This window comes from Cellulomonas hominis, assembly GCF_901521055.1.
GTDB classification, from domain to species: domain Bacteria; phylum Actinomycetota; class Actinomycetes; order Actinomycetales; family Cellulomonadaceae; genus Cellulomonas; species Cellulomonas endometrii.
In genome coordinates this window covers 1-56,161 of sequence record NZ_CABEGA010000020.1, presented here as the reverse complement: position 1 = coordinate 56,161, position 56,161 = coordinate 1, and the positions used below count along the sequence as shown (strand labels likewise).

The following is a 56,161-nucleotide window of genomic DNA, read 5'->3' as shown; positions in this document are numbered from 1 at the left end:
TGACGACGACCTTCTCGACGTCGTCGCGGCTCGGCACCTCGAACATCACCTGCTGGAGGACCTCCTCCATGATGGCCCGCAGGCCGCGGGCGCCGGTACCGCGCAGCAGCGCCTGGTCCGCGATGGCCTCGACCGCGTCGTCCGTGAACTCCAGCTCGACGCCGTCGATCTCGAACATCCGCTGGTACTGCTTGACCAGGGCGTTGCGGGGCTCGGTGAGGATCCGCACGAGCGCCGACTGGTCCAGCGGGGACACCGTCGTGATGACCGGCACGCGGCCGATGAACTCCGGGATGAGCCCGAACTTCAGCAGGTCCTCCGGCATGACGTCGCCGTACACGTCGCGGTCGTCCGCGGTGTGCAGCGGGGCGCCGAAGCCGATGCCCCGGCGGCCGGCGCGCGAGGTGATGATCTCGTCCAGGCCCGCGAACGCGCCCGCGACGATGAACAGCACGTTCGTCGTGTCGATCTGGATGAACTCCTGGTGCGGGTGCTTGCGCCCGCCCTGCGGCGGCACCGACGCCGTCGTGCCCTCGAGGATCTTCAGCAGCGCCTGCTGCACGCCCTCGCCGGACACGTCGCGCGTGATCGACGGGTTCTCGCTCTTGCGGGCGATCTTGTCGATCTCGTCGATGTAGATGATCCCGGTCTCGGCCTTCTTCACGTCGAAGTCGGCGGCCTGGATGAGCTTGAGCAGGATGTTCTCGACGTCCTCGCCCACGTAGCCGGCCTCGGTGAGGGCCGTGGCGTCCGCGATGGCGAACGGGACGTTGAGCATCTTCGCCAGCGTCTGCGCGAGGTACGTCTTGCCGCAGCCCGTGGGGCCGATCAGCAGGATGTTCGACTTCGCGATCTCGACGGCGTCCTCCGACCGGTCGGCGCCGACCGTCGGGGTCGCCTCACCCGCCTGGATGCGCTTGTAGTGGTTGTAGACCGCCACGGCGAGCGACCGCTTCGCGGGCTCCTGCCCGACGATGTACTGCTCGAGGAACGCGAAGATCTCCTTCGGCTTGGGCAGCTCCACCATGCCGATCTCGGTGGCCTCCGCGCGCTCCTCCTCCATGATCTCGTTGCACAGCTCGATGCACTCGTCGCAGATGTAGACCCCTGGCCCCGCGATGAGCTTCTTGACCTGCTTCTGCGACTTGCCGCAGAACGAGCACTTGAGAAGGTCCGCGCCGTCCCCGATGCGAGCCACGTGCGTCCCCTTCCCTCGGTGCGACCGTCGGCGGTCGCGTCGTCGCTGAGTCCTCAGCTGGGGCGGTCCGGCCGGAGCCGGCCGCCCATCGGTCCATTGCACACCACGCCGGGCGCGGTGTCGCCCCTCCACGCCCCTGAGCCGGGCGTGTCGTCCGGCCGGGCCGTTCCCCGGGCCCGCTGCGCGACGGCAGCGGGCCCCGGGACGCGTGTCAGGCCGACGGCTCGACGGTCGTGGCGACGACACCCTTGCGGCTGGCGAGCACCTGGTCCACCAGACCGTACTCGTGCGCCTGCGCCGCGGTGAGGATCTTGTCGCGCTCGATGTCCTGCCGCACCCTGTCGATCGGCTGGCCGGTGTGGTGCGCGAGGGTTTCCTCGAGCCACTCACGCATCCGGATCAGCTCGTTCGCGTGGATCTCGATGTCGGAGGCCTGCGCGTAGCCGCCGCCCTCCATCGCGGGCTGGTGGATCAGCACGCGGGCGTTCGGCAGCGCCAGGCGCTTGCCCGGGGTGCCGGCGGCCAGCAGGACCGCCGCGGCCGAGGCCGCCTGGCCCAGGCACACCGTCTGGATCTGCGGCTTGATGTACTGCATCGTGTCGTAGATCGCGGTCAGCGCGGTGAACGAGCCACCGGGCGAGTTGATGTACAGCGTGATGACGCCGTCGGGGTCGGTCGACTCCAGGACCAGCAGCTGGGCCATGATGTCGTCCGCGGAGGCGTCGTCCACCTGCACGCCGAGGAAGATGATGCGGTCCTCGAACAGCTTGGTGTACGGGTCCTGCCGCTTGAAGCCGTAGGCCGTGCGCTCCTCGAACTGGGGCAGCACGTACCGGGCGCTCGGCGCCGGGGTTGCTGCGCCCCAGCCGCCGGCGAGGCGCCCGGCCCGGGCGATGAACTGCGACTCGGTGCTCACTGAGCTCTCCTTCAGGTCTCGGGTGTCGTGGGGCGGGCGGCGCGGCTCAGCCGGCCTGCATGCCGCCGTCGCCGGTCACGGCACCGGCGTGGGTCACGACCTTGTCGACGAACCCGTACTCCAGCGCCTCGGGGGCGGTGAACCAGCGGTCGCGGTCCGAGTCGGCGGTGATCTGCTCCACCGACTTGCCGGTCTGCTCGGCGATCAGGCCCGCCAGCACGGTCTTCATGTGCAGGATGAGCTGGGCGTTGATCCGCACGTCGGTGGCGGTGCCGCCGATGCCGCCGGACGGCTGGTGCATCATCACGCGGGCGTGCGGGGTCGCGTAGCGCTTGCCCTTGGCGCCCGAGGAGAGCAGGAACTGCCCCATCGACGCCGCCATGCCCATCGCCACGGTGGCGACGTCGGGCTGGATGAACTGCATCGTGTCGTAGATCGCCATGCCCGCGGTGATGGAGCCGCCGGGCGAGTTGATGTACAGGAAGATGTCCTTGTCCGGGTCCTCGGCGGCCAGCAGCATCATCTGCGCGCAGATGGCGTTGGCGTTCTCGTCCCGGACCTCCGACCCCAGCCAGATGATGCGCTCCCGCAGGAGCCGGTTGTAGATGCTGTCGTTGAGGCCGAGTCCGCCGGACTCTGCCCGGGCGATGGCCGGCGTCTGGTCGTTCACGAAGGCTCCCTCGTCAGGCTTGTGCTCTGCCCGCGCCGGTGACCCCGGGGCGGGCCGTGCTGTTGCAGCGACCCTAACGCCCGGCCCACCTGCGGTTCGTCCCGCCCGGCGCCCGTTTCGCTGTCGGCGCACGTGGGCGGGGCGCCGGGCGGGGCGCTCGTCGGGTGTGCCGGGATGCACGGGGGCCCCGCACCGGCGCGCGGTGCGGGGCCCTCGTCGAGCGGGTCAGGCCTTGGCGTCGTCCTCGGTCGCCTCGGGGGCCTCGGCGGCCTCCGTGGGCTCCTCGACGTCGGCACCGTCGGCCGCGGCCGTCTGCACGGCGTCCTCGAGGGCCGACTGCGCGGCGTCCTCCTCGTCCGTGCCGATGAACTCGGACAGGTCCACCGGGGCACCGGCACCGTCGACGACGGCGACACGGCGCAGCGCGACGGCCAGCGCCTTCGAGCGCGCGACCTCCGCCACCATGGCCGGGATCTGGCCCTGCTGGTCGATGGTCTGGATGAAGGTGTTCGGGTCCATGCCGTACTGGCGGGACGCGCTCACCAGGTAGTCGACGAGCTCGCCCTGGTTGACCTTGACCTCGAGGTTCTCGGCCAGGGTGTCCAGGAGGATCTGGTTGCGCAGCGCGGTGGTGGCCTGCTCGGCGACCTCGGCGCGGTGCACGTCGTCCTCCAGGCGGCCCTCGGACTCGAGGTGACGGTGCACCTCGGCCTCGACGGCGCCCTGCGGGACCGGGATCTCGACCTGCTCGAGCAGCTGCTCCAGCAGGACGTCGCGGGCCTGCACGGCCTGGTTCTGCGCCTTGATCTTGGACGCCTGCTCGCGCAGGTCCGCCATCAGCTCGTCGATCGTGTCGAACTCCGAGGCCATCTGGGCGAAGTCGTCGTCGGCCTCGGGCAGCTCGCGCTCCTTGACGGAGCTCGCGGTCACCGTGACCTGCGCGACCTCGCCGGCGTGGTCGCCGCCGACCAGCGTGGTCTCGAAGGTCGTGGTCTCGCCGGCCGACAGGCCCGTCAGCGCCTCGTCCAGGCCCTCGAGCATGTTGCCCGAGCCGATCTGGTAGGAGACGCCGGAGACGGTGTCGACCTCCTCGTCGGCGATCTTCGCGACCAGGTCGATCACGGCGAAGTCCTTCTCGGCGGCCGGGCGGTCGACGCCGACCAGGGTGCCGAAGCGCTCGCGCAGCGCGTCCAGGCGGCCCTGCACGTCCTCGTCCGTGACCTCCGGGCCCTCGACCGTGACGGACAGCCCGTCCAGCGCGGGGACCTCGATCTCGGGGCGGACCTCGACCTCGGCCGTGAAGACCAGGTCGCCGTCCGTGTCGCCCGCCACCAGGCCGGGGACCTTGGTGACGTCGACCTCGGGCTGGCCGAGCGGGCGCAGCTTGTTCTCGCGGACGGCCTCGGCGTAGAAGCCGGACAGGCCCTCGTTGACGGCGTGCTCCATCACCGCGGGGCGGCCGACGCGCTGGTCGATGATCCGCGGCGGGACCTTGCCCTTGCGGAAGCCGGGGATCGTCACCTGCTCCGCGATGTGCGCGTAGGCGTGATCGATGCTCGGCTTGAGCTCGTCGTACGGAACCTCGACGGTCAGCCTGACCTTGGTGGGCTCCAGGGTCTCGACGGCGCTCTTCACTTCAGTGGTCTCCAACTGCTCGGACGGTCTGCGCCGGGGGTCCGGCGTGGGGAGCTCGGGCGCACCGGCGAGGCGGATCCTCGCTCCCCCGTGGGCGGCACGCTTCGGCGCGTGCGGGCATGACTGGACGCGCGCACCGGCCGGACGATCGTACGCCACGGGCGCACGCCGCCGCGAAACCGGACGGCCGGCGCGGGTCGCCCACCGCGGCCGAGGTCGTCAGTCGTGCACGAGGTCGTCAGGTCTGCGGGACGACCTCGTGACGGTGTGACGACCTCGGCGGACGCGGCGCCGGGCGCGCTCCCGTCAGCGGGGGCGGCGGCGCCAGGCGCGCCACGCGCCGGTGGACCAGAGCGACCACGCGACGAGGAGCGCCTGGAAGGGCAGCCGGGCCAGCCGCTTGGCGTCGGAGTCCAGCCCGAAGGCGTCGGTGCGCGTGACGTGCTGCGAGACGTTCCCGGGGAAGATCGCGACGAAGAACGCCGCCGCCAGCCAGCCGACCGCCGTGCGGTACCGCCGCGGGGCGACCGCGAGCGCCGTCCCCAGCGTGATCTCGACGACGCCCGAGCCGAGCACCACCGCGTCCTCGTCCACCGGCACCCACCCGGGCACCTGCGCCTGGAACTCCTCACGCGCGAAGGTCAGGTGGCTGGTGCCCGCGAACACCAGCACGGCGCCGAGCGCGATCCGGCCCGCCGTCCGCAGGGGGCTGCGTACCGGCCGCGCCTCGGGTCCCTCGGGGGTGCCGTGCTCTGCGCGTGCCATGGCGGGCTCCTCAGGTAGACGATCTCGTCTACCCATCACACCACACCGGCGACTCGCTCACACCCGCGCACGCACCAGGCCGTCGAGCCGCTCGACCGACTCCCGCCAGCCCGCCGGCCGGTCGTGCGCCACCCACGACAGCTCGGCGACGAGGTGCAGCACCTCGTGCACGCCCAGGCGCGCCTGCTCGTCCGGCCCCAGCGCCCCGTACCCCGCGACGAGCACCTCCGCGTCCCCCGGGACGTGCTGCCGGACGTGCGACAGCGTCAGCGCGAGGTCCGCCACCGGGTCGTCCCACCCCGCACGCTCCAGGTCGACCACCCCGGAGAGCCGCGCGGCGTCGTCGTCGGACACGAGCACGTTCCCGTCGACCAGGTCGCGGTGGCACAGCACCGGGCCCTCGCAGGCCCGGAACGCGTGGCGGTGGTCGCGCACCAGCGCCCGGACCCGGCTCTCCAGGTCCGCCGCGCCACCGACCCGGCGGTAGTCGGCCAGCAGCTCGTCGGTGCGCGCCTGCACCCGGTCCCACGCGGTCGACCACCTCGGCCCCTGGCCCGTCAGCTCACCGAACCAGGGGCCCGGGACTCCGTGCACCCGGCGCAGCGCCCGCCCGACCTCGGCGGTGAGGTCGGAGGTCGTCGTCGCGTCCAGCCGCGCCCGGCGGTCGGCCCACCGGACGCCGTCGAGCCGCGTCATGAGCAGGTACCCGCCGCCGTCCGGCGCGGCGCCGTGCGCGACGACCGCGGGCACGGGGACCTCCGGCACGCCGGCGAGCAGTCCCAGCGCCGCGACCTCCGCCGGCAGCCGGTCCGCGACGGCCGGCGGGAGCACCTTGAGCACGTAGCGGTCGCCGGACGGGCCGGTCGCGCCGACCACGTGGCCCACCGCGCCCTGCACGGACGGCACCCAGGCGTCGGGGACCAGTCCGGGCACCCGGTCGGCGAGCAGACGGAGGACGGGGCCGAGCTCGGCGGCGTCGACGGCCATGCGCGCGGTCCTCGGACGAGAGAAGCGGAGTCGGGATGGACGGATTCGAACCGACGACCTTCCGCTCCCAAAGCGGACGCGCTACCAACCTGCGCCACATCCCGTGCGGGGGCGAGTCTAGTGGCGTGGGGTCCGGCGCCGGACCCGGTACCCTGGTCCGGCGGCTCGCCCTGGCGGGCCTGCGCGGATGTAGCTCAATGGTAGAGCCCCAGTCTTCCAAACTGGCTACGCGGGTTCGATTCCCGTCATCCGCTCCCCTGCTCGACCGAGCCACGCGAGCATCCCGTGCGCCGCGGCGACACCCGTGCTGAAGGACGCCTGCAGCAGGTACCCGCCGGTGGGCGCCTCCCAGTCGAGCATCTCCCCCGCGACGAACGTGCCGGGCAGCGCCCGCAGCATCAGCGCGTCGTCCACCTCGGACCAGCGGATGCCGCCCGCGCTGGAGATCGCCTTGTCGATGGGCATCGTCGCGGTGACCACCACGGGCACCGCCTTCACCAGGGCGGCCACCGCGGCGGGGTCGTCGGGCACCGCGTTCCCGGTCGCCTCGCGCAGCAGGGCGATCGCGACCCGGTCCAGGCCGATCGACCGCTGCAGCCAGCTCGACCGGGAGTCCCGGGGTCGGCGACGCGCCAGCCGCTCGGCCAGCCGGGCAGCGGTCAGGTCGGGGCGCAGGTCCACCTCGAGGACGCACCGGCCGTCGGCGTCGAGCGCGGCGCGGACCGCGGCACCGCTCGCGTAGACCGGGCCGCCCTCGATGCCGGTCCGGGTCACCATCGCGTCCCCGCGCACCGGCGCCGCGTCCTGGCCGCGGACGGTCAGGGCGACGCTCTTGAGCGGCACGCCCTGGAACCGGTCGGCGAACTCGGCCGTCCAGCCGACGCGCATCCCGACATTGGCCGCCCGCAGCGGCGCGACCGCCACCCCGCGGCGGGCGAACGCGTCGATCCAGCTGCCGTCGGCACCGAGCCGCGGCCACGACGCGCCGCCGAGCGCGAACAGCACGACGTCGTGCCGCACCTCCCGCTCGGCGCCGTCGGTGGCGCCGCCGACGGCCGTCAGCCGCAGCCCCGCGCCGTCGGCGGTCCAGCCGGTCCAGCGCTGCCGCTTCTCGAGGCGCACCCCGAGACCGTCGAGCCGGGTCAGCCAGGCGCGGACCAGCGGCGTCGCCCGGAACGACTGCGGGAAGACGCGCCCGCTCGACCCGACGAACGTCGGCTCCCCCAGCCCCGCGCACCACGCGCGCAGGTCCGCGGGGGTGAACGCGTCGATCATCGGCGCGAGCCGGTCCGCCGAGGCGCCGTAGCGGGCGAGCATCCGCTCCCGGTCCTCGGAGTGCGTGATGTTGAGGCCGCCGTGCCCGGCGAGCAGCAGCTTGCGGCTGACCGACGGCATCCGGTCGTAGACCGTGACGGCCACGCCCGACCGGGCCAGCACCTCCGCGGCGACCAGCCCCGCAGGACCGCCGCCGACCACTCCCGCCGTCCGCACCGGCCGACGGTAGCCCACGCGGCCCCCTCGCCGTGCCTAGGCTGCGCGCATGGCCACCGTCCTCCTCGTCCGCCACGGCCGCACCACCGCGAACGCCGACGGCGTCCTGGCAGGGCGCACCCCCGGGGTCCTGCTCGACGCGACCGGGCGTGAGCAGGCGGCGCGGACCGGCGAGCGGCTCGCCGTCGTCCCGCTGGTCGCCGTGGTCAGCAGCCCGCTCGAGCGCTGCCGCGAGACCGCGCAGGCGATCGTCGAGCGGCAGGACGCCGCGCCGCGGACGCCGGTGGAGGACCGGCTCACCGAGTGCGACTACGGCGCGTGGCAGGGCCGGACGCTGCGCGACCTGACGTCCGAGCCGCTGTGGGCCACCGTGCAGACGCAGCCGAGCGCGGCGGTCTTCCCGGGCGGCGAGTCGCTCGCCGCGATGCAGGCCCGCGCCGTGGCGGCCGTCCGGGAGCTCGACGCCGCGGTCGAGGCCGAGCACGGGCCGGGGGCGGTCTGGGCCGCGGTCACCCACGGGGACATCGTCAAGGCCGTGCTCGCGGACGCCCTGGGCATGCACCTGGACCTGTTCCAGCGGCTGAGCGCGGGCCCGGCCTCGGTGTCGGTCGTGCGGTACGGCCCCGCCCGGCCGGACGTCGTCGCGACGAACACGGACGCCGGCGACCTGTCGTGGCTGCGCGCCGCGGGCCCCGCGGGAGACGCGCCCGTCGGCGGCGGGGCCGGGCACGGGGCGTCCCGCGCCGCTGTCGGTGACCGCTCCTAGCATGGGGGCATGGCGACTCTCCTCCACGAGCACGACTGGCCCGACCGCGTCGTCATCGGCACCGTCGGGCGCCCGGGCGCCCGCACCTTCTACCTGCAGGCCCGCACCGGTCGCCGGCTGACCTCCATCGCGATGGAGAAGGAGTGGGCCGCGTCCCTCGCCGACAAGATCGACGAGGTGCTCGACGACCTGATGGCGGAGGACGGGAACCGGTTCAGCGTGCCCGCCACGGCGCTCCCCGAGCTGGTCGACGACGGCCCGGTCGAGCAGCCCGTCGAGGAGGACTTCCGGCTCGGTCAGATGCGCCTGCACTTCGACCGGTCCACCGCGCAGGTCGTCGTGGAGGCGTACCCGCTCCTGGTGGTCGAGTCCGAGGAGGAGGCCGCCCGGCTCGTGGAGGAGGACCCGGAGCCGGAGGAGGCCCTGGTGCTGCGGATGCCGGTCGGGACCGCACGGGCGTTCGCCGAGCGCGCGCGCCGCGTGGTCCGGGCCGGCCGGCCGGCGTGCCCGCGCTGCGGCGAGCCGATGGACCCGGACGGCCACGACTGCGCGGCGCCCGAGACCTGGTGACCGCCCCGGACCCGGCGGAGGACCCGGACGGCGACGCCCTCGACGGCCCGCTCGAGGTCGTCGGCCGCATCACCGTCGCGTCCAACGCGACGTTCCTCGCCCGGATCGGGGACGTCCAGGTCGTCTACAAGCCCGTCGCGGGCGAGAAGCCGCTCTGGGACTTCCCGGACGGCACGCTCGCGCACCGCGAGGCGGCGGCGTATCTGGTGTCGGAGGCCGGCGGCTGGGGCGTGGTCCCGCGCACCTGGCTCCGGGACGGCCCGCTCGGCCCCGGCATGGTCCAGCTCTGGCAGGAGCCGGACCCGGACCAGGACCCCGTCGACGTCGTGCCCACCCCGGACGTGCCGGCGGAGGGCTGGCGCGCGGTGCTGGAGGGCGGTGACGAAGACGGCGACCCCGTGACGCTCGTGCACGAGGACTCCGCGGCGCTGCGCCGGCTGGCCCTGTTCGACGTGGTCGTCAACAACGCCGACCGCAAGGGCGGCCACGTGCTGCCGCTCCCGGACGGGCGCCGCCTCGGCGTGGACCACGGGGTGACGTTCCACGTCGAGCCGAGGCTCCGCACCGTGCTGTGGGGCTGGGTCGGCGAGGAGCTGCACGACGACGAGCGCGCCGTGGTCACGCGGGTGCGCGACGCGCTCGACGCGGACCTCGGCGAGCGCCTGCGGCCGCTGCTGGCCGACTCGGAGCTCACGGCGCTGCGGACACGGTGCGAGCGGCTGCTGGCCGAAGCGCGGTTCCCCGGCCCCGAGGGCGAGATGCCGGCCGTGCCCTGGCCGCTGTTCTGACCGGCACCCCCGGTGACCTGGCGCGTCGCGGCGGCCCGTGGTCGGATCAGGTCGTGCCCGACGTCCTCGTCCTCGCGCTCCCGTTCCTCGGCCTGGCGGCGCTGACCGTCGGCGTGCTCGCATGGAGCCGGCGGATGCGGAGCCGGAGCCCCCGGATGCGGCTGGTGCCGCTGGCCGTGTGGTGCGCCGGGCTCCTCGGCATGCTGGTCCTGCTGTCTGCCGTCACATGAGCGCTGATCACCGGGGAGGCGTCAGGCGCCCGCCCGCGACAGGGTGACGTCCAGCCACTCGACGACGTCGTCCAGGTACCGGGTCCGCGCCGGCAGCGGGGACAACGCCAGGTCGTGCGCTCCCCCGCCGATCTCCTCGTACGTCACGTCGGGGCCCAGCCGGGGCGCGAGGCGCCGCATGTCGGCGACCTCCAGCACGGAGTCGGTGGTGAGCAGGCCGTCGTGCCAGCGGTCGTCCGGGCCGCTCGCGTCGGACGCGAGCACGAGCACCGGCACGTCGATGTCCAGGCCCCGCGCGACCTCGGTGTGGCCGCGGCGCACGGCCCGGACGAACCCGGCGCGCACGGGGAAGCCCTCGTGCGGCTTCCACGCGAGGTCGTACGTCCACTCGCCGCCGCCGTCGACGTGCAGGGCACGGCCGTAGTGCTCGCCGATGCGGGACACGATCACCCCCGGCGCGACCCGGCCGACCACGTGGTCCAGCAGGGGGGCCAGGACCCGGCGCTCCAACCACGACCCCCGCACGGCCAGCCACGGGCTGTTGAGCACCACCGCGTCGACGCGGCCGCGGCCCCGCCGGTGGTGGGCCCACAGCGCCGCGACCAGCCCGCCGGTCGAGTGGCCGAGCAGGACGACGCGGTCGTGCTCCGCGCGGACCAGCCGGAGGGCCGCGTCCATCTCCTCCGCGTAGACCGCGAGCTCCCGGGTGTCGTTGGGCTCCCGACCCGGGCGGATCGAGCGGCCGTAGTCGCGCAGGTCGAGGGCGTACAGGTCGTAGCCGCGCTCGGCGAGGGCGTCCGCGACGTGGGTCTGGAAGAAGTAGTCGACGAACCCGTGCACGTAGAGCACCGCCGGCCGGGTGCGGTCCGCGCCGGCGTCCCGCCGGTGGACGAGCGTGGCGACGGGGTCGCCCTGGGCGTCCGGCACCAGGTGCAGGGTGCGCTGCACCCAGTCGCCGCCGAGCACGTCGGGAACCGCGTCGTCCACCCTCATGACCGGCATCGTCCCACCGCCGGGCATCTTTGTGGGGCTCGGAGCGTTGGGGCTACTGTCAGGCCTGTCGGCCCTGACGCCGACCTGACGGGGAAGGGAGCCGGGCATGCGCGTCATCGCGCCGAGCACCGCGGGCTCCTCGCCGCGCCCGCCGAGCACCGCTCGCGCCGCCGTCCCCGTCGCGCTCGCGCCCGCGAGCACCTGTCGCTGTCGCTAGAGCGGTGGCCGCTCCGCCGCGCGCCGGCGGAGGCCCGACCCGGGGCACCCGCTGCCGGGCCATCGCTCGCCCTCGACCCGCGGCCGGACCCCTCCTCGCCGCGCGGCCTCCCACGGCCCCCTGCACCACCCTCTTGTCGGAACCACAGGACGGACGGACCCGGACATGGCACGCATCTACGACGACGCGACGCAGCTCATCGGCAACACCCCGCTGGTGCGGATCAACAAGCTGACCGAGGGCGTCGACGCGACGGTCGTCGGCAAGCTCGAGTTCTACAACCCGGCCAGCTCGGTGAAGGACCGCATCGGCGTCGCCATCGTGGACGCCGCCGAGGCGTCCGGCGAGCTGCAGCCCGGCGGGACGATCGTCGAGGCCACGAGCGGCAACACCGGCATCGCGCTGGCGTTCGTCGGCGCGGCCCGCGGCTACGACGTCGTGCTGACCATGCCGGAGTCGATGTCCAAGGAGCGCCGCGCGCTGCTGCGGGCCTACGGCGCCGAGCTGATCCTCACGCCGGCGTCCGAGGGCATGAAGGGCGCGGTGAACCGGGCGAACGAGATCGTCGCGGAGCGCCCGGGCGCCGTCCTGGCCCGGCAGTTCGCGAACGAGGCCAACCCCGCGATCCACCGCCGCACCACCGCCGAGGAGATCTGGGCGGACACCGACGGCGCCGTCGACATCCTGGTCGCGGGCATCGGCACCGGCGGCACGATCACGGGCGTCGGTCAGGTGCTCAAGGAGCGCAAGCCCGGCGTGCAGATCGTGGGCGTCGAGCCGGCCGAGTCGCCGATCCTCAACGGGGGCCAGCCCGGGCCGCACAAGATCCAGGGCATCGGCGCGAACTTCGTGCCGGAGATCCTCGACACCGGCGTCTACGACGAGATCATCGACGTGGACGCCGACACCGCCGTGGCCGTCGCGCGCCGCGCCGCCAAGGAGGAGGGCCTGCTCGTCGGGATCTCCTCGGGTGCCGCGCTGCACGCCGCGATCGAGCTCGGCAAGCGCCCCGAGAACGCCGGGAAGCTGATCGTCGTGATCATCCCGTCGTTCGGCGAGCGCTACCTGTCCTCCATCCTGTACGCCGACCTCCTGGACTGATCGCGATGACCTCGACCACCCGACTGCCGCGCCCGGGCGGCGCGCCCCGCCCCGACGGGCAGGGCGTGCCGAGCCCCGCGCGCGCGGCGTCCGACCCGCGCACCGCCGCGGGCGACCTGGGTGCGCACTGGCGGCGCGCCCGGCGGTTCGCCCGCACCCTGCGCGAGGACCTGGACGCCGCGCAGCGCCGGGACCCGGCCGCGCGGTCGAGGCTCGAGGTCGCGCTCGCCTACCCCGGCCTGCACGCCGTGTGGGTGCACCGGGTGGCGCACCGCATGTGGCGGGAGCCGGGCCTGCGTCTGCCGGCCCGGCTCCTGTCGCAGGTGTCCCGCGCGGTCACCGGGGTGGAGATCCACCCCGGCGCGACCGTCGGGCGCCGGCTGTTCATCGACCACGGCATGGGCGTGGTGGTCGGCGAGACCGCGGTCATCGGCGACGACGTCGTGCTGTTCCACGGCGCGACCCTCGGCGGCAAGACGATGACGCGGGGCAAGCGGCACCCCACCGTCGGCGACGGCGTGGTGGTCGGCGCGGGCGCGAAGGTGCTCGGGCCCGTGTGGATCGGCGACGGCGCGCAGATCGGCGCGAACGCCGTCGTGCTCAAGGACGTGCCCGCCGGGGCCGTCGCCGTCGGCGTCCCCGCGACGATCCGGCAGAAGCCGGCCGCCGCTCCCCCGGAGCCCGAGGTCGACGACCCCGCGATCTACATCTGACGCCGGTCAGGCGACGGGGCCGCCCTCCCACGGGCGCGGCGTGATCTCCGGCCTACCGGTCCACGCCTCGCTGAGCATCGGCGAGGAGATCAGCATGTCCGCGGTCGCGACGTTCGCCGCCATCGGGACGTTCCACACCGCGGCGATCCGCAGCAGCGCCTTGACGTCCGGGTCGTGCGGCTGGGGCTCCAGCGGGTCCCAGAAGAAGATCAGCATGTCGATGACGCCCTCGGCGATCTTCGCGCCGATCTGCTGGTCGCCGCCGACCGGGCCGGACAGCAGCCGCGTGACCGGCAGGCCGAGCTCGTACTGCAGCATCGTGCCGGTGGTGCCGGTCGCGTAGAGGTGGTGCCGGGACAGGGTGCCGCGGTTGAACTCGGCCCAGCGCAGCAGCTCGACCTTCTTGTTGTCGTGGGCGACGAGGGCGATGTGGTGGGCTGCGCCGGGCATGTCGGGGTCCTTCCGTGGTGGTGCGGGCGCGGGAGGGTGCGCCGTGGGCACACCTTAGGGCGCGTGCGTTGCCGGTCGGTGAACCACCGACGCGCCGCCCCGCCCGCCACTGCCGCCCTTCCGTGCGGAGCAACTTGTTCTAGTTGTCATGGAACAACTAGGGTGGCCACATGCTGCTGCGCATCGACCCCACCTCGGCGGAGCCGCTGTTCGCCCAGCTGTCCGCGCAGGTCCGCGGCGCGGTGCTGAGCGGCGACCTCGCACCCGGGGCGCGACTGCCCGCGGCCCGCACGCTCGCGGCGTCGCTCGACATCAACCTGCACACCGTCCTGCGCGCGTACCAGGACCTGCGGGACGAGGGGCTGCTCGAGCTGCGCCGGGGCCGGGGCGCCGTCGTGGCGGAGCGCGGCACCACCGACCTGGCGCCGGTGCACGACGCGGTGGCCGCCCTGGTCGCCGCCGCGCGCACCGCCGGGCTCGCCCCGGACACGACCCTCGGCCTCGTGAAGGCCGCGCTCACCTCGCAGGAGGCACGATGACCACGCTCACCACCCCGATGCACGGCGTACCGCACCGGACCGCCAGCACCGCGCTGGGCCTCGTCCCCGCCGCCCTGGCGCTGGCCGCGACCGTCGTCCTGGCCGCGGCGTGGCGCGACGACCTGCCCGACCCCGTCGCGACGCACTTCGGCCCCGACGGAGCCGACGGGTACACCGCGCTCGCACCGTTCGTCGGGCTGGCGGTCGCCCTGTTCGGCATCCTCGCGGCCGGCGCCTGGCTCCTCGCCGTGCACAGCGGCCGCGACGCCATGACCCGGCGGATCGCCACGGGGCTCGCCTCCGGCATCGGGGTCTTCGGCGCGGCCCTCACCACCGGCACGCTCGCCGTGCAGCGGGGCCTCGACGACGCGGCGGCGGTCCCCGACATCGACTCCGTGATCCTGGCCGCGCTGCTGTGCGGGCTGACCGTCGGGGGCCTGTGCGCGTGGGCCACCCCCGGCGACCCGCACCAGCCGGTGACCGACGCCGGCCCCCTCGACGGGCCGCGGATCCCCCTCGGGGAGCACGAGCGCGCGGCGTGGACCGGGCGCGTGGTGAGCCGGGTCGCCCTGGCAGTCGGGGGCGGGGCGGCCGTCGTGGTCACCGGGGTCGTCATCGTCTCGCACGTGGCGGCGCTGATCGTGCTCGTCGCGGTGCTCGTCGCCCTCGTGCTCACCAGCGCGGTCATCGTGGTGACCGTGGACGCCCGTGGACTCACCGCCCGCTCCGCGCTGGGCTGGCCCCGGTTCCACGTGCCCCTGGACGAGGTCGCCTCCGTGCGGGTGCGCCTGGTCCGGCCGCTGCGCGAGTTCGGCGGCTGGGGCTTCCGCACCACGCTGGGCGGCACCGTCGGCTACGTGGTCCGCACCGGTGAGGCGATCGAGGTCGCGCGGAGCAACGGCCGCTCGTTCGTCGTCACCGTCGACGACGCCGCCACGGGTGCGGCGCTGCTCACCACGCTCGCCGACCGGGCACGGCGCCGGCCCGGGAGCTGACGGGGCCCGCTCGCGCCGGAGCTCCCGCGCAGGGCAGCATGGCGGACGTGCGTGCTCACCGGCGAGCGCGCGGCGAAGGAGGCACGATGCGGCTCGGCTACCACACCGGCTACTGGTCGGCGGGTCCCCCGCCCGGAGCCGCGGAGGCGGTGCAGGCCGCGGACCGGCTCGGGCTGGACTCGGTGTGGACCGCGGAGGCGTACGGGTCGGACGCCTTCACGCCGCTCGCGTGGTGGGGCGCGACGACGTCGCGGGTCCGGCTCGGGACCGCGGTCGCGCAGATCGCCGCGCGCACGCCGACCGCCACCGCGATGGCGGCGCTGACGCTCGACCACCTGTCCGGCGGGCGGTTCACGCTCGGGCTGGGGGTGTCCGGGCCGCAGGTCGTCGAGGGCTGGTACGGCCTGCCCTACCCGCGGCCCCTGGCCCGGACCCGCGAGTTCGTCGCGATCGTCCGGGACGTCCTGCGCCGCGAGGGGCCGGTGCGGGCCGACGGGGCGTTCTACCGGCTGCCGCTGCCCGCGCAGGACGGCTCGGGGCTCGGCAAGGCGCTGCGGTCCACCGTGCACCCGCTGCGGGCGGACCTGCCGATCCACCTGGCCGCCGAGGGACCGAAGAACATCGCCCTGGCCGCCGAGATCGCCGACGGGTGGCTGCCGCTGTTCTACACGCCCCGGCTCGACGACGAGTTCCGCGGCCTGCTCGCGGAGGGGTTCGGGCGCAGGGCCGCGGGAACGCGCCCCGTCGAGGAGTTCGAGGTGACCGCGACCGTGCCCGTGGTCCTCGGCCCGGACGTGGAGCGCGCCGCCGACGCGGTGCGGCCGTTCGTCGCGCTGTACGCGGGAGGGATGGGCGCGAAGGACGCGAACTTCCACGCGAACGCCCTGGTCCGGCTCGGGTACGCCGACGCGTGCGCGGAGATCCAGGCGCACTACGCCGCCGGCGACCGGGCACGCGCCGCCGCGGCCGTCCCGACGGAGCTGGTGCGGGACGTCGCGCTGGTCGGTACCCCGGACGACGTGCGGGCGCAGGCGGCGGCGTGGCGGGACACGGCCGTCACGACGGTGCTGGTCCAGGCCGCGCCCGAGCAGCTGCCCGCGATCGCCGGGCTGCTCGGCGGCGCGGAGGACTGAGGGGGGCGCCTGGGGTCCGGCGGGGCCCGCGCGCGGGGCCGTGGGCGGGCCGCGGGCGGGGTCGCGGCGGACGCGCAACGACGCCGACACACGACTCGGCTACGGTCCGGCGGGTGACCCAGCCGACCTCCGCGGGACCCACGGCGGACTCCCCCGCGCCGCCGCGGGACGCCGCCACCCACGTCGCAGCGGGCGTCGTCACGGCGCTCGTCGGCTTCACCAGCGCGTTCGCCGTCGTGCTCGGCGGCCTGCGCGCCGTCGGGGCCACGCCCGCGCAGGCGGCGTCCGGGCTGCTCGCCGTCACGCTCGCCATGGGCGCGGCGACGGTGCTGCTCGCGTGGCGCACCCGGCTGCCGATCACCGTCGCCTGGTCGACGCCCGGTGCCGCCCTGCTCGCCACCACCGGGACCGCCGCCGGGGGGTGGTCGCACGCCGTCGGCGGGTTCGTGGTCTGCGGGCTGCTGCTGGCCGCCGTCGGGCTGTGGCGGCGGCTCGAGCGCTGGGTGCGGCTGATCCCCGTGCCGCTCGCCAACGCGATGCTCGCCGGGGTGCTGGTCGAGCTGTGCCTGGAGCCGGTGCGCGCCGTCGCCGACCGGCCGCTGCTGGTCGGACCGGTCGTGCTGGTGTGGCTGGTGCTGCTGCGGCTCGCGCCCCGCTGGGCGACCCCGGCGGCGATCGGGCTGGCCATCGCGCTCGCCGTCGCCTCGCCGGACGTGCGGGCGCTCGACCCCGCCGACCTGGTCCCGAGCCTGACCTGGACGACTCCCGCGCTGTCCTGGCCGGCGGTCGTGTCGGTCGCGGTGCCGCTGTTCGTGGTGACGATGGCCTCGCAGAACATCCCCGGCGTCGCCGTGCTCGCGGGGTTCGGGTACACGGCACCCCTGCGGCCGGTGATGCTGGTCACCGGCCTCGGCTCCGTGCTGGCTGCGCCGTTCGGCGGGCACGCGATCAACCTGGCGGCGATCAGCGCCGCCCTGGCCGCCGGCCCCGAGGGCGGGCCCGACCCGCGGCGGCGGTGGCGGGCGGCGGTCGTCGCCGGGCTCGGCTACCTCGTGCTCGGAGCCGGGTCCGCCGCGGTGGCGGCCGTCGCCCTCGCCGCGCCGGCCGGGCTGATCGCCGCCGCGGCCGGGCTGGCGCTGGTCGGGACGCTGGCGGCGTCGCTCGGCGGGGCGTTCGGGACCCCGGGGCACCGGGAGTCCGCCGCGGTGACGTTCCTGGTCACGGTGTCCGGGATCAGCGTCGGCGGGGTCTCGGCGGCGTTCTGGGGGCTGGTCGCGGGCATCGCCTGCCACCTCGTGCTCCGCACGGCCCGCCGCTGACGCCCACCTCCCGCACCGAGCGCCGCACCCCCGCCGCACCTCGCCGCCCCCCGCCGCTGCGCGCCGAGATGGCAGTCCTCGCCTCTGCGGGGCGCTCCCGCGCAGGCGCGGACTGCCATCTCGGCGACCGGGAGCCGCCGGAAGAGGCGCGGCGACCGGGAGCCGCCGGAAGCGAGGCGGCGACCGGGAGCCGCCGGAAGAGGGGCGGCGATCGGGCGGTGCAGTGCGTGTCCGGGTTGTCCGCAGCGCGCCGACACCGCTACTGTCGGCGGTGATCCCGAGTCGTGAACTGTTCCGTCTCGGTGAGTGAGACAACGTGAGGAGGCTGCCCGTGGCCCGGTCGATGTTGCACCAGCGCGCGACCCTGCGCCCGGGCCTGCCGATGCCCGCCTCGTGTCGCTGTTGTCGCCCCACGGTGAGCTCGCTGCGCTCCCGTCGCGCCGCCTGACCCGCGGCCGCCCGGGCGTCGCAGCCCCCGCACCGCACGGCACCGCGCAGCCCGGCCCCACGCCGCGCCCTCGCGCCATCCGCTCCGCCGTCGCCGCCCGCAGCCGCCCCGGAGCCACCCGCGCCCCACGGCACCCGCCCCGCCGCCACCCACCGGTGGCCCGACGTCCCGGGAACCCCCATGACGCACGCACCGACCGCCTCGGCCCCGCCGGCCGCCGGCACCGACGCCCCTGCCCTGCGCGTCGACCTGCGGGGCGTGGCGCGCACGTTCGCCACCCCGACCGGCCCCCGGCCGGTGCTCGCGGGCGTCGACCTGCGGATCGCCGCGGGTGAGGTCGTCGCCGTCATCGGCCCGTCGGGCTGCGGCAAGTCGACGCTGCTCCGGCAGGTCGCCGGCCTGGACGCCCCGGACGCCGGATCGCTCCGGCTCGGCGGTGAGCCCGTGGCTCCCTACGACGCGCGCACCGCGGTGGCGTTCCAGGAGCCGCGCCTGCTCCCCTGGCGGACGCTCGCCCAGAACGTCGCCCTCGGCGTGCCGCGCGGCACCCCGCGGGCGGCCGCCCGGGAGCAGGTCGCCCGGCTGCTCGAGCTGGTCGGGCTGTCGGGCTCCGCGGGGCTGCGGCCGCGGCAGGTGTCCGGGGGCATGGCGCAGCGCGCGTCGCTGGCCCGGGCGCTCGCCCGCCGCCCGGGGGTGCTGCTGCTCGACGAGCCGTTCGGCGCGCTCGACGCCCTGACCCGGCTGCGGATGCAGGACCTGCTGCTCGACGTGCACGCCCGCCAGCCCACGACGGTGCTGCTGGTCACCCACGACGTCGAGGAGGCCCTGTACCTGGCCGACCGGGTGGTGCTGCTCGGCGCGCCGGACGGCACCGGCACGTCCATCCGCTCCGTCATCGACGTCCCCGGCCGGCGTCCCCGCGACCGCGCCGACAGCCGGCTCGCCGAGCTGCGCGCGGAGCTGCTGGACGGCCTGGGTGTCGCCACGCACCACCGCCGGCACGACCCCGACCTGCACCACGCGATCTGACCGCCCGCTCCACCCACCGACCCGCCCGCACCGCACCGCACCCGCACCCGCACCCGTCAGGAGACGAGATGACCGCCCGCACCGCCGCCCCGTGGCGCCGTCCGACCGCCCGCCGACCGCTCACCCTCGGCGTCGCCGCCCTCGCCGCGACCCTGCTGCTCGGGGGCTGCGTCGCCGGCGAGGGCGAGGCGCAGGCCCAGGCCGACGCCCCCGACGCCGCGGACGCCGCCGCCGAGGGGTGGAGCGCCGACACGCTCACGCTCGACTTCGCGACGTACAACCCGCTGAGCCTCGTCATCAAGGACCAGGGCTGGATCGAGGAGACCCTCGGCGACGACGTCACGGTCGAGTGGGTGCAGTCGGCCGGGTCGAACAAGGCGAACGAGGCGCTGCGCGCCGGGGCGGTCGACGTCGGCTCCACCGCGGGCTCGGCGGCGCTGCTCGCCCGGTCGAACGGCTCCCCGATCCGCACGATCGACATCTACTCCCAGCCGGAGTGGGCGGCCCTGGTGGTGCCCGCCGGCTCGGACATCACCAGCGTCGAGGACCTGGCCGGCCGGTCGGTCGCCGCGACGAAGGGCACGGACCCCTACTTCTTCCTGCTGCAGTCCCTGGACGAGGCGGGCGTCGACCCGGCCGAGGTCGAGGTGCAGAACCTGCAGCACGCCGACGGCAAGGCCGCCCTGGAGAACGGCTCCGTGGACGCCTGGTCCGGCCTGGACCCGCTGATGGCGGCGAGCGAGGCGGACGCCGGGTCGACGCTGCTGTACCGGAACGTCGACTTCAACACCTACGGGTTCCTCAACGCCACGCAGGAGTTCCTCGACGCGAGCCCCGACCTCGCGCAGGTCGTGGTCGACGCGTACGAGAAGGCGCGTGCGTGGGCGCAGGAGAACCCGGACGAGGTCGCGAGCATCCTCGCGGAGGTCGCCGGCATCGACCCGGCCGTCGCCGAGACGGTCATCACCGAGCGCACCACGCTGGACATCGACCCCGTCCCGGGCGAGGCGCAGCGCGAGGTGCTCGAGGTCGTCGGCCCGATCTTCGTCGAGTCCGGCGACGTCGCGAGCCAGGACCTCATCGACACCGCCCTGGACGAGCTGTTCGAGCCGACGTTCGCCCAGGACGCCGACCCGTCGAGCATCGCCGACTGACGAGGAGCAGCCATGTCCCCGTCGCTCAGCGGTGCGGTGACCGTGACGGGCACCAGCGCCCCGGTGACCGACGCGCGCGGCCGCGCCCTGCCCGGGCTCAACCCGTTCAGCTCCTCGGTGCTCCCGCGCCCGGGGTCGGGCCCGCTGGCGCGGCGCCCGGTGCGGCTCGCGCTGGGGCTGGTGCTGCCGGTGGTCCTGCTCGTCGTGTGGCAGGTGGTCACGACGTCGGGTCTGGTCGCGCCGTACCAGCTGCCGAGCCCCGCGTCGGTGTGGACGGCGGCCGTCGACCTCGCCGAGCGGGGGCTGCTCGGGCCGTACGTGGCGATCTCGACGCAGCGGGTGGTGCTCGGCTTCCTGATCGGCGCGGCGCTCGGCCTGGCGATCGGGTCGGTGGTGGGCCTGTCCCGGTTGACCGGCGCACTGCTGGAGCCGACGCTCGGGGCGATCCGCGCGGTGCCGTCGCTCGCGTGGGTGCCGCTGCTGATCCTCTGGATGAAGATCGGCGAGGAGTCCAAGCTGACGCTGATCGCGATCGGCGCGTTCTTCCCCGTCTACACCACGGTGGTCGCCGCGCTGCGGCACGTCGACGCGCACCTGGTCGAGGCCGGGCGCGCGTACGGCCTGCGGGGCCCGCGCCTGCTGGCGGCGGTGCAGCTCCCGGCGGCGGTGCCGTCGGTGGTGGCCGGCCTGCGGCTGGCGATGGCCCAGTCGTGGCTGTTCCTGGTGGCCGCGGAGCTCATCGCCTCGTCGATGGGACTCGGCTTCCTGCTGATGGACTCGGGCAACAACGGCCGCGTCGACCGGATGATCCTCGCGATCGTCCTGCTGGCGCTGCTGGGCAAGACGACCGACGCGCTGATCGGCCTGGCCGAGAAGTCGCTGCTGAGAAGGTGGGCATGACGAGCACGGTGACGACCGGCGCGACGATCGACGCGCTGCAGACCGAGACCCGGGCGTTCCCCGCGCCTGCCGGCGACTGGAACATCGGCCCCGACGAGCACGCGCGCCTGCTGGCCCGCGCGGCGTCGGACCCGGTCGGGTTCTGGGAGGACGCCGCCCGGCGCCTCGACTGGGCGGAGCCCTGGCACACCGCGCACACGTGGTCCCCCGCGGTCCCCGGCCCGGACGGCGAGCTGACCGTGCCGGAGGCGCAGTGGTTCGTCGGCGGCCGGCTCAACGCCGCGGTGAACTGCGTCGACCGGCACGTGGCCGCCGGGCGCGGGGACACGGTCGCGTTCCACGCCGAGGGCGAGCGCGGCGACCGCCGCTCGTACACGTACGCCGACCTGCAGCGGGAGGTCTCCCGCGCCGCGAACGCCCTCACCGACCTCGGCGTCGGGCCCGGGGACCGGGTGGTCGTCTACCTGCCGGTGATCGCCGAGACGCTGATCGTCACGCTCGCGGTCGCCCGGATCGGCGCGGTGCACTCGCTCGTGTTCGGGGGCTTCTCCGCCGAGGCGGTGCGGTTCCGCGTCCAGGACACGGGCGCGAAGCTGCTCGTCACCAGCGACGGGCAGTTCCGCCGCGGGCAGGCCGTCGAGGTGAAGTCCGCCGCCGACGCCGCGGTCGACGGCCTGGACCACGTGGAGCACGTCCTGGTCGTGCGCCGCACCGGTCAGGACGTCGCCTGGACCGAGGGCCGCGACGTCTGGTGGCACGACGTCGTGGACACCGCGTCCCCCGTGCACGAGGCGCAGGCCTTCGACGCCGAGCACCCGCTCTTCATCATCTACACCTCGGGCACCACCGGGAAGCCGAAGGGCCTGGTGCACACCACCGGCGGCTACCTCACCCAGGCGTCCTGGACCCACTGGGCGATGTTCGACGCGAAGCCCGACGACGTGCACTGGTGCACCGCGGACCTCGCCTGGGTGACCGCGCACACCTACGAGATCTACGGCCCCCTGAGCAACGGCCTCACGCAGGTCATCTACGAGGGCACGCCGGACACCCCGCACCGCGAGCGCCACCTCGAGGTCATCGAGCGGTACGGCGTCACCGTGTACTACACGGCCCCGACGCTCATCCGGACCTTCATGACCTGGTTCCCCGACGGGCTGCCCGCCGGCCACGACCTGTCCAGCATCCGGCTGCTCGGGACGGTCGGCGAGGCGATCAACCCCGAGGCGTGGGTGTGGTTCCGCGACCAGCTCGGTGCCGGCACCGCCCCCGTGGTCGACACCTGGTGGCAGTCCGAGACCGGCGCGGCCGTCATCGCGCCGCTGCCGGGCGTGACGACCCTCAAGCCGGGGTCCGCGACCCGCCCGCTGCCGGGGCTGTCGGCCCGCGTGGTGGACGACGCCGGCGCCGAGGTGCCGCGGGGGTCCGGGGGCTACCTCGTGATCGACCGGCCCTGGCCCGGGATGGCACGCACGGTGTGGGGCGACGCGCAGCGGTACCTCGACTCGTACTGGCGGCCGTTCGCGGAGCACGGCTACTTCCTGGCCGGCGACGGCGCCTCCTGGGACGCCGACGGCGACATCTGGCTGCTCGGCCGGGTGGACGACGTCGTGAACGTCGCCGGACACCGGCTGTCGACCATCGAGATCGAGTCCGCGCTGGTCGCGCACCCCGCCGTCGGCGAGGCCGGCGTTGCGGGCGTCGCGGACGCGGTCGGCGGGCAGGCCGTCGCGGCGTTCGTGGTCCCGGCGGTCGCGCCCGGGCCGGTCGAGGACGTCGCCGCCTGGCGGGCCGCGGCCGAGGACCTGCGCGAGACCCTGCGGGCTCAGGTCGCCCGGGAGATCGGGCCGGTCGCCAAGCCGCGGCACGTGCTCGTCGTCCCCGAGGTGCCCAAGACCCGGTCCGGCAAGATCCTGCGCCGCCTGCTCGCCGACCTGCACGACGGCCGGCCGCTCGGCGACGTCACGTCCCTGCAGAACCCGTGGGCGGTGGACCAGGTCGCCGCGCTCCTGCCCCGTGCGGCTACCGTGACGGCAGCCGCGCCCGCACCCCACCTCACGGCCGAGGAGGCCACCCCCGCATGACCGCGCCCGACGAGCACCGCTTCGGCTTCCGCACCCGCGCCCTGCACGCCGGGGCGATCCCCGACGCCGCGACCGGCGCCCGCGCGGTGCCGATCTACCAGACCACGTCGTTCGTCTTCAACGACACCACCGACGCCGCGAACCTGTTCGCGCTGCAGAAGTACGGCAACATCTACTCGCGCCTCGGCAACCCGACGGTCGCGGCGTTCGAGGAGCGGATCGCGTCCCTCGAGGGCGGCATCGGCGCCGTGGCCACCGCGTCGGGCATGGCCGCGGAGTTCATCACGTTCGCCGCGCTCGTCGGCGCCGGGGACCACGTCGTCGCCTCCGCGCAGCTGTACGGCGGCACGGTGACGCAGCTCGACGTGACCCTGCGCCGGTTCGGCGTCGAGACCACCTTCGTGCCCGGGACGGACCCCGCCGACTACGCCGCGGCCATCCGCCCCGAGACCAAGGTGCTGTACACCGAGGTCGTCGCGAACCCGTCGGGCGAGGTCGCCGACCTGGCCGGCCTGGCCGAGGTCGCGCACGCGGCGGGCATCCCGCTGGTGGTCGACTCCACGCTCTCGACCCCGTACCTGGTGCGGCCGATCGAGCACGGCGCGGACATCGTCATCCACTCGGCGACCAAGTTCCTCGGCGGGCACGGCACCACGCTCGGCGGCGTCGTCGTCGAGTCGGGGCGGTTCGACTGGGGCAACGGCAAGTTCCCGCAGATGACGGAGCCGGTGCCCTCGTACAACCACGTGAAGTGGTGGGAGAACTTCGGGGAGTACGGGTTCCTCACCAAGCTCCGCTCCGAGCAGCTGCGGGACATCGGCCCGTCGCTGTCCGCGCAGTCCGCGTTCCAGCTGCTGCAGGGCGTCGAGACGCTGCCGCAGCGGCTCGACGCGCACCTGGCCAACGCCCGGGCCGTCGCGGAGTGGCTCGACGCCGACCCGCGCGTGACGGCCGTGCAGTGGGCCGGCCTGCCGTCGCACCCGCACCACGAGCGCGCCGCCCGCTACCTGCCGCTGGGGCCGGGGTCGGTGTTCGCGTTCCGGCTCGCCGCGACCCCCGACCGCGAGGGCCGCGAGGTCGGGCGCCGGTTCATCGAGCACTTGCAGCTCGCCAGCCACCTCGCGAACGTCGGCGACGCCCGCACCCTCGTGATCCACCCGGCCTCGACCACCCACCAGCAGCTGTCCGCCGAGCAGCTCGCCGCCGCCGGCGTCCCGGAGGACCTGGTGCGGATCAGCGTCGGCATCGAGGACCCCGAGGACATCCTCTGGGACCTCGACCAGGCGCTCACCGCGGCCACCGCCGCCGCCGGTGCCGGGTCCGACGACGGGGCCGCCACCGACGACGGTGCCCGTGCCGCCGCGGCCCGCCCCGCCGTCCCCGCCGCACCCGCCGTCGGGGCCGCCGTCACCGGCCTGGGCGCCGACGCCTGCACCCTCCCGGAGGCCACCCGATGAGCACCCCGACCACCCCGGCCCGCACCTGGCAGGGCCCGAGCGCTCCGGAGCGCCTCGCGCTGCTGCGCCGCACCCGGTCGATCGCCGTCGTCGGGGCGTCGAACAACCCCGCTCGCGCGTCGTACTTCGTCACCACGTACCTGCTGTCCAGCGCGCCGTACGACGTGTACCTGGTGAACCCGCGCGAGAAGGAGATCCTCGGGCAGCCGGTCTACCCCTCGCTCGACGCGCTGCCCGTGGTGCCGGACCTGGTGGACGTGTTCCGCCGGCACGACGACCTGCCGACCGTGCTGGACGAGACCCTCGCGGTCGGCGCGAAGGCCCTGTGGCTGCAGCTCGGGTCGTGGCACGAGGACGTCGCGGCGCGCGGCGAGGCCGCCGGCCTGACCGTGGTGATGGACCGGTGCGTGAAGATCGAGCACGCCCGGTTCCACGGGGGCCTGCACCTCGCGGGCTTCGACACGGGCGTGATCAGCAGCCGCCGCGCCCTGCTCTGACCTGCGGCCTCCGGCGGTGCGGACGCCGAGATGGCACTTCCGGCCTGTAGCCCGGCACCGCCGGGCAGGCGAGGACTGCCATCTCGGCGGAGGTCAGGCAGGGTCGATCGGGCGCAGGTGCGTCGACCGCCACCGGTCCGGGTCGCCTTCCGACCCCGTCGCGTCGGCGAGCACGGCGCGGGCGACCGCGAGGTCGGGTCCCACGGCGGCGCGTACGGCGGGCACCTGCACGGAGAGCGCGGACCACAGCACCGACTGGTCGACCGCGAGGTAGTTGTGCGCGAGCCGGTTGCGCATCCCCCGCAGCCGGTGCATGCCCTCGCGCCCGAAGTACCGCTCGGCCCGCGGCGCGTCCAGGTCGGTCGCGGCGAGGAAGATCCGTTCGACCACGCGCTCCGCCGCGAGGCGCAGGCGCCAGTCCGCCCGCAGCTCCTGCTCGTCACCGGCGAGCGCGGCCGCGGCGTCGAGCTCCTCGACCAGGGCCACGACCCGCTCCGCCTGCTCCGGGGTCACAGGGGGACGGTCTCCGCGAGGATGCGGCGGCCGACCCCGGTGCGCCGGGCCCGGTCGAGCACGGCCACGTCGTCGACCACGTCGACCGTGATGCCCAGGAGCGACTCGAGCGCTGCGGTGAGCGCGACCACGTCATGCCCGGACCCGTCCGCGAAGTGCACGATCAGGTCGAGGTCGGAGCCCGCACCGTCCTCGCCGCGGGCGACGGAACCGAACACCCCGGCGGCATCGACTCCGTGCTCCGCGAGCAGGCGCAGGACCTCGTCGTGATGACGCGCGAGCACGTCGCGGGGCAGGTCACGCAGCACGGCTCACCTCCGGGTGTGGAGCGCCAGCCTATCGACCGGTCCCGCGCGCCGGAACCGCTACCGGGCGCCCGCGACCAGCGCCGGGTCGGGGGCGGACGTGATGCTGCCGGTCGCCAGCGGCAGGATCACCTTGTCGATCAGCCGCTGCGCGAACTCCGCGTCCATCGGCAGGTGCGCCACGACCTTGCGGTAGTGGACCATCGCGGGAGCCACGGCGGCGAGCATGTCGAGGTCCACGTCCGGGCCGGTCTCGCCGCGCAGGCGGGCCCGCTCCAGCACCGCACGGGTCAGGCGCACCCGGCCGAGCACGAACTGCTCGTGGAACACCGTCCGGACCTCGGGCTCGTCGCGGATCGCCGTGAACACCCCGGACATGAGCTCGTCGTTCTTCATGCGGCTGGCGATCGTGAAGATGGTCAGCAGGTCCTCGCGGAGCGAGCCGGTGTCGGGCACCTCGTCGATGGTGAGCTGCTTGCTGCACAGCAGGCTGTCGACGGTGAGCTGCACCTTCGAGGGCCAGCGCCGGTAGACGGTGGACTTGCCCGCCCCGGCGCGCTCCGCGACGGCGTCCATGGTCATGCCGTCGTAGCCGCGCTCGCTCAGGAGCTCGCGCGCGGCCTGCAGGATCACGTCGTCCTTGGAGTCGTCGCGCCGGCGTCCGGGCCGGCGGACCGGCTCGGTCGCGGCGTCCGGCACGGGCTCGGTCACGGCAGCGTCGTCGCGCGCGGTCATACGAGCTCCTCTCGTCCCCGCCATTGTGCCTGCCACGTCAGCCCGAAACAAATCGAGACTCAGGGGTTTCGAAACTGGCCGGTCTTGGTTTACGGTCGGTGCATCCCACACCGACGTCCTTCCCGGAGCAGCTTCATGTCCTCACCTGCATCGCCCCTCGCTCCCGCAGCGCCGGTGCACTCCGACCGCCGCCGCTGGCTCGTCCTGGCCACCGTCGCCCTCGCGCAGCTGATGGTCGTGCTCGACGCGACCATCGTGAACATCGCCATGCCGTCCGCCCAGGCCGAGCTCGGCTTCAGCGACAACGACCGGCAGTGGATCGTCACCGCCTACGCCCTCGCCTTCGGCAGCCTGCTGCTGCTCGGCGGGCGGCTGTCGGACATGTTCGGCCGCCGCCGCATGTTCCTGATCGGCCTCGTCGGGTTCGCCGTCGCGTCGGCGCTCGGCGGCGCCGCCGGGACGTTCGAGCTGCTGGTCGGGGCCCGCGCCCTGCAGGGCGCGTTCGGCGCCGTTCTCGCCCCCGCGGCGCTCTCCGTGCTGACCACCACGTTCACCCTGCCGAAGGAGCGCGGCCGCGCGTTCGGCATCTTCGGCGCCATCGCCGGCATGGGCGGCGCCATCGGCCTGCTGCTCGGCGGCTACCTGACCGAGAACCTCGACTGGCGCTGGAACCTCTACGTCAACGTCGTGATCGCCGCCGTGGCCCTCGTGGCCGGCGCCGTGCTGCTGCCGCGCACCGGTGGCGCGGCGGGGCACCGGCTCGACCTGCCCGGCGTGCTGCTCGGCTCGCTCGGCCTGTTCTCGCTCGTGCTCGGGTTCTCCCAGGCGGAGCCGCAGGGCTGGGACGCCGCGCTGACCTGGGGTCCGCTGGCGGCGAGCGTCGTGCTGCTCGTCGGGTTCGTCCTGCGGCAGCGCACGGCGGCCAACGCGGTCCTGCCGCTCGACGTCGTGCTGGACCGCGACCGCGGGGCCTCGTTCCTGGCGATTCTCGTCGCGGGCTCGGGGATGTTCGGGGTCTTCCTGTTCCTCACGTACTACCTGCAGTCGACGCTCGGGTTCACGCCGATGCAGACCGGCGTCGCGTTCCTGCCGATGATCGTCTCGATCATCGTCACGGCGCAGATCCAGTCGAACCTGCTGATCCCGCGGTTCGGGCCCAAGGTGCTGGTGCCGATCGGCATGCTGCTCGCGGCCTCCGCCATGCTGACGTTCACCGCCCTGGAGACCGACAGCTCCTACGTGCGCGTGCTGCCCGGGCTCGTCCTCATGGGCGTCGGGATGGCCTCGATCATGCCGGCGTCGTTCCAGCTCGCGACCCTCGGCGTCCCGCCCCGGCTGGCCGGTGCCGCCTCGGCGCTGGTGTCGACCAGCCAGCAGGTCGGCGGCGCGATCGGCACCGCCCTGCTGAACACCCTCGCCACCACGGCGGCGACCGCGTACGTCCTCGACCACGCCCCCGCCACGCCCGAGGTGATGGCCGAGGCCGCGCTGCACAGCTTCGACACCGCGTACGCGTGGTCGGCCGGGATCTTCGCGGGCGGCGCCGTGCTCGCCGCGCTGCTGTTCCGGTCCCGCGCGGACCGGGCCGCCCGCCTCGCGGCCGCCGAGTCGTCGGCCGAGCCGTCGGCCGCACCGCAGGAGGTCCTGGTCGCGCACTGACCCCGACCGCACCACGGCACGACGGCCGCCCGGGCTCCCGCTCGGGCGGCCGTCGTCGTCAGTCGTCCGGGAACCAGATCGCGCGCCGCAGCGCCACCCGTGTCCCGTCGGCGCTCAGCGGGGTCCCCTCGGCCCGCAGGTGCTCCAGCGCGGCCCGGGCGTGGTGGGCGGGCGGCGCACCGGCGGCGTTGACCACCCGCCACCACGGCACCCCGGAGCCGCCGCGCGACATCACCTGCCCCACCTGCCGGGGGCCGCCCCGCGCGGGCAGCCCCTCGGCGACGAACCGGTCGGCCACCACCTCCGCGACGGTGCCGTACGTCATGGCGCGGCCGGCCGGGATCGTCTCGACCAGGTCGAGCACCGCCTCGAGGTACGCCTCGTCCACGACCGCTCAGCCCCGCCGCACGACGAGGAGCGCCCGGTCGTCGCCCTCGCCGGCCCCGATCTTCGCGATGACGTCCTCGGCGTTCCCGCGCCGGGTCGCCAGGACGTCCTCCGCGGCGCCGCGCAGCCGGTCGATGCCCAGGTCGAGGTCGCCGCCCGGGGTCTCGACCAGCCCGTCGGTGTACAGCAGCAGGCAGTCGCCCGGGTCGATCGTGCCGCGCAGCACGGGGAACCGGGCGCCCGGCACGACGCCGAGCACCGGACCACCCGACCCGCTCAGCAGCTCGACCACCCCGGATCCCGCGTGCAGGTGCACGGGCGGCAGGTGGCCGGCGGACGCCACCGTGTACTCCCCCGTCGCCAGCCGGACGGTGAGGTGCACGGCCGTCGCGAACCCCTCGTCCCAGTCCTGCCCCAGCAGGTACGCGTTCGCGGCGGGCAGGAAGTCCGCGCTGGGCAGCTGGCCGATCAGCCCCGCGAGCGCCCCGGACAGCTGGAGCGACCGCACGCCCGCGTCCTGGCCCTTGCCGGACACGTCCACCAGCGCGATCTCCAGCAGCTCGCCGTGCTCCCGGGCGGCGCTGACCACGAAGTCGCCGGAGAACGCCTCTCGGTGCGCGGACCGGATCGCCGTCTCCACGTGCCAGCCGTGCGGGAGCGCCGGGACCTGCCCGTGCGCGGCGAGCCGGTCCCGGAGGTCGACGATCATCAGGTCCCCGGGCGCGCCCTGCAGGCCCAGGCGCTCGCGGTGCGCGGTGAACGCAAGCAGCGCGGCGATGGCGATGCCCTGCAGCAGGTACGTGCCGGGCGTGAACTCGCCGAGCCCCGCGAACGCGATCCCAAGGACCTGCGCGACGATCGCCACGCACAGCACCAGCATCCCGCGCAGCCGCAGCAGGAACGCCCCCAGCAGCTCGATGAGGATGAACGTCGAGGGCGGCACCCACGGCCGGGCGTAGACGATCCCGGCGGACGCCAGCACGGTCAGCCCGACGAGCAGGGTGGTCAGCGCCTGCTGCGAGCCCAGCCCCCACCGGTGCAGCAGGGCCCGGAGCTGCTCGAGGGCGCTGGTCGCACGCCGGCGCCGCGAGGGCGGGGGCGCGGGGACCGGGGGCGTCACGTCGTGAGGGTAACCGGGGGCGCCCGCGCTGGACAGGATGACGCGGCGGCGGCACGACGGCACCCACCTGCGAAAACGGGGTGCCCCCCGCGACCGCTCCCCGACAGGATGGCCCCATGACCACCGCGCCCGACGGCTACCGCCTGACCGAGATCACCGAGGACCGCCTGGAGGAGTACCGCGGCGTCGACGCCCTGGCGTTCGCGGAGGGCGACCGCGACCCCGCCACGGACGCCGCCGCGCCGTTCGCCGTCCCGCTCGACCGCGCCCTGGGGGTCGAGACCGACGCCGGCGAGCTGGTCGCCGTGCACGGGTCGTACGCGTTCTCGCTCCCGGTCCCCGGCGGCGAGGTGCCGTGCGCGGGCCTCACCTGGGTGGGAGTCCGGCCCGACCACCGGCGACGGCGGCTGCTGGCGACGATGATCCGGGCGCACGTCGAGCGGTCGCTCGCGCGCGGCGAGCCGGTCTCCGCGCTGTTCGCCGCCGAGCCCGGGATCTACGGCCGGTTCGGGTACGGGTCGGCGAGCGACCACCTGCGGCTGACGGTGCCGCGCGGCGCCGCGCTGCGGGACGTCCCGGGGTCGCAGGACCTGACCGTGCGGTTCACGACGCTCGACCCCGCCGCGCACGAGGGTCTGGTCGACGCCGTGCACGTCGCGGCGGGCGCGGGCCGCCCGGGGTGGCTGCCCCGCGGCTCGGACCTGCTGCGCCGGCTCGCCGTGGCCGACCCGCCCGCGTGGCGCCGCGGCGGCGAGCCCGCCCGCCTGGTCACCGTGCACGACGCCGCGGGCGAGCCCCGGGCCTACGCCCTGGTGCGCCGCACGCAGACCTGGGGCGACGGCGGCCCGGAGTACCCCGTGCAGATCCGGTCGTCGGCAGCGGTCGACGCCCCCGCGGCGCACCGGCTGTGGTCGTTCCTGCTCGACCTCGACCTCACCGCGACCGTCACGACCGGCATCCTCGCCGTGGACGACCCGCTGCTCGCCCTGCTCGTCGACACCCGCAAGCCGGTCCCGAAGGTGAGCGACAACCTGTGGGTGCGGCTGCTCGACGTCCCCGCGGCGCTCGCCGCCCGCCGCTACGCCGCCCCGGTCGACGTCGTCCTGGGCGTGCGGGACCCGCTGCTGCCGGGGAACACGGGCGCCTGGCGGCTGACCACCGGGGACGCCGGCGCGGAGGGGACGTACGCCGCCCGGGCCGAGCCGGCGACGGGCGCGACCGACCTGGAGCTCGACGTGCGCGAGCTCGGTGCGGCCTACCTCGGCGGGCGGTCGCTGGCCGCGCTCGCCGGCGCCGGGCTGGTCACGGGCGGCGCCGAGTCGCTGCACCGCGCGTCGACGGCGTTCGGCTGGCCGGTCGCGCCGGTCTGCCCCTGGGTGTTCTGAGGGGCGGTCGCGTCAGGCGCGCGCGGCCTCGTACGCCGCCAGCTGGTCGATGCGGCGCTGGTGGCGCGGGTCCTGGCTGAAGGGCTCGGCGACGAACGCGTCGACCAGCTCCAGGGCCTCGTCCACCGAGTGCTGCCGCGCGCCGATCGCGACCACGTTCGCGTCGTTGTGCTGGCGGCCCAGCCGCGCGGTGTCGAGGTTCCACGCCAGCGCGGCGCGCACGCCCGTCACCTTGTTGGCGGCGATCTGCTCGCCGTTGCCCGAGCCCCCGATGACCACGCCCAGGCTGCCCGGGTCGGCCACGACCGCCTCGCCCGCCGCGAAGCACACGGCCGGGTAGTCGTCCTGCGGGTCGTACTCGGGGGCGCCGTGGTCGACGACGTCGTGCCCGGCGGCGCGCAGGTGCTCGACCAGGGCGACCTTCAGCTCGAACCCGGCGTGGTCAGCGGCGACATGGATACGCATGGGGCCATCCTGCCGCACACCGCGCGGGGGGCGCGCGGACGTCCCGCCGGCGGACCGGCGACCGCGCGTCGGCGGCGGGTCCTAGGCTGGCTCGTGGCGCGCGCTCGCGCACCGCCTCGGCAGAAGGGACCTCCCCCGACCATGACCCGCAGCGGCATCGACACCTCGGCCCTCGACCCCGCCGTCCGGCCCCAGGACGACCTCTACGCCCACGTCAACGGGCGCTGGGTCGCCGAGCACGTCATCCCGGCGGACCGCGCCATGGACGGCTCGTTCCGGGCCCTGCACGACCAGGCGGAGGAGCAGGTCCGCGACATCATCACCGAGGCCGCGGAGCAGGCCGGCGCGGGCGGGGTGCAGGCGCAGATCGGCGCGCTCTACGCGAGCTTCATGGACACCGACGCCGTCGAGGCCGCCGGCACGGAGCCGCTGCGCCCCGACCTGGCGCTCATCGAGGGCGCCACCACGCGCGAGGCCCTGACCGAGGCCCTCGGCACGCTGCAGCGCACCGGCGCCGCCGCCGGGACGGGCTTCTGGGTCGACAACGACGCGAAGGACCCCGAGCGGTACGTGGTCTACCTGTACCAGTCGGGCCTGGGCCTGCCCGACGAGTCGTACTACCGCGACGAGCAGTACGCGTCCGTGCTGGCGGCCTACCAGCCGCACGTCGCACGGATGCTGCGCCTGGGCGGGTGGGCGCCGGACGAGGCCGCGGCCGACGACGCGGCGAGCCGGGTGGTCGCGCTGGAGACGAAGATCGCCGCCGGGCACTGGGACGTCGTCAAGGACCGCGACGCCGACCTCACCTACAACCCCACGACGCTCGCCGAGCTCGCCACCACCGCGCCCGGCCTGGACTGGACCGCGTGGGCGCGCGCGCTCGGCGCCCCGGCGGGCGCGCTGGACGACCTGGTGGTCCGGGAGCCGTCCTTCGCCACGACGTTCGCCGGGCTGTGGGCCTCCGAGCCCGTCGAGGACTGGCAGGCGTGGCTGGCGTACCACGCCATCAGCTCCCGTGCGCCGTACCTGTCGTCCGAGCTCGTCGAGGCGAACTTCGACTTCCACGGCCGGACGCTGACGGGGGCGCAGGAGCTCCGCGACCGCTGGAAGCGCGGCGTCTCCCTGGTGCAGGGCGTGCTCGGCGAGGCCGTCGGCGAGGTCTACGTCGCCCGGCACTTCCCGCCGGCGCACAAGGAGCGGATGGAGCAGCTGGTCGCGCACCTCGTCGAGGCGTACCGCGAGTCCATCACCGCGCTGGACTGGATGGGCGAGGAGACCAGGACCAAGGCCCTCGCGAAGCTCGACGCCTTCACCCCGAAGATCGGCTACCCGGTCAAGTGGCGCGACTACTCCGGCCTGGAGCTGCGCGCCGACGACCTCGTCGGGAACGTGCGCCGGGCGTCGGCGTTCGAGCAGGACCACGAGCTCGGCAAGATCGGGAAGCCGATCGACCGCGACGAGTGGTTCATGACGCCGCAGACGGTGAACGCGTACTACAACCCCGGCATGAACGAGATCGTGTTCCCCGCCGCGATCCTGCAGCCGCCGTTCTTCGACGCCGACGCGGACGACGCCGTGAACTACGGCGGCATCGGCGCGGTCATCGGCCACGAGATCGGGCACGGCTTCGACGACCAGGGCTCGAAGTACGACGGCCAGGGCCGCCTCGAGGACTGGTGGACGGAGAGTGACCGCGCCGAGTTCGAGAAGCGCACGTCCGCGCTCGTCGAGCAGTACAACGGCTTCTCCCCCGCCCAGCTCGACGGCTCGCACCACGTCAACGGCGCGCTGACCATCGGCGAGAACATCGGCGACCTCGGCGGCCTGTCGATCGCGCTGAAGGCCTACCGGATCGCCCTGGGCACGTCGCTGGACGAGGCCCCCGAGGTCGACGGCCTCACGGGCGTCCAGCGCGTGCTGCTCGGCTGGGCGCAGGTGTGGCGCGCGAAGGGCCGTGACGAGGAGATCATCCGCCGCCTCGCGGTCGACCCGCACTCGCCCGACGAGGTGCGCTGCAACGCGGTGGTCCGCAACGTCGACGAGTTCTACGCGGCGTTCGACGTGCAGCCCGGCGACGGCCTGTACCTCGCCCCGGAGGAGCGCGTCCGGATCTGGTGACGCGCGGGTCCTGAGCCGGACGGCCGCGCCACGGGGAGGTCCCCGGGGCGCGGCCGTCGGCGTAAGGGCGGCGGGGTCGGCGCGGCGTCAGGGCCGCGTGGTCACTGGCAGCGTGGTCACGGGCAGCGTGGTCACGGCAGCGTGGTCAGCGCCGCCGTCGCGACGCGGAAGCCCTCGCCGGTCTCGCCGACCACGCAGGACATGCCGTTCGACGCGCTCGTGCACGTGTACGGGCCGACCGTCTGCGAGCTGCCGTACTCCAGCACCGGGACGTCGGCGGACGCCACGGCGGGGGCGGGACCCTCGACGCACGGCGTGGTCAGCCCGTCCGAGGTGTTGAGCACGATGACGTGCCCGGTGGTGCCGGTGCAGCCCTCGGCGGCCGGCACGTCGAACTGCTTGTTCGCGATCGAGCACGTGACGCCGTCGGGCGACATGGTGCACGAGATGTTGCCCGTCGGGGACGCGAAGGACTGCGCGCCCGCCTCGGTCGCCCCGTCGGTCGCGCCCGACCCGGCGCTCTGGGACGGGCTCGACCCGCCGCCAGGCTCGTCGCCGGCCTGGTCGGGCCCGCCGCCGAGCACCGAGATCGCGACGAGGACGAGCGCGATCAGGAGCAGCGCGTCGACGGTCAGGAAGATCTTCATGCCGCGGCTCATGCTCGCCAGGGCTGCCATGTCCTACCTCCCGGTGGGGAGCGGTCCGCGGGCGTCGTCGCCCGGGTCCCGCCCGATCGTTCTGGGACCGGTGCCGCTCAGTCGAAGACGGGGCCCTTGGTGCGGGTGCGCTTGAGCTCGTAGAACCCGGGCACGCCCGTGACGAGGACGAACCCGTCCCACAGCCGCCCGGCGTCCTCGCCCTTCGGCGCCGGGGTCATGACGGGGCCGAAGAACGCGGTGCCGTTCACGGCCACCACGGGGGTGCCGACCTCGTCGCCGACCAGGGCGATGGCCTCGGCGTGCGAGCCGCGCAGCTGCTCGTCGAACTCGTCGGTGTCGGCGTACGCGGCGAGCGACGCGGGCAGGCCGGCCTCGTCGAGGGACTCCCGGATGATCGCGGAGGTGTCCTTGCGGCCGCCCGGGTGCCGCCGGGTGCCCATCGCGTCGTACAGCGGCTTGAGGTGCTCGGCCCCGTAGAGCTCCTTCGCGGCGGTGAGCACCCGCACCGGACCCCAGGAGTCGTCCATCAGCGCGCGGTACTCCTCGGGCAGGTCCCGGCCCTCGTTGAGCACCGACAGGCTCATCACGTGCCAGCGCACGTCGACGTCCCGGACCCGCTGCACCTCGTCCATCCACCGCGACGTCATCCACGCCCACGGGCAGGCGGGGTCGAACCAGAAGTCGGCGGTGTCGCGTGCGACGGGCGCGTGCGTGTCGGTCACGGAGGGGCTCCTCACGGGGCGGCTGCTGCGGTCGGGCGGTGCGGGTGGTGCTCGGGTCGTGCTCGGGGTCGTGCCGGGTCGTGCTCGGGTCCTGCGGGCGGCGGCCGTCCCGACGGAACGGCCGCGCCCGCCATCATGCCCCGGAACGGGGGGTCGCTGTCACCCGGGCGGCGGTGTGCGGCGCGGGACGACCCGCTCGCGGGGCCGCCCCCGGACGACCCCCGGCCCGGCGCACGCACCCGCCGGTTGGTGGAATGATGCGGCGACGGCCGCCTGACCCGAACCCGAGGAGACATCCGCGTGCCCGCTGAGAACCTGACCCGCGACGAGGCCCGTACCCGGGCCGCGCTGGTCGACGTGCAGTCGTACGACGTCGCCCTGGACCTGACGACGGGCCCGGCGACGTTCGCGTCCACCACGACCGTCCGGTTCACGAGCCGCGAGGTGGGGGCGAGCACGTTCCTCGACCTCATCGCGCCGGCCGTGCACCGCGTGGTGCTCAACGGCACGGAGCTCGACCCGGCGGACGTCGTGGCGGAGTCCCGGATCCGGCTGGACGGCCTCGCCGAGCAGAACGAGGTGCTCGTCGTCGCCGACGCCGCCTACATGAACACGGGCGAGGGCCTGCACCGGTTCGTCGACCCGGTCGACGACGAGGTCTACCTGTACTCGCAGTTCGAGGTCGCGGACTCCCGGCGCGTGTTCGCGGTGTTCGAGCAGCCCGACCTCAAGGCGACGTTCCGGTTCACCGTCACCGCCCCGGCGCACTGGGTCGTGGTGTCGAACTCCCCCGCCGTGGGCGACCCCGTGCCCGTCGAGGGCGGCAGCAACCGCAACGGCGGTGCCGACAAGGGCGTCGCGACCTGGACGTTCGAGCCGACGCCGCGCATCGCGTCGTACATCACCGCGGTGGTCGCGGGCCCGTACCACCACGAGCACGGCGAGCTGACCAGCAGCGACGGCCGCACGATCCCCCTGGGCGTGTACTGCCGCGGCTCGCTCGCGCAGCACCTCGACACCGACAACATCCTCGACATCACGCGCGCCGGGTTCGCGTTCTACGAGGAGCAGTTCGACTTCCCGTACCCGTTCGCCAAGTACGACCAGCTCTTCGTGCCCGAGTTCAACGCGGGCGCGATGGAGAACGCCGGCGCGGTGACGTTCCTGGAGTCCTACGTCTTCCGGTCCAAGGTGCCGGAGGCGACGGTCGAGCGCCGCGCGGTGACGATCCTGCACGAGCTCGCGCACATGTGGTTCGGCGACCTCGTGACGATGCGCTGGTGGGACGACCTGTGGCTGAACGAGTCGTTCGCCGAGTACGCCTCCACGCTCGCGACCGCCGAGGCGACGCGCTGGACGACGGCGTGGACGACGTTCTCCTCGCTGGAGAAGGGCTGGGCGTACCGCCAGGACCAGCTGCCGAGCACGCACCCCATCGCGGCGGACATCCGGGACCTCGAGGACGTCGAGGTGAACTTCGACGGCATCACCTACGCCAAGGGCGCCAGCGTCCTCAAGCAGCTCGTCGCGTGGGTCGGCCAGGAGCAGTTCTTCGCCGGGGTGCGCTCCTACTTCGCGAAGCACGCGTGGGGCAACACCGAGCTCCGGGACCTGCTCACCGAGCTCGAGGCGACCAGCGGCCGCGACCTGTCGGCGTGGTCCTCGCTCTGGCTGGAGCAGTCCGGCGTCACCCTGCTGCGCCCGGAGATCGCCTCGGAGGTCGGTGCGGACGGCGTCGAGCGGATCACCGCGCTCGCCGTCCGGCAGGAGGTGCCGCCGACGCACCCCGTCCAGCGCCCGCACCGCCTGGTGGTCGGCGGCTACGACGTCGTGACCGGCGAGGACGGCCCGCACCTGGAGCGGACGGTCCGCGTGGAGCTCGACGTCGACGGCGAGCGCACCGAGGTGCCCGAGCTGGTGGGGGCCCGCCGCCCGGACCTGCTCCTGCTCAACGACGAGGACCTGGCCTACGCGAAGGTCCGCCTGGACGAGCGGTCGCTCTCCACCGCCGTCGCTCACCTCGGCGGCTTCGCGGACTCCCTGCCGCGGACGCTGGTGTGGACGGCCGTCTGGGACGCGACCCGCGACGGCGAGACGCCGGCCCGCGACTACGTGGACCTGCTGCTGAACAACATCGCGCACGAGACCGACTCCTCGGTCGTGCTCGTGCTGCTGCGGCAGCTGCACACCGCGCTGGACCTGTACGTCGCGGCCGAGCACCGCCGGGCCACCGAGGTCGCCGCGGCGGACACGCTGTGGACCCTCGCGACCGACGCGGCCGGCGGCTCCGACACGCAGCTGCAGCTCGTCAAGGCGTTCGCCGCCCGCGCGAGCACCCCCGAGCAGCTCGACGCGGTCGCGGCGCTGCTGGACGGCGGCACCCGGCTGGACGGCCTGTCGATCGACACCGACCTGCGCTGGGAGCTGCTCACCTCGCTGGTCACCGGCGGCCGCGCGGGCGCCGACCAGATCGACGCGCAGCTCGAGGCGGACCCGACCGCGACCGGTCAGCGCGCCGCCGCGGCCGCCCGCGCCGCGATCCCCACCGCGGAGGCCAAGGCCGCCGCGTGGGCCGCTGTCGTGGAGTCCGACTCCCTGCCGAACGCCTTGCAGGCCGCGACGATCAACGGCTTCGGCCGGGTGCACGACCGCGCGCTGCTCCGCCCGTTCGTCGCGCCGTACTTCGAGGCGCTCGAGCGGGTCTGGGCCGACAAGACCAGCGAGATGGCGCAGAACATCATCACCGGCCTGTACCCGACGGAGCTCGCGGACGACGCCGAGGCCGACGTGCCCGGCACGACCGACGCGTGGCTGGCCGCGCACCCGGACGCCGCGCCCGCGCTGCGCCGCCTGGTGGTCGAGGCCCGCGACGGGGTGCGGCGCACGCTCGCCGCGCAGGCCGCCGACCGCCACTACCACGAGGCCTGACGGGACGTCCCGGCGCGCTCCCGGCGGCGGTGCTCAGGCCGCCGGGAGCGCCGCCAGCCAGCGGCGGGCGGCGCGGGGGCTGGTCAGCCGCACGACGGGCACCCGGCCCGCGGCGACCACGCGGACGTACTGCTCGCGGTAGGCGGCGTGCTGCGTCCACGACCACAGCACGATGTTCTGGTCCGGCTCGCGGCGCACGAGCGACCGCAGGTCCTCGCGGTTCCCGTGCCACAGCTCGCGGCGCAGCGCACCCCGCACGAGCGTGCGACGGACCACCCGCCCCATGACGAGCCACCGCGGGTAGTCGAGCCACACCAGCACGTCGACGTCGTCGGCGAGCCCGGCGCGCGCGGTGTTCCAGTTGCCGTCGACCACCCAGCCGCCGGGTGACGCCGCGAGGAACTCCCGCAGGATCTCCCGGCCGGCCTCCGGGTCCTTGTGCACCCACCCCGGGCCCCAGAACACCTCGTCCAGCTCCCGGTGCGGGACGCCGAGCCGGTCCGCGAGCGCCCGCGCGAAGGTCGTCTTCCCCGCGCCGCTGTTGCCCACGACGCGGACCCGTCGGGGCGGCCACGGCGTCATGCGGGCGAGCGTAGCGGCCGCTCAGCCCTCCGCGAGGACCGCGGCGAGCGACCGGAACCGCGCGTTCGTGAACAGGTCGTCGATCGGCACCAGGCGCCCGGCGCCGTCCGCCAGGGGGACCCGCCAGTTCGGGTACTCGTTGTCCGTCCCGGGCTGGTTCTGCGCGCGCCGCTCCCCCACCGCGTCGGCGAGGGAGACGCCGACCAGCACGCTCGGGGTGCGCAGGACGTACCGGTGCAGCGCCTCGACGACCTCGCGCTCGGAGGGGTCGTCGCCGAGCAACCCGTTCTCGCGCAGCACGGCGAGCATCGTCTCGCGCTCCTCGCGGGCGGCCCGGCGCACCTGCTCGACGGGCTCCGTGAGCAGGCCGAGCCGCTCCCGCAGCGCGACGTGCTCCTCGGCGAGGTACCCGGCGGTCGGCGGCAGGTCGTGCGTGGTGACGGAGGCCAGCGCCAGGCGGCGGTACGCGTCGGGCGGCAGCGGCCGGCCCTCGCCGTCCTTCTCGAACCAGAGGATCGACGTCCCGAGCACGCCGCGCTCGGACAGGTAGTCCCGCACCCACGGCTCGACGTTGCCGAGGTCCTCCCCGATCACGACCGCCCCGGCGCGGTGCGCCTCGAGCGCGAGGATGCCGATCATCGCGTCGTGGTCGTACCGGACGTACGTGCCGTCGGCGGGCTTGTTGCCCTGCGGGATCCACCACAGCCGGAACAGGCCGATGATGTGGTCGATCCGCACGGCGCCCGCGTGCCGCAGGACCGTCCGCAGCATGTCCCGGTACGGCCGGTACGCGACGCGCTCGAGCTCCGCGGGGTGCCACGGCGGCTGCGACCAGTCCTGGCCCTGCTGGTTGTACATGTCCGGCGGCGCGCCGACCGACGCCCCGCGCGCCAGGACGGTGCCGAGCGCCCAGGCGTCGGCGCCCGCGGGGTGCACGCCGACCGCGAGGTCGTGCATGACGCCCAGGGACATCCCGGCCTCGTGCGCGGTGCGCTGGGCCGTCGCGAGCTGCTCGTCGGCCAGCCACTGCAGCCAGCAGTAGAACTGCACCCGGTCGGCCAGCTCGGTGCGGGCCCGCAGGGCACCCGGCGCCGCGGGGTCGCGCAGGTCCGCGCTCCACGGCGGCGGCCCGTGCCGCTCGACCAGGGCGCACCACAGCGCGAAGTCCTCGAGCCCGCGGCCCTCGCGGCGGCGGAAGTCGTCGAACGCGGACTGCCGCGCCGGCGTGCGCGGGACGGCGAACACGACCTCGAGCGCCGCCTTCTTCGCCGCCCACACGACGTCGCGGTCGATGGGGCCGTCGTCGGTGTCGAGCGCCAGGGCCTGCTCGGCGGACCACTCGACCAGCGCGCGGTCGGCCGACGACAGGTACGCGGTCTCGTGCACGTCCTCGACGCGCAGGTACAGCGGGTTCACGAACCGCCGGGTGGTCGGCAGGTACGGCGACGGTGTCAGCGGCGGGACCGGCTCGGCGGCGTGCAGCGGGTTGATCAGCAGGAACTGCGCGCCGGCCTCGTGCCCGGACAGCCACGCGAGGTCCGCGAGGTCGCGCAGGTCGCCGGCGCCCCAGGACTGCCGGGAGCGCACCGAGTACAGCTGCACCATCAGGCCCCAGGCGCGCCGCGCGTCGGGGTCCGTGAGCCCCGCGGGCAGCTCGAGGCGGTCGGGGGTGACGGCGAGCGGGCTGGCGGCCTCGCCCGACGGCCCGCTGGTGCGCAGCAGGTGCCAGCCGAGCGGCAGGCCCGCCGGCACGACGAAGGTCGCGCGGCCGACCTGACGGCCGTCGACGGTCCGCGGGTCCAGGTAGACGTCGGCCTGCTCCAGCTCGACGCGCTCGGTGACCGCTCCGGCGGCGCGGCGGCCGCGGCCCTCGGCGGCGTCGATCTCGACCCAGGCCCGGACGGGGTCGCCGTGGGTGACGTGCACCGGCACGTGCGTCTGCTCGGACTGCCGCGTCACGAGCACCGGCGGCAGGACGCGGCGCCACGGGGTGTCCTCGGCGTGCTGGAGGGCCACCTCGACGCGCTCCGGCGACGTGGCGTCCACGCCGAGCGCACCGAGCACGTCCACCAGCGTGGGGGCGTCGACCTGCTGCATCTCGCCGGCGAAGGACTCGAACTGAGGGGTGATGCCGTGCGCCTCCGCGAGACGGACGAGGGACTCGGACGGCGGTGTCGGTTCGGCCACGTGCCGATCCTGCCAGAGGGGACGCGCCGGCGCCCGGGGCCCGGCGACCAGCCTGGGGACGACGGCGGGGGCCGGCGCGCCGCGCCGTAGGGTGGCGCGCATGACCGCCGATCCCGCCGCGCCCCTCGCCCCCGCCCCGACCGCTCCGGCCGGCTACCCGGCCGCGCGCCGGCTGGACCTCGCGGAGGACCTGCACGGCCGCCGGGTGGCGGACCCGTACCGCTGGCTGGAGGACGCCGCGGCGGACGAGACGGAGGCGTGGTCGACGGCGCAGGACGACCTGTACGCGGCCTACCGGGCGCGGGTCACGTCCGGGGGGCTCGCGGAGGGCCCGCTCGCGACCGGCCCGCTGACCGCCCGGCTCGGCGAGCTGCTCGGGGCGGGCTTCGTCGGCACGCCGGCCTGGCGCGGCGACCGCCGGTTCTTCAGCCGCCGCACCGGCGAGCAGGAGCACGCGGTGGTCGTGGTCGCGGAGCCGGACCCCGACGCGCCGGGTGCCGAGCGGGAGCGCGTGCTGGTCGACCCGGTCGCGCTCGACCCGGCGGGCACCACCACGCTCGACGCGTGGCAGCCCAGCAAGGAGGGCGACCTGCTGGCGTACCAGGTCTCGCACGGCGGGACCGAGGAGAGCGTGCTGCACGTGCTCGACGTCGCGACCGGCGAGCTCGTGGACGGGCCGGTCGACCGGGCGCGCTACTCCCCCGTCGCGTGGGAGCCGGGTGGCCGGTCCCTGTTCTACGTGCGCCGGCTGGCGCCGGAGCTGCTGCCGGAGGACGAGCGCCAGTACCACCGCCGGGTCTGGCGCCACGTCGTCGGCACCGACCCCGCCGAGGACCTCGAGGTGTTCGGCGACGGCCTGGACATGACGAACTACTACGGCGTGTCGGTGTCCCGCGACGGCCGGTGGCTGATCGTCTCCGCGTCCGCCGGGACCGCCCCGCGCACGGACGTGTGGATCGCGGACCTGCACGCCGCGGAGCCGGGCACCGTCCCGGCGTTCCGCGAGGTCGCGGTGGGCTACGACGCCGAGGTCGGCGCGTGGGTCGGCCGCGACGGCCGCCTCTACGTGCACACGACGCTCGACGCCGACCGGGGCCGCCTCGCGGTGACCGACCCCGAGGACCCGGCGGTGCCGCACTGGCGGACGCTGCTCGCGGAGGACCCGGAGGCCGTCCTGGAGGACGTGGCGTTCACCGACGGCGGCGGGGACGACACCGCTCCCCGGCAGCTCCTCGCCTCCTGGCGCCGGCACGCCGTCAGCGAGGTCACGGTCCACGACCCGGCGACGGGCGAGCGCCTGCCGGACGGGGCGGGCACCGTCGAGCTGCCGGGGCTGGGCTCGGTCGGCGGGCTCGTCACGCGCCCGGACGGCGGGCCGGACGTGTGGTTCACGTACACCGACCACACCACCGTGACCGAGGTGCACCGGTACGACGCCACGACCGGGAGCACGTCGCTGTGGGCCGCGCCGCCCGGGGCGGTCGCCGACCTCCCGGAGGTGCGGGTGCAGCGGGTGGTCGCCACCAGCGCCGACGGCACCGCCGTGCGCGCGTTCGTGGTGGCCCGGGCCGACGCGCTCGACGCCGACGGACGGCCCCTGGCTCCCGCGCCGACCATCCTCTACGGGTACGGCGGCTTCCAGATCTCGCTCGACCCCGCGTACTCCGCGACCACCCTCGCGTGGGTGGAGGCCGGCGGCGTGTACGTCGTCGCGAACCTCCGCGGCGGCGGCGAGGAGGGCGAGCAGTGGCACCGCGCGGGACGCCGCGGGAACAAGCAGCACGTCTTCGACGACTTCCACGCGGTGGCCGGGCTGCTCGTCGACGAGGGCTGGACCACCACCGACCGGCTCGCGTGCTGGGGCGGCTCGAACGGCGGGCTGCTCGTCGGCGCGGCCCTCACGCAGCAGCCGGGGACGTTCGCCGCGGTGGTGTGCTCCGCGCCGCTGCTCGACATGGTGCGGTACCAGCGGTTCGGGCTGGGCGTGACCTGGACCGACGAGTACGGCGACGCGGACACGCCGCGCGAGCTGGACTGGCTGCTGTCGTACTCCCCGTACCACCGGGTGGTCGACGGCGTCCGGTACCCGGCGACCCTGTTCACGATCTTCGACGGCGACACCCGCGTCGACCCGCTGCACGCCCGCAAGCTCGCCGCCGCGCTGCAGGCCGCGACCTCCGCGCCCGTCGACGAGGCGCCGGTGCTGGTCCGCCGCGAGAAGGGCGTCGGCCACGGCGGGCGCGCGCTGTCCCGCACCATCGGCCTGACGGTCGAGCAGCTGCAGTTCGTGGCCGACCGGACGGGGCTGACGCGGCGGGGCTGAGCGCGCCGGGTGTGCGCGTCGCGTGCGGGCTCCGTGCGGGTCGGGTCGGACGACTCGGCGGGGGCGGCGCGCACCCCGCGCCGTTCGTTAGCGTGGTCGGGTGATCCCCTCGCTCCTCCCCTCCGTGCTGCCCGCCGCCGGCGACACCGACCCCGGTGCCGCCGCCATCGACGGGGCGAACGCCCTCATGACCTGGCTGCTCGGCCCCGGCCTTCGGATCGCGCTGATCATCGTGATCGGCGGGATCTCGCTGCTCGTGGTCCGGCGGCTGATCAAGGCGGTGACCGAGCACATCGCCGACGGCACCTCGCTGCTGCAGCGGGGCATCGCGCGCCCCCTCGGCGGGACCGAGGTCGCCGCCGCGCTGCGCAAGGTCACCCCGGTCGCGAACGTCCGGCGGACGCAGCGGGCCCGGACGATCGGCTCGGTCCTGCGGTCGACGGCCGCGGTCGTCATCGGGTCGATCGTCGTGCTGCTCGTGCTCGACCAGCTCGGCGTGAACATCGCGCCGTTCATCGCGTCGGCCGGCATCGTCGGCGTCGCGTTCGGCTTCGGCGCGCAGAGCCTGGTCAAGGACTTCCTGTCCGGGCTGTTCATGCTGCTGGAGGACCAGTACGGCGTCGGCGACGTCGTGGACGCCGGACCCGCCAGCGGCACCGTGGAGGCCGTCGGCCTGCGGGTGACCAAGATCCGCGACGCCGACGGGACGCTCTGGTACGTCCCCAACGGCGGGATGCTGCGCGTCGGGAACAAGACGCAGGGCTGGGCGAACGCCGTCGTCGAGGTGAAGGTCGACTACTTCGCCGACCTGGACCAGGTGCGCGACCTGCTGGTCGGTGCCGCGACGCGCCTCGCGGAGGACCCCGAGCTCGGCCCGGCGATCGAGGGCACCGCGACCGTGAGCACCGCCGAGGACCTCACCTTCGAGGCCGTCACGGTGAAGGTCACGCAGCGCACCGCCCCGGCCCGGCAGTGGGCCGTCGCGCGGGCGCTGCGGATCGCCGTGCGCGAGGCCCTGGAGGCGGCGGACGTGCCGCTCGCCGGGCAGCGGGAGGCCCTGGCGGCGCACCGCGAGCGCCTCGCCGGCGGCGCGGCCGTCACGACCGGCACGACCACCACCGACTGAGTCGGCCCGGCCGGGTACGCACGAGGCCCCGGGTCCCTGCGGGGACCCGGGGCCTCGTCGTGCGGCGAGCGTGTCAGCGCAGGCCATCGAGCTCCGCGGCGAGGTTGTCGGCCTCGGGGCCGACGATGACCTGCACGATGCGGCCGGACCGCACCACGCCGAACGCGCCGGTCGCCTTGAGGGCGTCCTCGTCGACCTGCTGCGGGTCCGTCACCTCCACCCGGAGCCGGGTGATGCACGGCTCCAGGTCGACGACGTTGCCGCCGCCACCCAGCGCCACCAGGATCTGCTCTGCCTTGCTCATCGAACCCCCGTCGTGCCGTCCGTGCGGATTGCCCCCGCGGTCGCCGGGAGGGCGACCTGCTGCCGTCAGCCTAGTGCGAGACTTCTTCCCATGACCGCCCAGCCGTCGACTCCCGAGCCGCGCCCGGCCGGCACCCCGCTCCCCCTGGCCCCCGCGACCCCGGCGCCGGCCCTGCCCGCCGCGGTCGCGCCCGCGGAGCCCGGCTCCTCCGAGGCCCGGCGCCGCGAGTCGTTCTACGAGGCGGTCGGCGGGCACGAGACCTTCGCGCGGCTGGTCGACGCCTTCTACGAGGGGGTCGCGACCGACCCGGTGCTGCAGCCGATGTACCCCGAGCAGGACCTGGGGCCGGCGCGGCGGCGGCTGACGATGTTCCTCGAGCAGTACTGGGGCGGCCCGACCACCTACTCCGAGGAGCGCGGGCACCCGCGGCTGCGGATGCGGCACATGCCGTTCGCGGTCGACGTCGACGCCCGCGACCGGTGGCTGGCGCACATGCGCGCGGCCGTCGACACCCTCGGCCTGCCGCCGCTCTACGAGGCCACCCTCTGGGACTACCTGGAGCGCGCCGCGCACTCGCTCGTGAACACCGCGGGGCCGATGGGCGCGCCCCGCTCGTGAGATTCTTGCGGGCGTGACCGACGCTGCACCGACGGGCGCCCCGACCGCGCCGCAGGACCCCACGCCCCTGTCCGCCCCCGCCGACCCGATCGCCGGGCTCCTCGGCATCCTCGACGTGGCCCCCGCCGACGGCGCCGACCGGTTCACGGCCCACAGCCTGCCGAAGCCGGGCGGCCGCGTGTTCGGCGGCCAGGTGGTCGCCCAGGCGCTCGTCGCCGCGGGCCGCACCGTCCCGGGCGGACGCCTCCCGCACTCGCTGCACGGGTACTTCCTGCGGGCGGGCGACATCGCCAGCCCCATCGAGCTGTCCGTGGAGCGGCTGCGCGACGGCCGGTCCTTCTCGGCCCGCCGGACGCACGCGTCGCAGGAGGGCGAGCCGATCCTGTCGATGATCGCCTCGTTCCAGGAGGACCAGGAGGGCGTCGAGCTCACCCAGCCGATGCCGGACGTGCCGGCGCCCGAGGACGTCGAGTCCGCGATGGACAGGATGGGTCACCTCGACCACCCGCTCGCCCGGTTCTGGACGCACGAGAGCGCGTTCGACGTCCGGCACGTCGGCGGCTCCCTGTACCTCGGCCCCGCGCCACGCCCCGACGGGCACCAGCGGGTGTGGATGCGGACGAAGGGCGCCCTGCCCGACGACCAGCTGCTGCACCGCGCGGTGCTCGCGTTCGCGTGCGACCAGATCATGCTCGAGCCCGTGCTGCGCCGCGCCGGGCTGTCGTGGCTGACGCCGGGCCTGTCGGTCGCGAGCCTCGACCACGCGATGTGGTGGCACCGGGACGTGCAGGTCGACGACTGGCTGCTGTTCGACCAGGACAGCCCGACCGCCCAGGGCGGCCGGGGCCTGGGCACCACGCGGGTGTTCAGCCGCGAGGGCGTGCTGGTCGCGACGATCGCCCAGGAGGGCATGGTCCGGGTCCCGGCCTGACCCTGCTCCGCTGGCGGGGCCGGGGGCGCCGGGGCACAGTGTCCCGGTGGTGAGGCTGCGACGGGTCCGGATCGACTCCCCGGGGTGGACCCGGCGCCGTGCCGGGCGCGGGTTCTGGTACCTCGACACCGACCGTCGCACCCGGATCACGGACCCCGAGCACCTGGACCGCATCGTCGCGCTCGCGATCCCCCCGGCCTGGCAGGACGTGTGGATCAGCCCGTGGCCGAACGGGCACATCCAGGCCGCCGGCTTCGACGACGCGCAGCGCCGCCAGTACCTCTACCACGAGCAGTGGCGCCGGCGGCGGGACAAGCTCAAGCACGACCACGTGCTCGACGTCGCCCGCCACCTGCCGGCCGCCCGGCGGTCGGTGCGCCGCGACCTCGCCCTGCCCGGGTTCCCCCGCGCGAAGGCCCTGGCGCTGGCCTTCCGGCTGCTCGATCTCGCGTACTTCCGGGCCGGCGGCGAGGGCTACGCGCAGCGCAACGGCTCCTACGGCCTCGCGACCCTGCGGCGCGAGCACGTCCAGGTGCTCACCGAGGAGTCGACCGGCGAGGAGACGGCCGTCCGGTTCCACTACCCCGCGAAGTCCGGGCAGGTCCGGGACGTCGTCGTCGAGGACGCCCAGGTCGCCGAGCTGGTGGGCGTCCTGCTGCGCCGGCGCGGCGGCGGGCCGGAGCTGCTGGCGTGGCGCGACGAGGACGGCTGGCACGACATCACCAGCGCGGAGGTCGGCGCGGACGTCAAGCGCCGGCTCGGGGGCGACGCGAGCCCGAAGGACTTCCGCACCTGGCACGCCACGGTCCTCGCGGCGCGGGGGCTCGCCGCCGCGGGTGCGCCGCCCCGGTCCGAGCGGGCACGCCGGCGGGTCGTCGCGGGCGTCGTGAAGGCGGTCTCCGAGGAGCTCGGCAACACGCCCGCCGTGTGCCGGGCGTCGTACATCGACCCGCGGATCGTGGACCTGTGGGAGCACGGCCGGACCATCCGCCCGACGCGCTCGCAGGCGGTCGCGGAGAAGGAGACGCTCGCGGTGCTCGGCTGACCGGCGGCCCGCCTCAGTCGCCGACGACCGCCAGGGCGAACCCGTCCCAGCCCTTCGACCCCACGGTCTGCAGCGCCGTCGCGGTCAGTCGGGGGTTCCGGCCGATGGCCTCCAGCACCGCCCGCGAGCCCAGCACGGCCGGGTCCTGCGACGCCGCGTCGGCGACCCCACCCCGCCGCACGACGTTGTCGACGACGATCACCGTGCCGGGGTGCGACAGCGCGACCGCGGCCTCGAGGTACCGCGGGTTGCCGGGCTTGTCGGCGTCGATGAACACGAGGTCGAACGGCTCCTCGCCCGCGTCGGCCAGCGCCTGCAGCGAGTCCGCCGCCGGACCCTCGACGAGCCGCACCCGGTCCGCGACGCCGGCGCGCTCGAAGTTCGCGCGCGCCACCGCGGCGTGCGCCGGGTCGATCTCGCACGTCGTCACGTGCCCCTCCTCGCCGACCGCCCGGGCGAACCAGAGCGTGCTGTAGCCCGCGAGCGTGCCGAGCTCCAGCACCCGGCGCGCACCGCTCATCCGGCACAGCAGCGCGAGCAGCGCCGCCTGGTTCGGCGCGACCTCGATGGCGGGCAGCCCCGCGGCGCGCCCCGCGGCCCGCGCGGCGGCCAGCACCTCGTCCTCGTGCACGACCGTCGTCACCAGGTAGTCGTCGACCTCGCCCCACTCCTGCTGCCCCATGCCGCCGATCATGGCACCACCGGATGCGCGTGTCCCGGCCGCGGCACAGACTGCGGACGTGCCCGACGCCCCAGAGCAGCCCCGCATCACCCACCCCACCACCGACGCCGCGACCGCGGGCGACCTGCTGCCCGAACCGGTGGCCCGCACGCTGCCCGGCCTGGTGCCGGGTGTCGGCCCGGACGGCCGCCCGCGACCGGACGCGCCGCTCGTCGCGGTGACCGGCGTGACGGGCTACGTCGGCGGCCGCCTGGTCCCCGAGCTGCTGGCCGCCGGGTACCGCGTGCGCGCGATCGCCCGGCGCCCGGAGCGGCTCCGGGGCCGCCCGTGGTTCAGCGCCGTGGAGGTCGCGCAGGCCGACGCGGCGGACCCCGCGCAGATCCGCGCCGCCCTCGACGGGGTCGACGTCGCCTACTACCTCATCCACTCGCTCGGCACCGGCAGCCGGTTCGAGCAGCGGGACCGGTCGACCGCGCTGACGTTCGGGCGGGCGGCCCGCGAGGCCGGCGTCGGCCGGATCGTCTACCTCGGCGGGCTGTCCCCCGACGTCGAGGACCTGTCGCCGCACCTGGCGTCCCGCAAGGAGGTCGGGGAGATCCTGCTGGCCTCCGGCGTCCCGACGACCGTGCTGCGCGCCGCCGTGATCCTCGGGTCCGGGTCGGCGTCCTTCGAGATGATGCGGTACCTGACCGAGCGGCTGCCCGCGATGACGGTCCCGCGCTGGGTCGAGAACCGCATCCAGCCGATCGCCGTGCGCGACGTGCTGCGCTACCTCGTGGGGTCCGCGTCGATGCCGCCCGAGGTCAGCCGGGAGTTCGACATCGGCGGGCCGGACGTCCTCACCTACCGCGACATGATGCAGGGCTACGCGCGCGTCGCCGGGCTGCCCCGGCGGGTGATCGTCGGGGTGGGCGTGCTCACCCCGCGGCTGTCGAGCCTCTGGGTGGGGCTCGTGACCCCGGTGCCGTCCGGGCTCGCGCGGCCGCTGGTCGAGTCGCTCGTGCACGAGGTCGTGTGCCAGGAGCACGACATCGCCGAGTACGTCCCCGACCCGCCGCAGGGCCTCATCGGGTTCGAGCGGGCCCTGCGCCTGGCCCTGACCCGGGTCCGGGAGGCCCAGGTCACGACGCGCTGGTCGTCGGCCGGCGTCCCCGGGGTGCCGAGCGACCCGCTGCCGTCCGACCCGGACTGGGCCGGCGGCACCCTCTACGTCGACGAGCGGCAGAGCGTCGTCGACGCCTCCCCGGCCGCCCTGTGGCGGGTGCTGGAGGCCGTGGGCGGCGAGCGCGGCTGGTACTCCTGGGCCCTGGCCTGGCGGGTGCGGGGGCTGCTGGACCGCCTGGTCGGCGGGCCGGGCCTGCGCCGCGGGCGCCGGGACCCGCGCCGGCTCGTCGTGGACGACGCGGTCGACTTCTGGCGGGTCGAGGAGGTCGACCCCGGCCGGATGCTGCGCCTGCGCGCGGAGATGCGGGTCCCGGGGCTGGCGTGGCTGGAGCTGCGCGTCGAGCCCGGCGGCGACGCCACCGAGGGCACGGCCGCGGACGGCGGCGACCGCTGGACGACGCCGCCGACCACGTTCGCGCAGCGCGCCGTGTTCCACCCGCACGGGCTGCTCGGGCAGCTCTACTGGTGGTCGGTGTACCCGTTCCACGGCGTGGTGTTCGGCGGCATGCAGCGGAACATCGCGCGTGCGGCGGAGACGGCGGAGCGGGCGCGGAGCGACCGGTAGGCCCCGTCGGCACCCCGCGCCGCGCCGCGACCCGTCAGCGGCCGCGGCGCCGGAACGTCGGCGGCTCCTCGACGTACGGCGACCACGCCGCACGCTCGACGTCGCCGATCCGCCGGGGGGCGCCGGTCGCGGCGTCCACGAGCACCAGCGTGGTGAGCGCGCGGGCGTAGGGCCCCGCGCCACCCTCCGCCGGGACGTCGTCGTGCACCTCGTAGCAGACCTCGATGCTCGCCCCGCCGAGGTGCCCGATCCACATGTCGACCATCACCGGGGTGCGGCGGTAGCCGAGCGGGCGCAGGTACTCGATCTCCTGCCGGGCGACGAGCGTCGCGGTCCGGGCGCCGGGTCCGGCGTCGAGCACGGCGGTCGGCCACGCCTCGCGGTCCGTCGCCGCGGCCGCGTCCCCCGCCGCGGGCGCCGGGTGCGCCCAGAACGCCTCGATCCGCGCCTCCTCCAGCAGCCGCAGCATCTCGACGTTGTTCACGTGGCCGTAGGCGTCCATGTCGGACCACCGCAGCTGGACCGGGACCCGCAGCCTCGTCATCCGTCCTCCGTCGCTCGCACCAGGCACCGACCCGACGCCGGCCCCCGTGCATCCTGCACCCGGCGGGGCGTGCGCGGGGAACCGGCGGGGCGTGCGCGGGGAACCGGCGGGACCTGCGCCGGGGATCCGGCGCGTCAGCGCCTGCGGTCCCCGGCCGCCCGGGCCGCCTGGTCGCGGCAGGTCGTCAGGTCGGCCAGCACCTCGGCGGCAGGCCCGGTGACCCGCGCCCGGGCCACCCGCTCGACGGCGTCGTGCAGGCGGACCCGCGCGAGCCGGGCACGCCGGGCGGCGGCGACCCGGGCGACCACCGCGGACAGCACGGCGAGCAGGGCGCCGGCCAGCAGGCCGCCTACCAGCAGCGCGGTCGGCACGGGGAACGGCCCCCACTCCGGCGTCCGGGGCTCGGGCAGGCGCAGGTACGCCATCACCGCGAGCGCCGTCAGCCAGAGCGCGCCCGCGACCGCGGCGGCGAGCAGCACCGCCTGCAGCACGCCGACCGCGCGGGCCCAGGCGGCGGGGCGCTCCGCGAGCAGCGGGGTGCCGGCGACGGCCCGGTCCAGGTCGGCCGCGAGGTCCTGGGTGCCGACACGGTCGCGCACGGCGAGGGCCCACGCGTCCGGGACGTCCGCGGTCGCGGCGTCCACGTAGCGCCGCACGGCCGAGGCGGCGGCGGCGCGGGTGGCCGGACCGGCGGTCGGGAGGGACGTGCGGTCCGTGACGTCCGCGCCGCCGTCCGCGCGACCGAGGTGCAGGCGCCGGAGCGGGTCAGGGCGGAACCGCTGCAGCCACCGCACCGGCGGCCAGCCCGCCTTCGCGGTCGCGCGGCGGACGGCGGCGCGGCGCACCGCCTGCACCACGAGCGGGACCCCGGCGGCGTCGGCGAGGGCGTCCGTCAGCGCGTCGAGCCCGCCGGGGGTCCGGCCGTCCCGGCCCCGCCGGCCGCCCGGCGCTCCCCCGCAGGCGTCGAGCACGGCACGGGCGGCGGCCTCGACGTCCGCCGTGAGGCGCCGCGTCGCGGCCTCGCGCCGGTCGGCGGCGTCGTCCAGCAGGTCCCGGAGCGCGTCCATCCCCTGGCCGGTGCGCGCCGAGACGGCGAGCGTGCGGACCCCCGGCAGACCGTCCTCGGCCGCGAGCCGGCGCAGGTCGCCCAGCACCGCGTCGACCTCGGCCGGGGTCAGGCGGTCCGCCTGGTTGAGCACCAGGACCACGACGTCGGCGTGCCGGGACAGCGGACGCAGGTACCGCTCGTGCAGGGCGGCGTCGGCGTACTTCTGCGGGTCCACCACCCAGACCAGCAGGTCGACGCGCTCGATGAGGTGCTCGGAGCGCAGCCGGTGCTCCCGCACCACGGAGTCGTGGTCGGGCAGGTCCAGGAGCACCACGCCGCCCCGCGCGACGGACCGGCCGGACGCCGCCGGCTCCGGGAGCTCGTGCCGCCGCCGCACGCCCAGCCAGTCCAGCAGCGGCTCCGCGCCCGCACCCCGCACGGCGGCGAGCGCCTCGTCGGTGGTGGGCCGCTGCACGCCGGGACGCGCGAGCTCCTGCCCGACGACCGCGTTGAACAGCGACGACTTGCCCGACCCGGTGGCACCGGCCAGGGCGACGACGGTGTGCTCGGCGGACAGGCCCGCGCGATCGCCCACCCGGTCGACGACCGCCCGGCCCCGCTCGAGCACCGGTGCGGGCAGGCGGCCCTCGCCCGCGTCGAGCGCCGCGGCGAGCGCGCCGGTGCGGTCGGCCAGCGACGGGCTCATCCCGCGTCCCCCCGGCCGAGCAGCCGCTGCCAGAACCCCGGCCGCGCCGGAGGACGGTCCTGCTCGCCGTCGCGGCCCTCGCGGACGTCACTGCGCTCGCGGGCGTCGCCGCCCCGACCCCCGGCTCGCCACGCGTCGGCACCGCGCAGCGCACGGGCACCGCTCAGCGCAGGGGCCCCCGCGGGCAGCGACTCGCCCTCGGGCCCCGGGGCGGTCGTGCGTCCCGCCCGCTCGGCGCGCGCCGCGTCCTGCACCGTCAGGGCCGTGGCCCGCAGCGCCTCGCCGCCGCCCACGCCGAGCGCGTCGAGCTGCGCGGTGTACCGGGCGGCCTCGCCGGCGAGCACCTGACGGACCCGCGTGTCGAGGCGCTCGCGCGCGGCCGTCGTCAGGCGGCGCACGGCGTCGTCCCCGAACACCGCCTCCAGGAGCTTCTGCGCGACGACGGCCGTGCCGCCGGCGATGCCGATCTCCACGCCGGTGAGCCCGCCGGTCGACGCGAACGCCAGCACCATGAGGCTCACGCCGAGCGCGTTCACCCCGAACGACAGCGCCCGGGCGGTGCCCCGCCGCTCGGCGCCCTGCTCGCGCACCAGCTCCAGCACGTCCGTCTGCCACGCGTGGATCTGCTGGTCGACCTCCGCGCGGAGCGACGCGGACGACCGGGACAGGTCGAGGTCCGGCAGCAGCGCCGCCCCCGCCGGGTCGCCGCGCCACGCGGCGTGCGTGCGCTCGGCGGCACCGTCGGCGGCGTCGAGCACCACCGCGGCGAGGCCGTGCGCGATGGCCTGCTCGACCGGCGGCACCGGTGCGGGCCGGCCGCGGACGAACCCGACGACCGCGTCGCGCACGCGCCCCACGCGCTGCTCGACGGAGCGGATCAGCTCACCGGTGCCCACGAACTCCTGCCAGCGGGCCAGGACCTCCCCGCGGAGCATCGCGCCGTCCGACGTGGCGGCCGTGACCTGCGTGAGGGCGTCCGCGTAGGCGCGCGCCACGGCGTCCCGCAGGCGGGCGTCCGCCGTCACCTGCGCGTCGGCGGCGGTCGCCAGGAGCAGCGCCCGGCGGCCGAGGTCCTGCACCACGCCGTCCCGGGTGGACACCGCGACCGCGTGCCGCGCGGCGGCGTCCCCACCCAGGTCGGACAGCCAGGCGGCGACCGCACCGACGGCCCGCTCGGGCAGCAGCCCGTCGGCGTCCAGCCCCTCCTCGACCGCGAACAGCGGGGCGTCCGCGAGCCCGTTGGCGTCCATCATGCGGCGCAGGTCCGCGACCGCGGCCTCTGCCCCCGGGTCCACCCGGTCCACGACCAGCGCGATCTGGGCGTGCCGCTCGGCGGCCCCGTGCAGCAGGTCCCACGGCACCGCGTCGGCGTACCGGGCGGCCGTCGTGACGAACAGCCAGAGGTCCGCGGCGGCGAGCAGCTGGGTCGCGAGGGCGCGGTTCGCCTCCTCGACGGAGTCGATGTCCGGGGCGTCGAGCAGCGCCAGGCCGCGGGGCAGCGCGTCGCTGGCGACCAGCCGGACGGCGGCGGTGGAGGCGGTCGAGGAGGCGGCGGCGCGGTCGCCGGTGCCGGACGTCGCGGTACCGGTGACGCGAGGCAGCCCGGGCAGCACGCGGTCGCTGGAGAACCACCGGCCGTCGAGCGGGTGGTGCACCAGGACGGGCGCCCGCGTGGTGGGGCGCAGGACGCCGGGGTCGGTGACGCGGCTGCCGAGCAGCGAGTTCACCAGCGTGGACTTGCCCGCGCCCGTGGAGCCGCCGACCACGACGAGCAGCGGCGCGGAGCCGGCGCGCAGGCGCGGCAGGAGGTAGTCGTCGAGCTGGTCGAGCGCCGCGCGGCGGTCGGCGCGGGCGTCCGCGGCTCCCGGCACCTCGAGCGGCAGGCCAACGTCACGCAGGCGGGCGTGCAGCCGCTCGAGCGCGTCCACGAGGGCGGCGTCCCCGCCGGCTCCCGGGACGGCGGGCGCGGTGTCCAGCGGGTCGACCATGGGCCCAGTGTGCCGGGCGGGCGGTGGGTCCGCCGGTCGCAGCGCCGGCCGTGCCGCTGGTCCGCGTGCAGCAGGGCCCCGGGAGCCGGCGTCGCCGCGGCTCCCGGGGCCGTCGCGCGCGGGGTCAGTCGCGCGTGAGCTTGCGGTACGTCACCCGGTGCGGGCGTGCCGCGTCGGCGCCGAGGCGCGCGACCTTGTTCTCCTCGTACGAGGCGAAGTTGCCCTCGAACCAGTACCAGCTGGACGGATTCTCCTCGGTGCCCTCGTAGGCGAGGATGTGCGTCGCCACCCGGTCCAGGAACCACCGGTCGTGGGACACCACGACGGCGCAGCCGGGGAACTCGAGCAGCGCGTTCTCCAGCGAGCCGAGGGTCTCGACGTCGAGGTCGTTGGTGGGCTCGTCGAGCAGCAGGAGGTTGCCGCCCTGCTTGAGCGTGAGCGCGAGGTTCAGGCGGTTGCGCTCACCACCGGACAGCACGCCCGCGGGCTTCTGCTGGTCCGGGCCCTTGAACCCGAACGAGGCGACGTAGGCGCGGGACGGCATCTCGACGTTGCCGACCTTGATGAAGTCGAGCCCGTCGGACACGACCTCCCACAGGGTCTTCTTCGGGTCGATGCCGCCGCGGGACTGGTCGACGTAGGAGATCGAGACCGTCTCGCCGACCTTGAGCTCGCCGCCGTCGAGGGGCTCCAGCCCGACGATCGTCTTGAACAGCGTGGTCTTGCCGACGCCGTTCGGGCCGATCACGCCGACGATGCCGTTGCGGGGCAGCGTGAACGTCAGGCCGTCGATGAGCTTGCGGTCGTCGAAGCCCTTCTCGAGGTCGTGGGCCTCGAGCACGATGCTCCCCAGGCGCGGGCCCGGCGGGATCTGGATCTCCTCGAAGTCCAGCTTCCGGGTGCGGTCGGCCTCGGCCGCCATCTCCTCGTAACGGGCCAGGCGGGCCTTGGACTTCGCCTGGCGGCCCTTGGCGCTGGAGCGCACCCACTCGAGCTCGTCCTTGAGGCGCTTGGCGAGCTTGACGTCCTTCTTGCCCTGGACCTCCATGCGGGCGGCCTTCTTCTCCAGGTACGTGGAGTAGTTGCCCTCGTAGGGGTACAGGCGGCCGCGGTCGACCTCGCAGATCCACTCGGCGACGTGGTCCAGGAAGTACCGGTCGTGGGTGACGGCGAGCACGGCGCCGGGGTACGACGCGAGGTGCTGCTCCAGCCACAGCACGCTCTCGGCGTCCAGGTGGTTGGTGGGCTCGTCGAGCAGCAGGAGGTCCGGCTTCTCGAGCAGCAGCTTGCACAGCGCGACGCGGCGGCGCTCACCACCGGAGAGCACGGTCACGTCGGCGTCCGGCGGCGGGCAGCGCAGGGCGTCCATCGCCTGCTCGAGCTGGGCGTCGAGGTCCCACGCGTCGGCGGCGTCGATGGCCTCCTGCAGCACGCCCATCTCGGCGAGCAGCGCGTCGAAGTCGGCGTCGGGCTCGGCCATCAGGGCGGAGATCTCGTTGAACCGGTCGATCTTGCCCTTGATCTCGGCGACGCCCTCCTGGACGTTGCCGAGGACGGTCTTCTCCTCGTTCAGCGGCGGCTCCTGCTGGAGGATGCCGACGGTGAAGCCGGGGCTCAGCCGCGCCTCACCGTTGGACGGCTGGTCGAGGCCCGCCATGATCTTCAGGATCGTCGACTTCCCCGCGCCGTTCGGCCCGACGACGCCGATCTTGGCGCCGGGCAGGAAGTTCAGCGAGACGTCGTCGAGGATGACCTTGTCGCCGTGCGCCTTGCGCGCCTTGTACATGCTGTAGATGAACTCAGCCACTGGCTCTTCGTCCGCCTCGGTGCTCGTCGGTGATCGGGTCTCGTGCGGGGGCGCGGCGCGTGCCGCGCCCGGTACGTCGCGGCGGCCGGCACGTCCGCGGGACGCGGGCGGGCTGGCGGCGCCGGGCGACGTCGCGATCCCCCAGCCTAGGCGATCCGCGCGTCGGGGACACGGGCCCACCGCGCCCGGCGCGCTGACCTCGCCGCCCCGGCGCGCTCACCTCGCCGCCCCGGCCCCGCTGGCGCCCGCCGCGCCGCCTCCCGCTCGGCGGGCCGCGGTCAGGCCCCCACGGGTGCCGCCGTCAGGGCCTCGGCGTCGTCGGGCAGCTCCACCGCGCCCGAGACGTCGAACGGCGCGACGGAGCGGACGCCGTCGTGCCGCGACCGCGCCCGCGCACCCGCGTCCGCGGGGTTGCCGCCGTCCCGTCCGCCGCCCTCCCGTCCGCCACCGCTGGTCCCGCCGCCACCGCTGGTCCCGCCACCGTCGCCCCCACCGTCGCC

At 75.4% G+C, this 56,161-nt stretch carries 52 protein-coding genes and 2 tRNA genes (1 of these 54 cut by a window edge); 27 read left to right on the top strand and 27 right to left on the bottom strand.

The features are described 5' to 3' along the window. The 7 genes from clpX to KJP73_RS05790 all read right to left on the bottom strand — a co-directional run. Positions 1-1,198 carry the 5' portion of an ATP-dependent Clp protease ATP-binding subunit ClpX gene (clpX, locus tag KJP73_RS05820; protein WP_213281849.1) on the bottom strand. Its footprint begins 89 nt before the window's first position, so 1,198 of the gene's 1,287 nt are visible here — the first part of the coding sequence; it begins with the start codon at positions 1,196-1,198; its stop codon lies off the left edge, out of view. Between the two features lie 211 nt (positions 1,199-1,409). Further along, entirely contained in the window at positions 1,410-2,114 is a 705-nt protein-coding gene (locus KJP73_RS05815) for an ATP-dependent Clp protease proteolytic subunit (protein WP_282945286.1), read from the bottom strand. 46 nt (positions 2,115-2,160) lie between these two features. Next, entirely contained in the window at positions 2,161-2,784 is a 624-nt protein-coding gene (locus KJP73_RS05810) for an ATP-dependent Clp protease proteolytic subunit (protein ID WP_213281848.1), read from the bottom strand. A gap of 225 nt (positions 2,785-3,009) precedes the next feature. After that, the gene (tig, locus tag KJP73_RS05805) at positions 3,010-4,419 is read right to left on the bottom strand and encodes a trigger factor (RefSeq protein ID WP_213281858.1); all 1,410 of its coding nucleotides are present in this window, start codon (positions 4,417-4,419) and stop codon (positions 3,010-3,012) included. Positions 4,420-4,725: 306 nt separating this feature from the next. Beyond that, a complete protein-coding gene (locus tag KJP73_RS05800; protein ID WP_249669133.1) occupies positions 4,726-5,184 on the bottom strand; it encodes a DoxX family protein in 459 nt (152 codons plus the stop codon). Between the two features lie 57 nt (positions 5,185-5,241). After that, complete coding sequence (locus tag KJP73_RS05795) at positions 5,242-6,171, bottom strand: phosphotransferase family protein (RefSeq protein WP_213281847.1); 930 nt, start codon at positions 6,169-6,171, stop codon at positions 5,242-5,244. Positions 6,172-6,201: 30 nt separating this feature from the next. After that, positions 6,202-6,275 (bottom strand) — tRNA-Pro (locus KJP73_RS05790). 79 nt (positions 6,276-6,354) lie between these two features. On the opposite strand from KJP73_RS05790, the gene KJP73_RS05785 reads away from it, so the two are divergent. Then, positions 6,355-6,425: transfer RNA gene (locus KJP73_RS05785), tRNA-Gly, on the top strand. Here KJP73_RS05785 and KJP73_RS05780 read toward each other — a convergent pair. Next, a complete protein-coding gene (locus KJP73_RS05780; protein ID WP_249669132.1) occupies positions 6,397-7,662 on the bottom strand; it encodes an NAD(P)/FAD-dependent oxidoreductase in 1,266 nt (421 codons plus the stop codon). The genes KJP73_RS05785 and KJP73_RS05780 overlap by 29 nt on opposite strands. Before the next feature lie 49 nt (positions 7,663-7,711). Between KJP73_RS05780 and KJP73_RS05775 the strand changes: the two genes are divergently transcribed. Genes KJP73_RS05775 through KJP73_RS05760 form a run of 4 tightly spaced genes read left to right on the top strand, consistent with a single transcriptional unit; the run spans position 7,712 to position 10,016 of the window. Beyond that, entirely contained in the window at positions 7,712-8,428 is a 717-nt protein-coding gene (locus KJP73_RS05775) for an MSMEG_4193 family putative phosphomutase (protein WP_213281845.1), read from the top strand. A gap of 9 nt (positions 8,429-8,437) precedes the next feature. Beyond that, on the top strand, positions 8,438-8,998 hold the full coding sequence (locus KJP73_RS05770) for a DUF3090 domain-containing protein (RefSeq protein WP_213281844.1): 561 nt from the start codon (positions 8,438-8,440) through the stop codon (positions 8,996-8,998). Further along, a complete protein-coding gene (locus KJP73_RS05765) occupies positions 8,995-9,786 on the top strand; it encodes an SCO1664 family protein (RefSeq protein ID WP_213281843.1) in 792 nt (263 codons plus the stop codon). Before KJP73_RS05770 ends, KJP73_RS05765 begins: the two co-directional genes overlap by 4 nt. Before the next feature lie 53 nt (positions 9,787-9,839). Beyond that, positions 9,840-10,016: a hypothetical protein gene (locus tag KJP73_RS05760; RefSeq protein ID WP_213281842.1), complete on the top strand. Its 177-nt coding sequence runs from the start codon at positions 9,840-9,842 to the stop codon at positions 10,014-10,016. Between the two features lie 21 nt (positions 10,017-10,037). On the opposite strand, the gene KJP73_RS05755 is transcribed toward KJP73_RS05760, so the two are convergent. Continuing rightward, the gene (locus KJP73_RS05755; protein WP_213281841.1) at positions 10,038-11,009 is read right to left on the bottom strand and encodes an alpha/beta hydrolase; all 972 of its coding nucleotides are present in this window, start codon (positions 11,007-11,009) and stop codon (positions 10,038-10,040) included. A 382-nt stretch (positions 11,010-11,391) separates the two neighbouring features. Here KJP73_RS05755 and cysK point away from each other — a divergent pair, with 382 nt between their 5' ends. Continuing rightward, a complete protein-coding gene (gene cysK, locus KJP73_RS05750; RefSeq protein ID WP_213281840.1) occupies positions 11,392-12,327 on the top strand; it encodes a cysteine synthase A in 936 nt (311 codons plus the stop codon). Positions 12,328-12,332: 5 nt separating this feature from the next. Further along, complete coding sequence (gene epsC / locus KJP73_RS05745) at positions 12,333-13,040, top strand: serine O-acetyltransferase EpsC (protein WP_213281839.1); 708 nt, start codon at positions 12,333-12,335, stop codon at positions 13,038-13,040. 6 nt (positions 13,041-13,046) lie between these two features. Here epsC and KJP73_RS05740 read toward each other — a convergent pair whose 3' ends face one another. Beyond that, entirely contained in the window at positions 13,047-13,490 is a 444-nt protein-coding gene (locus tag KJP73_RS05740) for a methylglyoxal synthase (protein WP_213281838.1), read from the bottom strand. Positions 13,491-13,660: 170 nt separating this feature from the next. Here KJP73_RS05740 and KJP73_RS05735 point away from each other — a divergent pair, with 170 nt between their 5' ends. The 10 genes from KJP73_RS05735 to KJP73_RS05690 all read left to right on the top strand — a co-directional run bounded on the left by KJP73_RS05735 (position 13,661) and on the right by KJP73_RS05690 (position 25,045). Next, a complete protein-coding gene (locus KJP73_RS05735; protein WP_213281837.1) occupies positions 13,661-14,029 on the top strand; it encodes a GntR family transcriptional regulator in 369 nt (122 codons plus the stop codon). Then, complete coding sequence (locus KJP73_RS05730; protein WP_213281836.1) at positions 14,026-15,024, top strand: DUF1648 domain-containing protein; 999 nt, start codon at positions 14,026-14,028, stop codon at positions 15,022-15,024. Before KJP73_RS05735 ends, KJP73_RS05730 begins: the two co-directional genes overlap by 4 nt. Positions 15,025-15,110: 86 nt before the next feature. Further along, a complete protein-coding gene (locus KJP73_RS05725; protein ID WP_213281835.1) occupies positions 15,111-16,157 on the top strand; it encodes an LLM class F420-dependent oxidoreductase in 1,047 nt (348 codons plus the stop codon). 113 nt (positions 16,158-16,270) lie between these two features. After that, complete coding sequence (locus KJP73_RS05720; protein WP_213281834.1) at positions 16,271-17,476, top strand: benzoate/H(+) symporter BenE family transporter; 1,206 nt, start codon at positions 16,271-16,273, stop codon at positions 17,474-17,476. Positions 17,477-18,104: 628 nt separating this feature from the next. Continuing rightward, positions 18,105-18,953 carry an ABC transporter ATP-binding protein gene (locus KJP73_RS05715; RefSeq protein ID WP_213281833.1) on the top strand — a complete coding sequence of 283 codons (849 nt, stop codon included), beginning with the start codon at positions 18,105-18,107 and terminating at the stop codon, positions 18,951-18,953. Positions 18,954-19,021: 68 nt separating this feature from the next. Continuing rightward, a complete protein-coding gene (locus KJP73_RS05710; protein ID WP_213281832.1) occupies positions 19,022-20,107 on the top strand; it encodes an aliphatic sulfonate ABC transporter substrate-binding protein in 1,086 nt (361 codons plus the stop codon). 12 nt (positions 20,108-20,119) lie between these two features. After that, positions 20,120-21,007 carry an ABC transporter permease gene (locus tag KJP73_RS05705; RefSeq protein WP_213281831.1) on the top strand — a complete coding sequence of 296 codons (888 nt, stop codon included), beginning with the start codon at positions 20,120-20,122 and terminating at the stop codon, positions 21,005-21,007. Continuing rightward, on the top strand, positions 21,004-23,091 hold the full coding sequence (gene acs / locus KJP73_RS05700; protein WP_213281830.1) for an acetate--CoA ligase: 2,088 nt from the start codon (positions 21,004-21,006) through the stop codon (positions 23,089-23,091). The genes KJP73_RS05705 and acs overlap by 4 nt, the downstream gene beginning before the upstream one ends. Continuing rightward, positions 23,088-24,548, top strand: a complete 1,461-nt coding sequence (locus KJP73_RS05695) for an O-acetylhomoserine aminocarboxypropyltransferase/cysteine synthase family protein (RefSeq protein ID WP_249669131.1) — start codon at positions 23,088-23,090, stop codon at positions 24,546-24,548. The genes acs and KJP73_RS05695 overlap by 4 nt, the downstream gene beginning before the upstream one ends. Further along, positions 24,545-25,045: a CoA-binding protein gene (locus KJP73_RS05690; RefSeq protein ID WP_213281829.1), complete on the top strand. Its 501-nt coding sequence runs from the start codon at positions 24,545-24,547 to the stop codon at positions 25,043-25,045. Before KJP73_RS05695 ends, KJP73_RS05690 begins: the two co-directional genes overlap by 4 nt. 93 nt (positions 25,046-25,138) lie before the next feature. On the opposite strand, the gene KJP73_RS05685 is transcribed toward KJP73_RS05690, so the two are convergent. From KJP73_RS05685 to KJP73_RS05675, 3 genes are read right to left on the bottom strand one after another with little or no spacing between them, the layout of a single operon-like run. Beyond that, positions 25,139-25,558, bottom strand: coding sequence for a HepT-like ribonuclease domain-containing protein (locus KJP73_RS05685; protein WP_213281828.1), 420 nt, complete (start codon positions 25,556-25,558; stop codon positions 25,139-25,141). Then, positions 25,555-25,866, bottom strand: coding sequence for a nucleotidyltransferase family protein (locus tag KJP73_RS05680; RefSeq protein WP_249669130.1), 312 nt, complete (start codon positions 25,864-25,866; stop codon positions 25,555-25,557). Before KJP73_RS05680 ends, KJP73_RS05685 begins: the two co-directional genes overlap by 4 nt. A 57-nt stretch (positions 25,867-25,923) precedes the next feature. After that, positions 25,924-26,598: a TetR/AcrR family transcriptional regulator gene (locus KJP73_RS05675; RefSeq protein WP_213281827.1), complete on the bottom strand. Its 675-nt coding sequence runs from the start codon at positions 26,596-26,598 to the stop codon at positions 25,924-25,926. Between the two features lie 135 nt (positions 26,599-26,733). Between KJP73_RS05675 and KJP73_RS05670 the strand changes: the two genes are divergently transcribed. Beyond that, on the top strand, positions 26,734-28,257 hold the full coding sequence (locus KJP73_RS05670) for an MFS transporter (protein WP_213281826.1): 1,524 nt from the start codon (positions 26,734-26,736) through the stop codon (positions 28,255-28,257). Positions 28,258-28,315: 58 nt separating this feature from the next. On the opposite strand, the gene KJP73_RS05665 is transcribed toward KJP73_RS05670, so the two are convergent. Beyond that, on the bottom strand, positions 28,316-28,645 hold the full coding sequence (locus KJP73_RS05665; protein ID WP_213281825.1) for an MGMT family protein: 330 nt from the start codon (positions 28,643-28,645) through the stop codon (positions 28,316-28,318). Positions 28,646-28,651: 6 nt separating this feature from the next. Further along, entirely contained in the window at positions 28,652-29,764 is a 1,113-nt protein-coding gene (locus tag KJP73_RS05660) for a PP2C family protein-serine/threonine phosphatase (RefSeq protein ID WP_213281824.1), read from the bottom strand. A gap of 116 nt (positions 29,765-29,880) precedes the next feature. Between KJP73_RS05660 and KJP73_RS05655 the strand changes: the two genes are divergently transcribed. Beyond that, positions 29,881-31,149, top strand: a complete 1,269-nt coding sequence (locus tag KJP73_RS05655) for a GNAT family N-acetyltransferase (protein WP_213281823.1) — start codon at positions 29,881-29,883, stop codon at positions 31,147-31,149. A 12-nt stretch (positions 31,150-31,161) separates the two neighbouring features. Here KJP73_RS05655 and KJP73_RS05650 read toward each other — a convergent pair whose 3' ends face one another. Next, the gene (locus KJP73_RS05650; protein ID WP_213281822.1) at positions 31,162-31,614 is read right to left on the bottom strand and encodes a ribose-5-phosphate isomerase; all 453 of its coding nucleotides are present in this window, start codon (positions 31,612-31,614) and stop codon (positions 31,162-31,164) included. A gap of 141 nt (positions 31,615-31,755) precedes the next feature. Here KJP73_RS05650 and KJP73_RS05645 point away from each other — a divergent pair, with 141 nt between their 5' ends. Beyond that, entirely contained in the window at positions 31,756-33,732 is a 1,977-nt protein-coding gene (locus KJP73_RS05645; protein ID WP_213281821.1) for a M13 family metallopeptidase, read from the top strand. A 131-nt stretch (positions 33,733-33,863) separates the two neighbouring features. Here the strand turns inward: KJP73_RS05645 and KJP73_RS05640 are convergent, their stop codons facing one another. Both KJP73_RS05640 and KJP73_RS05635 read right to left on the bottom strand, forming a co-directional pair. Further along, complete coding sequence (locus KJP73_RS05640) at positions 33,864-34,409, bottom strand: hypothetical protein (protein ID WP_213281820.1); 546 nt, start codon at positions 34,407-34,409, stop codon at positions 33,864-33,866. 77 nt (positions 34,410-34,486) lie between these two features. Next, on the bottom strand, positions 34,487-35,113 hold the full coding sequence (locus tag KJP73_RS05635) for a mycothiol-dependent nitroreductase Rv2466c family protein (protein ID WP_283770218.1): 627 nt from the start codon (positions 35,111-35,113) through the stop codon (positions 34,487-34,489). A gap of 300 nt (positions 35,114-35,413) precedes the next feature. Between KJP73_RS05635 and pepN the strand changes: the two genes are divergently transcribed. Further along, a complete protein-coding gene (gene pepN, locus KJP73_RS05630) occupies positions 35,414-38,041 on the top strand; it encodes an aminopeptidase N (RefSeq protein WP_213281819.1) in 2,628 nt (875 codons plus the stop codon). 33 nt (positions 38,042-38,074) lie between these two features. On the opposite strand, the gene KJP73_RS05625 is transcribed toward pepN, so the two are convergent. Together KJP73_RS05625 and malQ are read right to left on the bottom strand one after the other, a co-directional pair. Then, entirely contained in the window at positions 38,075-38,623 is a 549-nt protein-coding gene (locus KJP73_RS05625; RefSeq protein WP_213281818.1) for a toxin, read from the bottom strand. Between the two features lie 21 nt (positions 38,624-38,644). Further along, on the bottom strand, positions 38,645-40,810 hold the full coding sequence (gene malQ, locus KJP73_RS05620) for a 4-alpha-glucanotransferase (protein ID WP_249669128.1): 2,166 nt from the start codon (positions 40,808-40,810) through the stop codon (positions 38,645-38,647). Positions 40,811-40,910: 100 nt separating this feature from the next. Between malQ and KJP73_RS05615 the strand changes: the two genes are divergently transcribed. Together KJP73_RS05615 and KJP73_RS05610 are read left to right on the top strand one after the other, a co-directional pair. Continuing rightward, positions 40,911-43,133 (top strand): prolyl oligopeptidase family serine peptidase, encoded by a 2,223-nt coding sequence (locus tag KJP73_RS05615; RefSeq protein ID WP_213281816.1) that lies wholly within the window; start codon positions 40,911-40,913, stop codon positions 43,131-43,133. Between the two features lie 100 nt (positions 43,134-43,233). Next, positions 43,234-44,259, top strand: coding sequence for a mechanosensitive ion channel family protein (locus KJP73_RS05610; RefSeq protein ID WP_249669127.1), 1,026 nt, complete (start codon positions 43,234-43,236; stop codon positions 44,257-44,259). 73 nt (positions 44,260-44,332) lie between these two features. Here KJP73_RS05610 and KJP73_RS05605 read toward each other — a convergent pair whose 3' ends face one another. Next, positions 44,333-44,563: a glucose PTS transporter subunit EIIB gene (locus KJP73_RS05605; protein ID WP_213281815.1), complete on the bottom strand. Its 231-nt coding sequence runs from the start codon at positions 44,561-44,563 to the stop codon at positions 44,333-44,335. A 90-nt stretch (positions 44,564-44,653) separates the two neighbouring features. Here KJP73_RS05605 and KJP73_RS05600 point away from each other — a divergent pair, with 90 nt between their 5' ends. Genes KJP73_RS05600 through KJP73_RS05590 form a run of 3 tightly spaced genes read left to right on the top strand, consistent with a single transcriptional unit; the run spans position 44,654 to position 47,157 of the window. Then, entirely contained in the window at positions 44,654-45,181 is a 528-nt protein-coding gene (locus KJP73_RS05600; protein WP_213281814.1) for a globin, read from the top strand. Between the two features lie 13 nt (positions 45,182-45,194). Further along, on the top strand, positions 45,195-46,112 hold the full coding sequence (locus KJP73_RS05595) for an acyl-CoA thioesterase (protein ID WP_433995148.1): 918 nt from the start codon (positions 45,195-45,197) through the stop codon (positions 46,110-46,112). Positions 46,113-46,158: 46 nt separating this feature from the next. Next, positions 46,159-47,157, top strand: a complete 999-nt coding sequence (locus tag KJP73_RS05590) for a DNA topoisomerase IB (RefSeq protein WP_213281813.1) — start codon at positions 46,159-46,161, stop codon at positions 47,155-47,157. A gap of 13 nt (positions 47,158-47,170) precedes the next feature. Here the strand turns inward: KJP73_RS05590 and KJP73_RS05585 are convergent, their stop codons facing one another. Next, a complete protein-coding gene (locus tag KJP73_RS05585) occupies positions 47,171-47,839 on the bottom strand; it encodes an O-methyltransferase (protein WP_213281812.1) in 669 nt (222 codons plus the stop codon). A 58-nt stretch (positions 47,840-47,897) separates the two neighbouring features. On the opposite strand from KJP73_RS05585, the gene KJP73_RS05580 reads away from it, so the two are divergent. Continuing rightward, positions 47,898-49,568: an SDR family oxidoreductase gene (locus tag KJP73_RS05580; RefSeq protein WP_433995147.1), complete on the top strand. Its 1,671-nt coding sequence runs from the start codon at positions 47,898-47,900 to the stop codon at positions 49,566-49,568. 34 nt (positions 49,569-49,602) lie between these two features. Here the strand turns inward: KJP73_RS05580 and KJP73_RS05575 are convergent, their stop codons facing one another. From KJP73_RS05575 to KJP73_RS05555, 5 genes are all read right to left on the bottom strand, one after another. After that, positions 49,603-50,112, bottom strand: a complete 510-nt coding sequence (locus tag KJP73_RS05575) for an acyl-CoA thioesterase (RefSeq protein WP_213281810.1) — start codon at positions 50,110-50,112, stop codon at positions 49,603-49,605. A 134-nt stretch (positions 50,113-50,246) separates the two neighbouring features. Continuing rightward, a complete protein-coding gene (locus KJP73_RS05570) occupies positions 50,247-51,866 on the bottom strand; it encodes a GTPase (protein ID WP_213281809.1) in 1,620 nt (539 codons plus the stop codon). Next, entirely contained in the window at positions 51,863-53,854 is a 1,992-nt protein-coding gene (locus tag KJP73_RS05565) for a dynamin family protein (RefSeq protein WP_213281808.1), read from the bottom strand. Before KJP73_RS05565 ends, KJP73_RS05570 begins: the two co-directional genes overlap by 4 nt. 124 nt (positions 53,855-53,978) lie before the next feature. Then, positions 53,979-55,661, bottom strand: a complete 1,683-nt coding sequence (gene ettA, locus KJP73_RS05560) for an energy-dependent translational throttle protein EttA (RefSeq protein WP_213281807.1) — start codon at positions 55,659-55,661, stop codon at positions 53,979-53,981. Between the two features lie 278 nt (positions 55,662-55,939). Further along, positions 55,940-56,161 (bottom strand): hypothetical protein (locus KJP73_RS05555; RefSeq protein WP_213281806.1); only part of this gene is annotated, 222 nt, incomplete at its 5' end.

What these genes read in the sequence shown, in the direction of transcription:
- KJP73_RS05575 (WP_213281810.1), bottom strand. Translation starts at nt 50,112, where the DNA reads ATGACGAGGCTGCGGGTCCCGGTCCAGCTGCGGTGGTCCGACATGGAC.
- acs (WP_213281830.1), top strand. Translation starts at nt 21,004, where the DNA reads ATGACGAGCACGGTGACGACCGGCGCGACGATCGACGCGCTGCAGACC.
- KJP73_RS05725 (WP_213281835.1), top strand. Translation starts at nt 15,111, where the DNA reads ATGCGGCTCGGCTACCACACCGGCTACTGGTCGGCGGGTCCCCCGCCC.
- KJP73_RS05755 (WP_213281841.1), bottom strand. Translation starts at nt 11,009, where the DNA reads ATGAGGGTGGACGACGCGGTTCCCGACGTGCTCGGCGGCGACTGGGTG.
- KJP73_RS05570 (WP_213281809.1), bottom strand. Translation starts at nt 51,866, where the DNA reads ATGAGCCCGTCGCTGGCCGACCGCACCGGCGCGCTCGCCGCGGCGCTC.
- KJP73_RS05730 (WP_213281836.1), top strand. Translation starts at nt 14,026, where the DNA reads ATGACCACGCTCACCACCCCGATGCACGGCGTACCGCACCGGACCGCC.
- KJP73_RS05675 (WP_213281827.1), bottom strand. Translation starts at nt 26,598, where the DNA reads ATGACCGCGCGCGACGACGCTGCCGTGACCGAGCCCGTGCCGGACGCC.
- KJP73_RS05640 (WP_213281820.1), bottom strand. Translation starts at nt 34,409, where the DNA reads ATGGCAGCCCTGGCGAGCATGAGCCGCGGCATGAAGATCTTCCTGACC.
- KJP73_RS05565 (WP_213281808.1), bottom strand. Translation starts at nt 53,854, where the DNA reads ATGGTCGACCCGCTGGACACCGCGCCCGCCGTCCCGGGAGCCGGCGGG.
- KJP73_RS05585 (WP_213281812.1), bottom strand. Translation starts at nt 47,839, where the DNA reads ATGGGGCAGCAGGAGTGGGGCGAGGTCGACGACTACCTGGTGACGACG.
- KJP73_RS05625 (WP_213281818.1), bottom strand. Translation starts at nt 38,623, where the DNA reads ATGACGCCGTGGCCGCCCCGACGGGTCCGCGTCGTGGGCAACAGCGGC.
- epsC (WP_213281839.1), top strand. Translation starts at nt 12,333, where the DNA reads ATGACCTCGACCACCCGACTGCCGCGCCCGGGCGGCGCGCCCCGCCCC.
- KJP73_RS05670 (WP_213281826.1), top strand. Translation starts at nt 26,734, where the DNA reads ATGTCCTCACCTGCATCGCCCCTCGCTCCCGCAGCGCCGGTGCACTCC.
- KJP73_RS05615 (WP_213281816.1), top strand. Translation starts at nt 40,911, where the DNA reads ATGACCGCCGATCCCGCCGCGCCCCTCGCCCCCGCCCCGACCGCTCCG.
- KJP73_RS05735 (WP_213281837.1), top strand. Translation starts at nt 13,661, where the DNA reads ATGCTGCTGCGCATCGACCCCACCTCGGCGGAGCCGCTGTTCGCCCAG.
- KJP73_RS05795 (WP_213281847.1), bottom strand. Translation starts at nt 6,171, where the DNA reads ATGGCCGTCGACGCCGCCGAGCTCGGCCCCGTCCTCCGTCTGCTCGCC.
- KJP73_RS05740 (WP_213281838.1), bottom strand. Translation starts at nt 13,490, where the DNA reads ATGCCCGGCGCAGCCCACCACATCGCCCTCGTCGCCCACGACAACAAG.
- KJP73_RS05710 (WP_213281832.1), top strand. Translation starts at nt 19,022, where the DNA reads ATGACCGCCCGCACCGCCGCCCCGTGGCGCCGTCCGACCGCCCGCCGA.
- KJP73_RS05715 (WP_213281833.1), top strand. Translation starts at nt 18,105, where the DNA reads ATGACGCACGCACCGACCGCCTCGGCCCCGCCGGCCGCCGGCACCGAC.
- cysK (WP_213281840.1), top strand. Translation starts at nt 11,392, where the DNA reads ATGGCACGCATCTACGACGACGCGACGCAGCTCATCGGCAACACCCCG.
- KJP73_RS05600 (WP_213281814.1), top strand. Translation starts at nt 44,654, where the DNA reads ATGACCGCCCAGCCGTCGACTCCCGAGCCGCGCCCGGCCGGCACCCCG.
- KJP73_RS05605 (WP_213281815.1), bottom strand. Translation starts at nt 44,563, where the DNA reads ATGAGCAAGGCAGAGCAGATCCTGGTGGCGCTGGGTGGCGGCGGCAAC.
- KJP73_RS05645 (WP_213281821.1), top strand. Translation starts at nt 31,756, where the DNA reads ATGACCCGCAGCGGCATCGACACCTCGGCCCTCGACCCCGCCGTCCGG.
- KJP73_RS05650 (WP_213281822.1), bottom strand. Translation starts at nt 31,614, where the DNA reads ATGCGTATCCATGTCGCCGCTGACCACGCCGGGTTCGAGCTGAAGGTC.
- KJP73_RS05655 (WP_213281823.1), top strand. Translation starts at nt 29,881, where the DNA reads ATGACCACCGCGCCCGACGGCTACCGCCTGACCGAGATCACCGAGGAC.
- KJP73_RS05775 (WP_213281845.1), top strand. Translation starts at nt 7,712, where the DNA reads ATGGCCACCGTCCTCCTCGTCCGCCACGGCCGCACCACCGCGAACGCC.
- KJP73_RS05690 (WP_213281829.1), top strand. Translation starts at nt 24,545, where the DNA reads ATGAGCACCCCGACCACCCCGGCCCGCACCTGGCAGGGCCCGAGCGCT.
- KJP73_RS05705 (WP_213281831.1), top strand. Translation starts at nt 20,120, where the DNA reads ATGTCCCCGTCGCTCAGCGGTGCGGTGACCGTGACGGGCACCAGCGCC.
- KJP73_RS05770 (WP_213281844.1), top strand. Translation starts at nt 8,438, where the DNA reads ATGGCGACTCTCCTCCACGAGCACGACTGGCCCGACCGCGTCGTCATC.
- KJP73_RS05800 (WP_249669133.1), bottom strand. Translation starts at nt 5,184, where the DNA reads ATGGCACGCGCAGAGCACGGCACCCCCGAGGGACCCGAGGCGCGGCCG.
- KJP73_RS05695 (WP_249669131.1), top strand. Translation starts at nt 23,088, where the DNA reads ATGACCGCGCCCGACGAGCACCGCTTCGGCTTCCGCACCCGCGCCCTG.